At 58.4% G+C, this 57671-nt stretch carries 51 protein-coding genes, 1 pseudogene and 1 other annotated feature (2 of these 53 running past the window's edge); of the genes and pseudogenes, 32 read left to right on the forward strand and 20 right to left on the reverse strand.

The features are described 5' to 3' along the window. The 4 genes from G5221_RS00530 to xdhC form a co-directional block, all read left to right on the forward strand. Window positions 1-225: the 3' portion of an NCS2 family permease gene (locus G5221_RS00530; RefSeq protein WP_162516894.1), read on the forward strand. It extends 1077 nt beyond the left edge of the window; only the last 225 of its 1302 coding nucleotides appear in the window; its start codon lies off the left edge, out of view; its stop codon occupies window positions 223-225. Between the two features lie 364 nt (window positions 226-589). Continuing rightward, a complete protein-coding gene (gene xdhA, locus G5221_RS00535; protein WP_421262593.1) occupies window positions 590-2908 on the forward strand; it encodes a xanthine dehydrogenase molybdenum-binding subunit XdhA in 2319 nt (772 codons plus the stop codon). Beyond that, window positions 2901-3779, forward strand: a complete 879-nt coding sequence (gene xdhB, locus G5221_RS00540; protein ID WP_421262594.1) for a xanthine dehydrogenase FAD-binding subunit XdhB — start codon at window positions 2901-2903, stop codon at window positions 3777-3779. The genes xdhA and xdhB overlap by 8 nt, the downstream gene beginning before the upstream one ends. Then, window positions 3776-4261: a xanthine dehydrogenase iron sulfur-binding subunit XdhC gene (gene xdhC / locus G5221_RS00545; protein WP_021230037.1), complete on the forward strand. Its 486-nt coding sequence runs from the start codon at window positions 3776-3778 to the stop codon at window positions 4259-4261. The genes xdhB and xdhC overlap by 4 nt, the downstream gene beginning before the upstream one ends. A gap of 115 nt (window positions 4262-4376) precedes the next feature. Here xdhC and G5221_RS00550 read toward each other — a convergent pair whose 3' ends face one another. Beyond that, window positions 4377-4916: a glycine zipper 2TM domain-containing protein gene (locus G5221_RS00550; protein ID WP_088868906.1), complete on the reverse strand. Its 540-nt coding sequence runs from the start codon at window positions 4914-4916 to the stop codon at window positions 4377-4379. Window positions 4917-5417: 501 nt separating this feature from the next. Here G5221_RS00550 and G5221_RS00555 point away from each other — a divergent pair. Further along, a complete protein-coding gene (locus tag G5221_RS00555) occupies window positions 5418-5606 on the forward strand; it encodes a hypothetical protein (RefSeq protein WP_005345660.1) in 189 nt (62 codons plus the stop codon). 62 nt (window positions 5607-5668) lie between these two features. On the opposite strand, the gene G5221_RS00560 is transcribed toward G5221_RS00555, so the two are convergent. Next, the gene (locus tag G5221_RS00560; protein WP_279490860.1) at window positions 5669-7195 is read right to left on the reverse strand and encodes a YfcC family protein; all 1527 of its coding nucleotides are present in this window, start codon (window positions 7193-7195) and stop codon (window positions 5669-5671) included. Window positions 7196-7860: 665 nt separating this feature from the next. Here G5221_RS00560 and G5221_RS00565 point away from each other — a divergent pair. Next, window positions 7861-9483, forward strand: a complete 1623-nt coding sequence (locus tag G5221_RS00565; protein ID WP_421262595.1) for an acyl-CoA synthetase — start codon at window positions 7861-7863, stop codon at window positions 9481-9483. A gap of 99 nt (window positions 9484-9582) precedes the next feature. Here G5221_RS00565 and G5221_RS00570 read toward each other — a convergent pair whose 3' ends face one another. Beyond that, on the reverse strand, window positions 9583-10872 hold the full coding sequence (locus G5221_RS00570; RefSeq protein WP_421262596.1) for a sensor domain-containing diguanylate cyclase: 1290 nt from the start codon (window positions 10870-10872) through the stop codon (window positions 9583-9585). Between the two features lie 359 nt (window positions 10873-11231). On the opposite strand from G5221_RS00570, the gene G5221_RS00575 reads away from it, so the two are divergent. Further along, complete coding sequence (locus G5221_RS00575) at window positions 11232-12692, forward strand: KAP family P-loop NTPase fold protein (protein WP_421262597.1); 1461 nt, start codon at window positions 11232-11234, stop codon at window positions 12690-12692. Between the two features lie 33 nt (window positions 12693-12725). On the opposite strand, the gene hisIE is transcribed toward G5221_RS00575, so the two are convergent. Genes hisIE through hisG form a run of 8 tightly spaced genes read right to left on the reverse strand, consistent with a single transcriptional unit; the run spans window position 12726 to window position 19976 of the window. Continuing rightward, the gene (gene hisIE / locus G5221_RS00580; protein WP_421262598.1) at window positions 12726-13376 is read right to left on the reverse strand and encodes a bifunctional phosphoribosyl-AMP cyclohydrolase/phosphoribosyl-ATP diphosphatase HisIE; all 651 of its coding nucleotides are present in this window, start codon (window positions 13374-13376) and stop codon (window positions 12726-12728) included. After that, the gene (gene hisF / locus G5221_RS00585) at window positions 13369-14142 is read right to left on the reverse strand and encodes an imidazole glycerol phosphate synthase subunit HisF (protein WP_421262599.1); all 774 of its coding nucleotides are present in this window, start codon (window positions 14140-14142) and stop codon (window positions 13369-13371) included. The genes hisIE and hisF overlap by 8 nt, the downstream gene beginning before the upstream one ends. Further along, complete coding sequence (gene hisA, locus G5221_RS00590; RefSeq protein WP_139734760.1) at window positions 14142-14903, reverse strand: 1-(5-phosphoribosyl)-5-[(5-phosphoribosylamino)methylideneamino]imidazole-4-carboxamide isomerase; 762 nt, start codon at window positions 14901-14903, stop codon at window positions 14142-14144. Before hisA ends, hisF begins: the two co-directional genes overlap by 1 nt. A gap of 5 nt (window positions 14904-14908) precedes the next feature. After that, window positions 14909-15550: an imidazole glycerol phosphate synthase subunit HisH gene (gene hisH / locus G5221_RS00595; RefSeq protein ID WP_421262600.1), complete on the reverse strand. Its 642-nt coding sequence runs from the start codon at window positions 15548-15550 to the stop codon at window positions 14909-14911. Beyond that, window positions 15550-16659, reverse strand: coding sequence for a bifunctional histidinol-phosphatase/imidazoleglycerol-phosphate dehydratase HisB (gene hisB, locus G5221_RS00600; protein WP_421262601.1), 1110 nt, complete (start codon window positions 16657-16659; stop codon window positions 15550-15552). The genes hisH and hisB overlap by 1 nt, the downstream gene beginning before the upstream one ends. Before the next feature lie 15 nt (window positions 16660-16674). Next, the gene (gene hisC / locus G5221_RS00605; RefSeq protein WP_421262602.1) at window positions 16675-17745 is read right to left on the reverse strand and encodes a histidinol-phosphate transaminase; all 1071 of its coding nucleotides are present in this window, start codon (window positions 17743-17745) and stop codon (window positions 16675-16677) included. Next, window positions 17742-19067 (reverse strand): histidinol dehydrogenase, encoded by a 1326-nt coding sequence (hisD, locus tag G5221_RS00610; protein ID WP_216953611.1) that lies wholly within the window; start codon window positions 19065-19067, stop codon window positions 17742-17744. The genes hisC and hisD overlap by 4 nt, the downstream gene beginning before the upstream one ends. Window positions 19068-19079: 12 nt before the next feature. Further along, entirely contained in the window at window positions 19080-19976 is an 897-nt protein-coding gene (gene hisG, locus G5221_RS00615) for an ATP phosphoribosyltransferase (RefSeq protein ID WP_151285979.1), read from the reverse strand. 28 nt (window positions 19977-20004) lie between these two features. Continuing rightward, window positions 20005-20129 (reverse strand) — a sequence feature (His leader region). 187 nt (window positions 20130-20316) lie between these two features. Here hisG and G5221_RS00620 point away from each other — a divergent pair. From G5221_RS00620 to rnd, 7 genes are all read left to right on the forward strand, one after another. Continuing rightward, window positions 20317-20562 (forward strand): hypothetical protein, encoded by a 246-nt coding sequence (locus G5221_RS00620; protein ID WP_139408228.1) that lies wholly within the window; start codon window positions 20317-20319, stop codon window positions 20560-20562. Window positions 20563-20629: 67 nt separating this feature from the next. Then, window positions 20630-22549, forward strand: a complete 1920-nt coding sequence (locus G5221_RS00625; RefSeq protein WP_421262603.1) for an ATP-dependent DNA helicase — start codon at window positions 20630-20632, stop codon at window positions 22547-22549. 90 nt (window positions 22550-22639) lie between these two features. Further along, a complete protein-coding gene (gene tsaB, locus G5221_RS00630; RefSeq protein WP_202003965.1) occupies window positions 22640-23341 on the forward strand; it encodes a tRNA (adenosine(37)-N6)-threonylcarbamoyltransferase complex dimerization subunit type 1 TsaB in 702 nt (233 codons plus the stop codon). Between the two features lie 118 nt (window positions 23342-23459). Further along, a complete protein-coding gene (locus G5221_RS00635) occupies window positions 23460-23975 on the forward strand; it encodes a Slp family lipoprotein (RefSeq protein WP_019446435.1) in 516 nt (171 codons plus the stop codon). A gap of 8 nt (window positions 23976-23983) precedes the next feature. After that, on the forward strand, window positions 23984-24862 hold the full coding sequence (locus G5221_RS00640) for an alpha/beta fold hydrolase (RefSeq protein ID WP_421262604.1): 879 nt from the start codon (window positions 23984-23986) through the stop codon (window positions 24860-24862). A 198-nt stretch (window positions 24863-25060) separates the two neighbouring features. Beyond that, complete coding sequence (gene fadD / locus G5221_RS00645) at window positions 25061-26737, forward strand: long-chain-fatty-acid--CoA ligase FadD (RefSeq protein WP_368193725.1); 1677 nt, start codon at window positions 25061-25063, stop codon at window positions 26735-26737. Window positions 26738-26834: 97 nt separating this feature from the next. Further along, window positions 26835-27947 (forward strand): ribonuclease D, encoded by a 1113-nt coding sequence (rnd, locus tag G5221_RS00650; protein ID WP_421262605.1) that lies wholly within the window; start codon window positions 26835-26837, stop codon window positions 27945-27947. Window positions 27948-28136: 189 nt separating this feature from the next. Here the strand turns inward: rnd and G5221_RS00655 are convergent, their stop codons facing one another. From G5221_RS00655 to G5221_RS00680, 6 genes are all read right to left on the reverse strand, one after another. Next, entirely contained in the window at window positions 28137-28781 is a 645-nt protein-coding gene (locus tag G5221_RS00655) for an MBL fold metallo-hydrolase (RefSeq protein ID WP_421262606.1), read from the reverse strand. A gap of 22 nt (window positions 28782-28803) precedes the next feature. Next, window positions 28804-29919 (reverse strand): tRNA 2-selenouridine(34) synthase MnmH, encoded by a 1116-nt coding sequence (gene mnmH, locus G5221_RS00660; RefSeq protein WP_323924097.1) that lies wholly within the window; start codon window positions 29917-29919, stop codon window positions 28804-28806. Continuing rightward, on the reverse strand, window positions 29916-30953 hold the full coding sequence (gene selD, locus G5221_RS00665) for a selenide, water dikinase SelD (protein WP_421262607.1): 1038 nt from the start codon (window positions 30951-30953) through the stop codon (window positions 29916-29918). Before selD ends, mnmH begins: the two co-directional genes overlap by 4 nt. Window positions 30954-31364: 411 nt before the next feature. Continuing rightward, window positions 31365-32549 (reverse strand): acyltransferase family protein, encoded by a 1185-nt coding sequence (locus G5221_RS00670; protein WP_421262608.1) that lies wholly within the window; start codon window positions 32547-32549, stop codon window positions 31365-31367. Between the two features lie 346 nt (window positions 32550-32895). Continuing rightward, window positions 32896-34089 carry a class I SAM-dependent methyltransferase gene (locus G5221_RS00675; RefSeq protein WP_421262609.1) on the reverse strand — a complete coding sequence of 398 codons (1194 nt, stop codon included), beginning with the start codon at window positions 34087-34089 and terminating at the stop codon, window positions 32896-32898. Window positions 34090-34202: 113 nt separating this feature from the next. Further along, a complete protein-coding gene (locus G5221_RS00680; RefSeq protein ID WP_421262610.1) occupies window positions 34203-35633 on the reverse strand; it encodes a methyl-accepting chemotaxis protein in 1431 nt (476 codons plus the stop codon). 82 nt (window positions 35634-35715) lie between these two features. Between G5221_RS00680 and G5221_RS00685 the strand changes: the two genes are divergently transcribed. Both G5221_RS00685 and G5221_RS00690 read left to right on the forward strand, forming a co-directional pair. Continuing rightward, window positions 35716-35988 (forward strand): acylphosphatase, encoded by a 273-nt coding sequence (locus G5221_RS00685; protein ID WP_005345583.1) that lies wholly within the window; start codon window positions 35716-35718, stop codon window positions 35986-35988. Window positions 35989-36003: 15 nt separating this feature from the next. Next, a complete protein-coding gene (locus G5221_RS00690) occupies window positions 36004-36870 on the forward strand; it encodes a CHAD domain-containing protein (RefSeq protein WP_421262611.1) in 867 nt (288 codons plus the stop codon). A gap of 136 nt (window positions 36871-37006) precedes the next feature. Here the strand turns inward: G5221_RS00690 and metG are convergent, their stop codons facing one another. Further along, the gene (metG, locus tag G5221_RS00695) at window positions 37007-39040 is read right to left on the reverse strand and encodes a methionine--tRNA ligase (RefSeq protein ID WP_421262612.1); all 2034 of its coding nucleotides are present in this window, start codon (window positions 39038-39040) and stop codon (window positions 37007-37009) included. A gap of 186 nt (window positions 39041-39226) precedes the next feature. On the opposite strand from metG, the gene apbC reads away from it, so the two are divergent. The 5 genes and pseudogenes from apbC to G5221_RS00720 all read left to right on the forward strand — a co-directional run. After that, entirely contained in the window at window positions 39227-40309 is a 1083-nt protein-coding gene (gene apbC / locus G5221_RS00700) for an iron-sulfur cluster carrier protein ApbC (protein ID WP_421262613.1), read from the forward strand. 110 nt (window positions 40310-40419) lie between these two features. After that, the gene (udk, locus tag G5221_RS00705) at window positions 40420-41064 is read left to right on the forward strand and encodes a uridine kinase (RefSeq protein ID WP_005345570.1); all 645 of its coding nucleotides are present in this window, start codon (window positions 40420-40422) and stop codon (window positions 41062-41064) included. Window positions 41065-41127: 63 nt separating this feature from the next. Continuing rightward, the gene (gene dcd / locus G5221_RS00710; protein ID WP_005336719.1) at window positions 41128-41709 is read left to right on the forward strand and encodes a dCTP deaminase; all 582 of its coding nucleotides are present in this window, start codon (window positions 41128-41130) and stop codon (window positions 41707-41709) included. A 377-nt stretch (window positions 41710-42086) separates the two neighbouring features. Further along, window positions 42087-43556 carry an inorganic phosphate transporter gene (locus G5221_RS00715; RefSeq protein ID WP_202003928.1) on the forward strand — a complete coding sequence of 490 codons (1470 nt, stop codon included), beginning with the start codon at window positions 42087-42089 and terminating at the stop codon, window positions 43554-43556. Between the two features lie 116 nt (window positions 43557-43672). After that, a pseudogene (locus G5221_RS00720) lies at window positions 43673-44295 on the forward strand (IS3 family transposase); the annotation flags it as partial. Between the two features lie 446 nt (window positions 44296-44741). Here the strand turns inward: G5221_RS00720 and rne are convergent. After that, window positions 44742-47828 carry a ribonuclease E gene (gene rne, locus G5221_RS00725; RefSeq protein WP_421262614.1) on the reverse strand — a complete coding sequence of 1029 codons (3087 nt, stop codon included), beginning with the start codon at window positions 47826-47828 and terminating at the stop codon, window positions 44742-44744. 412 nt (window positions 47829-48240) lie between these two features. Between rne and rluC the strand changes: the two genes are divergently transcribed. Both rluC and G5221_RS00735 read left to right on the forward strand, forming a co-directional pair. After that, entirely contained in the window at window positions 48241-49185 is a 945-nt protein-coding gene (rluC, locus tag G5221_RS00730; protein WP_042030945.1) for a 23S rRNA pseudouridine(955/2504/2580) synthase RluC, read from the forward strand. Continuing rightward, window positions 49185-49847, forward strand: coding sequence for an HAD-IA family hydrolase (locus G5221_RS00735; RefSeq protein ID WP_421262615.1), 663 nt, complete (start codon window positions 49185-49187; stop codon window positions 49845-49847). Before rluC ends, G5221_RS00735 begins: the two co-directional genes overlap by 1 nt. Window positions 49848-49947: 100 nt before the next feature. Here the strand turns inward: G5221_RS00735 and G5221_RS00740 are convergent, their stop codons facing one another. Next, the gene (locus G5221_RS00740) at window positions 49948-50529 is read right to left on the reverse strand and encodes a Maf family protein (protein ID WP_245147714.1); all 582 of its coding nucleotides are present in this window, start codon (window positions 50527-50529) and stop codon (window positions 49948-49950) included. Between the two features lie 118 nt (window positions 50530-50647). On the opposite strand from G5221_RS00740, the gene yceD reads away from it, so the two are divergent. From yceD to pabC, 9 genes are all read left to right on the forward strand, one after another. Further along, window positions 50648-51169 carry a 23S rRNA accumulation protein YceD gene (gene yceD, locus G5221_RS00745; protein WP_013723766.1) on the forward strand — a complete coding sequence of 174 codons (522 nt, stop codon included), beginning with the start codon at window positions 50648-50650 and terminating at the stop codon, window positions 51167-51169. A gap of 19 nt (window positions 51170-51188) precedes the next feature. After that, window positions 51189-51356: a 50S ribosomal protein L32 gene (gene rpmF, locus G5221_RS00750; RefSeq protein ID WP_005300935.1), complete on the forward strand. Its 168-nt coding sequence runs from the start codon at window positions 51189-51191 to the stop codon at window positions 51354-51356. Between the two features lie 9 nt (window positions 51357-51365). Then, entirely contained in the window at window positions 51366-52385 is a 1020-nt protein-coding gene (gene plsX, locus G5221_RS00755) for a phosphate acyltransferase PlsX (RefSeq protein ID WP_421262616.1), read from the forward strand. Between the two features lie 7 nt (window positions 52386-52392). Continuing rightward, window positions 52393-53352: a beta-ketoacyl-ACP synthase III gene (locus tag G5221_RS00760; RefSeq protein WP_040065495.1), complete on the forward strand. Its 960-nt coding sequence runs from the start codon at window positions 52393-52395 to the stop codon at window positions 53350-53352. 71 nt (window positions 53353-53423) lie between these two features. Further along, on the forward strand, window positions 53424-54359 hold the full coding sequence (gene fabD, locus G5221_RS00765) for an ACP S-malonyltransferase (RefSeq protein ID WP_159164721.1): 936 nt from the start codon (window positions 53424-53426) through the stop codon (window positions 54357-54359). Between the two features lie 13 nt (window positions 54360-54372). Beyond that, window positions 54373-55107, forward strand: a complete 735-nt coding sequence (fabG, locus tag G5221_RS00770) for a 3-oxoacyl-ACP reductase FabG (protein ID WP_421221734.1) — start codon at window positions 54373-54375, stop codon at window positions 55105-55107. A gap of 158 nt (window positions 55108-55265) precedes the next feature. Further along, the gene (gene acpP / locus G5221_RS00775; protein WP_005300909.1) at window positions 55266-55502 is read left to right on the forward strand and encodes an acyl carrier protein; all 237 of its coding nucleotides are present in this window, start codon (window positions 55266-55268) and stop codon (window positions 55500-55502) included. A gap of 82 nt (window positions 55503-55584) precedes the next feature. Continuing rightward, entirely contained in the window at window positions 55585-56826 is a 1242-nt protein-coding gene (fabF, locus tag G5221_RS00780; RefSeq protein WP_005360452.1) for a beta-ketoacyl-ACP synthase II, read from the forward strand. A 68-nt stretch (window positions 56827-56894) separates the two neighbouring features. Next, on the forward strand, window positions 56895-57671 hold the 5' portion of the coding sequence (gene pabC, locus G5221_RS00785) for an aminodeoxychorismate lyase (RefSeq protein ID WP_421221736.1). It continues 30 nt past the right edge of the window; the window shows 777 of its 807 coding nt (coding positions 1-777); the start codon lies at window positions 56895-56897; the stop codon falls past the right edge of the window.

The raw sequence follows: 57671 nt of genomic DNA on the forward strand, positions 1-57671 counted from the left end.
AACGTCACCAAGCTCGATTTCAGTGACTTCGTCGGGGCCATGTCCGGTCTGTTGTGCGCGGTCTTTATCGTGCTCACCTGCAACATCGTCACCGGCATCATGCTGGGCTTTAGTGCGCTGGTGATTGGCCGCATCTGCTCCAAGGAGTGGCACAAGCTCAATACGGGCACTGTCATCATCGCCCTGGCGCTGGTGATTTTCTATGCTGGGGGGTGGGCTATTTAGGGATAACCCGCCCGTTTGGGGTCGCTCTGGCGGCCCCATTTTTATATCTGCGGCGCTCTGACCGTCAACGCTGGTTACCATGCCTTAGCCGCTAGTGCCATCGCGATACCATTTTGATAAATCCCCCTACCAGATTGATAGGCTCCCACCCTTGCTCTCCTCGCTCTGCCGATTTTTTCACCGCTGATGTGCCCCATTTGCTCAGGGGCTGCCCTTGGCTTGTCGCTTCGGGCCAACAAAAGCGGGCTAGATGGGATCCCCTTCACACTTCTCCCCATTCTCCTGACGATGGCGGGAAACAGGCGCATATCTTGCTGTTTTTTATGCCGGTTCCAGATTTTTCCATTCGAAAAAGGACTTGCATATGTCCATAGGATTACCGCTCAAGCGGGTGGATGCCGAGGCCAAGGTGACCGGCAGCGCCCGCTATACCGATGACAACATCATGCTCGGGATGCGCCACGCCAAGTATGTGCGCAGCAATATTGCCCACGGCAAGGTGCTCGCCATCGACGCGACCGAGGCGCTGGCCCTGCACGGGGTTGAAGCCGTGTTTACCCATGAAGATGTCCCTACCACCTGTTTTCGCACCGCCGGTCACGCTTGGTCCCTTGATGAGGCGAAACGGGATGTGAAAGACCGCCGTTTGCTCACCGACCATGTGCGTCACTTTGGTGATGGGGTCGCCATCGTGGTGGCGCGCGATCCGCTGGTGGCCGAAAAAGCGGCCGCGCTGGTCAAGGTGACTTACGAGCCGCTGCCGGTGATGACGGATGCCCACAGTGCGCTGGCCGAGGGGGCCTATCCCATTCATCCGAATGGCAACCTGCTGCGGCAAAGCCAGATCCGGGCGGGTGAGCCGGAACAGGCTATTGCCGCTGCGGATCTGCAGTTCAAGGGGCACTATCAGACGCCGGTGGTGCAGCACTGCCATCTGGAGACGGTGACCTGCTACGCCTACATGGATCAGCCGGACCACATCATAGTGGTCAGCAGTACCCAGATCCCCCAGATTGTGCGCAGCCGGGTGGCCAAATCCCTCGGTCTGCCCTGGTCGAGCGTGCGGGTGATCAAGCCCTACATGGGCGGCGGCTTTGGTAACAAGCAGGATGTGCTGGAAGAGCCGATGGCGGCATTTTTGAGCTACAAGCTTGGCGGCGTGCCGGTCAAGGTGACCTTGAGCCGAGAGGAGTGCTTCTTTGCCTCCCGCACCCGCCACGGCTTTGCCATCGACGGCACCCTCGGTATTAACCGGGATGGCACCCTCAGGGGGTATCAGCTGGACGTGCTCTCCAACACCGGCGGCTATGCCTCCCACGGCCACTCCATCGCCAGCGCCGGGGCCAACAAGATCAGCTACCTCTATCCGCGCAGCGCCTTTGGCTACGACGCCAAAACCTTCTACAGCAACCTGCCAACTGCCGGTGCCATGCGCGGTTACGGCGCCCCGCAGGTGGTGTTTGCCCTCGAATGCATGCTGGACGATGCCTGCGCCGAGTTGGGGCTCGACCCGCTCGAAGTGCGCATCGCCAACGTGGCGCGCGAGGGGGATGTCAATCAGGTTAACCAGAAGACCATCTACAGTGCGGGCTTGCCCGAGTGTCTGCGCCGGGGTGGCGAGCAGTTCCAGTGGGATCGGCTCAAGGCCGAGTGCTTGGCGCAGGATCCGGCAAGCCGGGTGCGGCGCGGCATCGGGGTGGCCTGTTTCAGCTACGGCTCCAACACCTATCCGGTGGGGGTCGAAATTGCTGGTGCCCGCATGCTGCTCAATCAGGATGGCACCGTCAATCTGCAGATCGGCGCCACCGAGATAGGGCAGGGATCGGATACCGTCTTTGCCCAGATGGCAGCCCAGACGTTGGGCATTCCGTTTGAGCAGATCCGGGTCATTTCGACCCAGGATACCGACATTACCGCCTATGATCCGGGCTCGTTCGCCTCGCGCCAGAGTTATGTGGCGGCGCCTGCCATCCATCAGGCGGCGCTGCAACTGCGGGCCCGCATTTTGTCGCTGGCGGCCCAGCTCTGTCATCAGGATGTAGGATCCCTCACCCTGATCGACGGCTACGTGGTGCTGGCTGGCGCACCGGACAAGGTACTGATCAGCGTCGCCGAAGTGTCGGTCAACGCCTACTACCACCTCACTATCGGCGGTCAGATCACCTCCGAGGTCTCCCACAAGACCACCACCAACCCGCCGAGTTTCGGCTGTACCTTTGTCGATCTCAGCGTCGATATCGATCTCTGCAAGGTGACTATCAATCGCATCATTAACCTGCACGATGCGGGCAAGATCCTTAACCCGCAACTGGCGGAGGGACAGGTGCATGGCGGCATGGGGATGGGGATCGGCTGGTCGCTGTTCGAGGAGATGATCATCGATGCCAAGAGCGGCGTGGTGCGCAATCCCAACCTGCTCGACTACAAGTTCCCCACCATGCTGGATTTGCCGGAGCTTGAATGTGACTTCGTGCAGACCTATGAGCCCCAGTCGGTCTATGGCCACAAATCACTGGGGGAACCGCCCATCATCTCGCCGGGCCCCGCAATCCGTAACGCCATTCGAATGGCGACCGGGGTCGCCATCAACGAGTTGCCCATCACCCCCAAAACCCTGTTCCGGGAGTTTGTCGCGGCGGGTTTGATTGGCGAGGGATCAGGGGAGAAGCAACACCATGTTTGATATTGCCCGTTACTACAAGGCGCACAGCGTGGCCGAGGCGGTCGCCCTGCGCCAGGCCGACCCCGAGGCGCGTCTCCTGGCCGGTGGCACCGATGTGATGATCCAGCTCCATCACCTCAACACCGCCTATCGTCATATCGTCGATATTCACGACTTGCCCGAACTCAAAGGGGTGTGCGAGTTGCCTGATGGGTCGATCCGCATCGGCTCCGGCACCACCTTTACCGAGATCATCGAGAACGAACTGGTGCAGCGCCGCCTGCCGATGCTGGCCGAAGCGGCTGCCACCATCGCGGGGCCGCAGATCCGTAACGTCGCCACCTATGGCGGCAACATCTGCAACGGTGCCACCAGTGCAGACTCGGCGGCGCCCACTGTCGCGCTGGAGGCTGAGCTGGAAATCGCCGGGCCCAATGGTACGCGCCGCATCCCCATCGCCGGTTTTCACACCGGCCCCGGCAAGGTGGCGCTGCAACCGGCGGAAATTCTGGTGGCGTTTCACTTTGCCCCGGATACTCACCCCCAGGTGGGCTCCCACTACTTCAAATACGCCATGCGCGATGCCATGGACATCGCCACCATCGGCTGCGCCGCCTACTGCCAGATTGAGGATGGTCACTTCAAGCGCCTGCGGCTTGCTTACGGCGTGGCGGCACCGACGCCGGTGCGCACCCCTCACGCGGAAGCGGCGGCCGAAGGGCAACCGCTGACTCGCGCCACACTGGCAGCCATTGCCGAGGCTGTGGTAGCCGATGTGGCGCCACGATCCTCCTGGCGGGCGGAAAAGGAGTTTCGCCTGCACCTTATCAAAACCCTGGCGCAGCGGGTGGTCGCCTGCGCAGTCGAACGTGCCGGAGGGAAGATCCTATGATGCAACCGCAAAGCTGTCCCGCCGTGGAGATCCAGTGCGAGATCAACGGCAAGCCTTACTCCTATGCAGTGCCGCCCACCATGTCGCTGCTCCACTTCCTGCGCGGGCAGGGGCTTATCAGCGTGAAAGAGGGGTGCAGTGTCGGTGAGTGCGGCGCCTGTACCGTGCGGGTGAATGGCACGGCCATCGACAGCTGCCTCTATCTGGCGGTCTGGGCCGATGGCAAATCCATTCGTACCGTGGAGGGGGAGCGCAAAGGCAATGAGCTCTCTGATGTACAGCAGGCCTTTATCGATGAGGGGGCGGTGCAGTGCGGTTTTTGCACCCCGGGCCTTGTGATGGCGAGCGCCGCATTGCTCGACAAGACCGAGCGTCGTCCGCTGACCGATGCGGAGATCCGCCGCGGGCTATCGGGGAATCTGTGCCGCTGCACCGGGTATCAGAACGTGGTGCGGGCGGTCAAGAAGTGTTGCAAGGGGTAACTGACTGGGCGCAATGAGCCTGAGTGCTGTTGTTTGAAAAAGGAAACAAGCCTTCCCAAAAACACAGGCCCGCCTCGAAAGAGGCGGGCCTGCTGCTGAGTGGGGTCAGGAGACATCACACTTTTGGCTGGTCGATCACCAATTTGCCCTCCTTGACCGGAATGGTGGCGCCCGGGGCTTGCTTCATGCGGATCACCCCCTCCTGACCTGCGAGGCGATAGGTCACGTCATAACCTATGGTGTTGACGCTCGTATCCTGCACGGTCTTGCAGCGCTGCTCGGTGGTGGTGTAGGTATCGCCCGCCTGCATATTGCCCTGCACCTGATTACCGGCATAGCCACCCGCGACCGCCCCGGCTGCGGTGGCCACCTTCTTGCCGCTGCCACCGCCAAACTGGTGGCCGACCACGCCCCCCAGCGCCGCGCCAACCACGGTGCCGAGGATCTTGTGCTCATCCTGTACCGGCTTGCGATGGGTCACGGTGACGTTGCGACACTCCTGTCGGGGAGTCTTGATGGTCTCGGTGATCGGCTTGCTGGCGATCACCTCGGCAAAGGTGGGCTGGGGTGTAAAGAGGGAGCCGCTGGCCGCCGCCGAGAGTGCCAGGGCCGAGGCGATGCCAATACCGATACCTGCCATCATGGATCTGTTCATCTTGTTCTTCTCCTGCATACCCATACGGGCTCTTCCAATCTGGTGCCATCTTGTCACAACCGGCTGGCCGGACAAGGCGAGGGGGATGGGTCTGCGACAGGCGCTGGCAAGGTCAAAAAATAGCCACCATGAAAAAGTGTCTGACTTTGGCGACAACGGACTAAAAGTGACCAGTTTCCGGCGCATGGCGGGCTTTGCCAGTGTGATAAGGAGCAATTCGAGTCGCAATTTGCAAGGCGGGCGGTGAGCAGAATGCCAGAGTGGCAAAGTGCTGACGGGGGCAGGTCAAGGGAGGCCTTGAGCAAGGGCTCTGTTCGTTGAGATGGCCACGCAAGTGGTTGATAAATGGCTCCAGCCCCATCGGATGTTGGCCGATAAGAGATCACGGCAAGCATTTTGCTTTGATTGGGTGAAGCAGAGGGTGAACGGGCCGGCAGACAACTGCGTAAGACCTGATATGAAGATGTTCACCCGAGATCACCGGATCAACGAGGGGGAGATATGTCAATGTTACCCAGCTGGATCACCCCGGCCATCCAGGCCAACATCATCACGGTGCAGCAGGCCGAACGTCTGCTCTCATCCCTCTACCGGCCCCTGGCCGAGCAGGGAGAGGAGCTTCCCGCCGATATCGCCGACATCAGTCTTAAACTCTACTGCTTCCGCCAGCAGGGGCGGGTGCGTCACTAAGGCTGACAAAAGAACACCCCGTGCCAGGCTCGGGGTGTTGTCACTCATATATCACAGGCCTATCAGGCCAACATCACTTGCGCCACCAGCATCAGGGCGCCAAATCCCAGCACAAAGCCCACCATGGGCAGCACGAACTTGACCCACTTGTTGAACTGGATGCCGAGCATCTGCAGGGTGACCAGCACCAGTCCGGTGGGGGCCAGAAACAACATGGCGTATTGGCCCCAGTTGTAGGCCGATACCACGATATAACGGGGGATCATCACGGTATCTGCCAGCGGCGCCATGATGGGCATGGAGAGCACCGCGAGCCCGGAGGAGGAGGGCACCACCAGCCCCAGCAGGGTGAACACCAGCATCTGCGCCACCGCGAACACGGCGCCATGCATGCCGGAGACCAGATCGGAGGCGTAGGCCAGAATAGTGTCCGAGATCATCCCCTGATCCAGCACCAGATTGACCCCCCGTGCCAGCCCGATGATGAGCGAAACGGCCACCAGCTCCGACGCCCCCTGAGTAAAGGCCTCGACAGCCTCTTTCTCTTTGAGACCCGAGATAAAAATGATGATGATGGCGATGGTCAGGAAGGAGGCCGCCATCTGCGGGAACCACCAACCGGCCATGGAGACGCCCCACACCATCAGCGGGAAGGCGAGGATAAACAGGGTCAGAATGATCTTGCGGCGAAGGGTGAAGGGCACCCCTTCGTCCATAGAGCCCTTTTTGAGAAAACGGGCGCGAAAACTCTCTCTGTCCTCATAGGTGTAGGAGAAGGCTGGATTGGCCTTGATCTTCTTGCAGTACCAGTAGAGATAACCGATCACCACCAGGGTGCCCACCAGACAGCCGACGGCGCGAAAGATCAGCCCTTCGGTAAAGGGAATGCCGGCGGCATTGGAGGCGATCACCACCGAGAAGGGATTGATGGTGGAGAAGGTGGTGCCCATGGAGGCGGCGAGGAAGATGGCCCCTACGCAGACGATGGAGTCATAGCCGAGTGCCAGAAAGATGGGCACCAGTATGGGGTAGAAGGCGACCGCCTCTTCCTCCAGTCCGCAGGTGGTGCCTCCCAGCGCCATTACGAAGCAGACCAGCGCCACAAACAGGAATTCGTTGCCCCGGGTCTTGCGCGACAACGCCACCAGCCCTGCACTGAAGGCTCCTGTCTTGTTGATGACGCCGATCAGCCCCCCGAGCACCAGAATAAAGACGATGATATCCGCCCCCTCTATGGTGCCCTTGACCATGCTGACTGCCACGTCACCGAGCCCCTTGGGCGCTTGCTCCAGCCGTGCATAGGTGCCGGGAATGGCGATGGGCTTGCGGATGGTGCCGTTGGTAAATTGCTCCACCGCAATATTGATATTGAGTTTTGCCAGGGCATCCTGGGTTGCGGGAAGTCGGCTTATTTCCCCCTGTGGGCTATTGACCATCAGGCTTTCACTGGCCGGATTATAAGAGAGCTTGGCATAGGCGCCGGCCGGAATTATCCAGGTCAGCGCAATGGCCAGCAACATAATAAGAAACAGAATGGTAAATGCAGTAGGGAATTGTCTGCGTGGTGTGGTATTCGGCACGGCACACATAAAATGCTCCTTGATAAAGCAGGTTTGGGCTCGGCGGAATATCGGGTCGATAGGGTTTCTGCGTCATACATCCAAGGTACGCAAATTCACTGTATATTGCGTAGTGATTGGCGAGAAATCTGGCCTGATATTGAACATCCGGTAGATTATTTCACGTTGTAACCGTAACCCGTGTGCGGCTGGATGAACATGGTGCCATGCTCGCTTTATGGGATGGCTCACAAAATTTATTTTCCATGGATTTAACAGCTGATATGAAATAAAAGTTATTATGCAATAACTATTTCACTTTTCGCTTAACGTGGGTTGCCTTAAATAAATGCCATGAAAATAGTTCGTGCCGAGATGAATGAAATGACATATAAAGCAGCTTTGGCGGAATAATATTCCACTATCGTCATCTTTCGTTATTCGCCAAAAAAAAGCCTGTGAAAAAATGGCACGATTTCCCGTAACGCAATATTTTTTGCAACGAAAACAGAGGGCCCTGTTGGCAGAAGGCTGCCCCTGTCTAAGACGTTTTGCTAATACCTGCCGCTGCAGGCTAACTGTTAGGCTGTCATCCCCATAAGAGACCAGTGACGGGCAGGATGCCCATGTCGCTTGCTGATCTCTGAATCATCCCGAAACTGCCCGTTTTGTGCCACCTGTAAGGAAGGAATCCGATGACAGTGCAGAACATCTATGAGCGCGACCTTGCCAAAACCGCCGCCAATTTCGAGGCCCTGACCCCCATCAGCTTTTTGGGGCGGGCGGAGCGGGTCTATCCCGACTATCCGGCGCTGATCCACGGCTCGCTGCGCCAGAGCTGGGGCGAGACCGCCCGCCGTTGCCGCCAGTTGGCTTCGGCCCTGCGGCTTAGCGGTATCGGGGAGGGGGATACCGTCTCCATCGTTGCGCCCAATATCCCGGCGATGTTTGAAGCTCACTTCGGGGTGCCCATGAGCGGCGCCGTGCTCAACACCATCAATACCCGGCTCGATGCAGAGTCGATGGCCTTTATCTTCCAGCATGCCCAGAGCAAGGTGGTGCTGGTAGACAGGGAGTTTGGCGCCGTGGTGCGCAAGGCACTGGATCTGCTGGAGCGCCAACCGCTGGTCATCGCCATCGACGATCCCCTCTACCGGGAGGGGGCGCTTGTCAGTGAACTGACTTATGAGGCCTTTATTGCCACTGGTAACGGCGATGAGCCCGGCTGGCTGCCACAAGATGAGTGGCAGGCGATCTCCCTTAACTACACCTCCGGCACCACCGGCAACCCCAAGGGCGTGGTCTATCACCATCGCGGTGCCCACCTCAACGCCATCAACAATGTGCTCTCCTGGGAGCTGCCCAAACATCCCGTCTATCTCTGGACCTTGCCGATGTTTCACTGCAACGGCTGGTGCTTCCCCTGGACCCTGGCGGCCACCGCCGGGGTGAGCGTCTGCCTGCGTCATGTGCAGGCCGCCGCCATTTATGAGGCGCTGCACGAGCACAAGGTGAGCCACTTCTGCGCGGCGCCCATCGTGCTCAATATGCTCAACAATGCCGATCAGGCGCTCAAGCAGGGGCTGGATCACCCCATCAAGGTGATGACCGCCGGCGCTGCGCCCCCCGCCACCGTGATCGCCGGGATGGAGGCGATGGGGATCGCTGTGACCCACGTCTATGGCCTGACCGAAACCTATGGCCCCTGCGTGTTGTGCGAATCGCAAAGAAGCTGGCAGGGGCAGGATGCCACTGCGCTCTCCCGCCTCAAGGCACGGCAGGGCGTCGCGTCGCCCCTGCAGGGGGAGATGCGGGTCATCAATCCGGTCAGTGGCGAGCCGGTTGCCAAAGATGGCAAAACCATGGGGGAGATAGTGCTGCGGGGCAATGTAGTGATGAAGGGCTATCTCAAGAACCCGGCGGCCAGCGCCGAGGCGATGGCGGAGGGGTGGTTTCGCAGTGGCGATCTGGCGGTGTGGCACCCGGACGGTTATGTGGAGATCAAGGACAGATCCAAGGACATCATCATCTCCGGCGGTGAGAATATCTCCAGCCTGGAGGTGGAAGATGTGCTCTATCGTCATCCGGATGTAGACGAAGCGGCGGTGATCGCCATGCCGGACGAGAAGTGGGGGGAGGTGCCCTGCGCCTTCGTGAAACTGAAAGAGGGGCGAGAGACTACCCAGGCGGAGCTGATCGCCTTTTGCCGCGAGCAGATGGCCCACTTCAAGGCCCCCAAACGCATCATCTTCACCCCGCTGCCGAAGACCTCCACCGGCAAGGTGCAAAAATTTGTGCTGCGCAAACAACTGGGTTAGGTGCTAATCGAGCGTGAGTGAAAGCAGCGTGCAATAGGATGACTAAGCTGTCGGGATAAATGCAGCAAGGGAAGTGGGAGTGCCTGACTGGCCAGCCAGCTATCGTGCCTTGCACGCGACGCAGTTGCGGCCGCTCTGTTTGGCCTGATAGAGCATCTGATCGGCGCGCGCGTAGAGGCTCTCCATCTGCTCCCCCTTGCTATTTTCCACCAGCCCGGCGCTGATGGTGATAACCAGCTCATCCCCATCGGCAAGGGGTAGCGGGCTTTGCATCACCTGCTTGCGCAGCCGTTCGGCCAGTGATGCGGCGGCCGAGAGGGTGGTGTTGGGCAGCAAGATGGCAAACTCGTCACCGCCGATGCGGGCCAGCACATCTTCGCTGCGCAGCACCGATTGCATCACCCTGCCCAGATGGATCAGCGCCTGATCGCCCAGCGGGTGACCGTAGCGATCGTTGATGCATTTGAACTGATCCACATCCAGCACTATCAGCACCGAGGTGAGCTGGTGGCGCATGTTCATACTCAGGTTCTTTTCGCACACCTCGAAGAAGAAACGGCGGTTATAAAGTCCGGAGAGGCTGTCACGAACCGATTGATATTGCAGTTGTTCCTTGAGCTGGTGCAGCTCGGTGATATCGGAGGAGATACCGATCAGGGTGGGGGTACCATCAGCCAGCTTGAAGGGGACTTTGACAGACCAGTAGTAATGTTGCTTGCCTTCGGTATCGGTCAGTGACTCTTCACCGGCTTGCAGCTCACCCGTTTCGAACACCCGGTTGTCCAGCTGCCACAGCTGGTTGACTCCGTGTGGGGAGAACAGCTCATTATCGCTGCGGTTGATGATCTGTTCGGCGGGTAAACCGAGCAGGGCACACACCTTCTGATTGACGTAGAGAAAGCGGTGCTGGCTGTCCTTCATATAGATATGGGCATCCACGTTGGCCAGGATGATCTCCAGCAACTGATGCTGCTCGGCCATACGGGCCTCAATCAGCTTGTGTTCCGTGATATCGGTGGAGATGCCGCACAGACCGATCAGCGTGCCATCCCGGTCGTACATCGGCTTTTTCACGCTCCAGTAGACCCGTTTCTCTCCCGTGGGTTTGAGGTAGTTGATCTCCTCCCGGGCGATGGCGACCTGCTGCTCCAGCACCTGACGATCATTTCGTCTCAGATCTTCCGAGAAGTCGAGGTCAAAAAAGGCGCGATCATCCTTGCCTTGCAGTTCGGCCAGGGAACAACCAAAGAGATCCAGCACAGCCTGATTGGCATAGATATAACGGCCATCCAGATCCTTGGTAAAGAGGTAAGCCCCCATCTCGTTAAAGATGGATCTGAGGTGATCCAGCTCGTGCTGCAATCGGGTGGAGAAGGGTTCATCCTTCATGAAGTTGGCCATCCTTGGGTCGCTGTGATGGGTTGGCTGAACGCGAGGCCAACGTGCATCAACTGCTTTAAATTAAGCACTCTTCACGGCATATTTCTCATTTATTTCCGCAGGTTCTGCGTTATGTCACATGGTTGTAACCTCTTAGCAAATCAAAGGAAATCAGTTGAGTCCATGGTTGTTGAGATAGCTTGCCACCATGTATCGACCCCGTATCATCGGCTCTCGACAGAGAAGTTGAACAACAGCTAAATAAACCTCCCCGAGTGGCAAAAAGGGTAACGAACAGGTCTTTAGTCAAACTATTTCCTCGGTGTCCCTGATATCATCTCCAGCAACGCAATATGGAGAGATACGAGATGGTAGTGGCACCGTTTAATTGGAATGACGCAGTTCAGTGGGACGGGCCGGGGGCCATTGCGGGTTGCGAAGAGATCTTGAGTGCCGATCGGCTGGAACGTGCCCGCTATGCCGAGTTTCTGACCAACTACCTCGCCGCCGAAGGCAAGCAACGCAACTATGTGCTCAACCTTAATGCCGAGTGGGGGGCGGGAAAAACCTGGTTTATCAAGCGCTGGTATATGGAGCTGAAAGCGCACTATCCCACCGTCTATATCGATGCCTGGCAGCAGGACTTTTCCGATGATCCTTTATTGACTGTGATTTCATCGATTATCGACCAGTTAAAAATGATTGCGGGAAAAGAAAACCCGATTCCAGAAGGAATGCGTCAGCGGCTGCTTGGATTATTTAAGGTCGGCGGCAAACTGGCGCTGAAAGCGGCAATCAAAAAAGCCGGGTTGGAGGATGAGGATTTTTCTCTGGAAGGGGAGGAAGCCAATCAGCTGGTAGATGCCTTATGCAGTAATCAGAAAGAGCGTTATGAATCTATCCAATATCTTAAAAATGAGATCCGGCAATGGGTTGAGGGAGCTGTTGGTTTAAGTGAAGGAGAACTGGACTATCCCGCATTTATTTTGATAGATGAGCTTGATCGTTGTCGTCCTTCCTATGCTGTGGAAATGCTGGAGACTATCAAGCATATTTTTGATATTCCCAGGGTGGTATTTGTGCTGGCAACAGATACCGAGCAGTTGCAGCATTCAGTTAAAGCCATATATGGAGAAGGGTTTAACGCTCAACATTACCTAAGTAGATTTTTTCATAGAAGGTTCATTTTAAACTCAGATTCATTGAAGAATTTTATAGAAAATGAACTTGTATTACTCAGTGTTAATGTGGATGGCATATGGCCATGTTTTAAGAAAAACGCTTCACTAACTGATTTCGTTACGATGATGTTTGAGCATTTCTCGCTAAACCTGAGATTGACTACTCTTGTGTTGGATAGATTAAAAATAGTCTTATTAAGTTATTCAGATGAAAGAGAGTTAAATCTTCCGCTGTTACTTTTCTTGATCTCTTTGAATGAGGTCGATACTAACTTTTACAGTGATGTTGTAAATTTCAGACTTGATGTTGATGAATTTAAACTGAAGATCAACATGTATGGAATCAAATTACATACTTATATAATAACTGACGCTGAGTGTGTTGATGTTGAGCCCGATTATATCTCTAAAGGGGCTACAGATAAAAGATATATCTATGTTGATCACTTTTTGATTAATTCATATCATTGGATGCGCTCTATTAATCATGGGGAGATTGATATTAGGAAAATCATGGTTGATATTTTGACGGAGGAAGGTGAATATGGTTTTCAAGAAAATGATTGGGTAAGAATGATCTTGTCGGAATTAGAGGATGATATGTCTATATATAGAATTTTAGTTGAGCGTTCTTTTTATCTTAAATGAGTAAAGCCGGGATAACCCGGCTTTATTATCAGTTTATTTATTATGCCGCTTATAAAGCCGCTGAACGACATCCTGTAATCCCAGCCCTTCATTTTGTAGCAGTACGGTCAGGTGGTAGAGCAGATCGGCGGATTCGTTGATGAGCTCCTCTCGATCCTTGGCCATGGCGGCCAGCGCCACTTCGACACCTTCCTCACCTACCTTCTGGGCGATGCGCTTGGTCCCTTTGCCATAGAGGCTGGCGGTGTAGCTGGTGGCCGGATCGGCCCCTTTGCGGGCGGCCAGCACCTGTTCCAGCTCTGCCAGAAAACCGAGGGGCGGCAGCGGGTGACCATGGAAACAGGAGGTTGTCCCTTTGTGACAGGTGGGGCCGACGGGGTTGGCGGCAATCAGCAGGGAGTCCTGATCGCAATCGGTGCTGATGGCCACGAGTTGGAGCACATTGCCCGAGCTTTCACCCTTGGTCCAGAGCCGCTGTTTGCTGCGGCTAAAGAAGGTGACCTGACCTGTGGTCTGGGTCTTTTCCAGTGCCTCGCGGGTCATAAAGCCCTGCATCAGCACCTCGCCGCTGGCGGCATGCTGGACGATGGCAGGGATCATGCCGTCGCATTTTTCCCAGTCGAGCTGCTCGGCAAGAGGGCGCGCGCTGGCGGTTGTTTGTGTGTTATCTGAGAAGTTATTCACGGATGGCGACTCCTTCGGTTTTCAGCCAGCGTTTCAATTCGGGAATGGGGATAAGGCCCTTGTGGAACACAGAGGCGGCCAGCGCCCCATCCACATCGGCGAGGGTAAAGGCATCGCGAAAGTGTGCCATGGCACCGGCGCCGCCGGAGGCGATCAGCGGCACCTTGCAGACGCTGCGCACCAGCTTGAGCTGGTCGAGATCATAACCCTGACGCATGCCGTCCTGATTCATCACGTTCAGCACGATTTCGCCCGCGCCGCGCTTTTGCACCTCCTGTACCCAGTCGATGGTGTGCCAGGCGGTGGTGCGGGTGCGACTCTCGTCACCGGTAAACTGTTTGACCTGATAGTGGCCCGTCGCGGCATCGAAGTAGGAGTCAATGCCCACCACCACGCACTGCACGCCAAAGCGCTCGGCCAGTCGGCTGATAAGGGTCGGGTCGGCCAGCGCCGGAGAGTTGATGGAGACCTTGTCGGCACCAAATTCGAGGATCTGGCGGGCGTCTTCGACGCTTTTGATGCCACCGGCGACGCAGAAGGGGATATCGATCACCTCCGCCACCCGGCTCACCCAGCTCTTGTCTACCACCCGCGCATCGCTGGAGGCGGTGATGTCATAGAACACCAGCTCGTCAGCGCCCTCTTCTGCGTAGCGGCGCGCCAGCTCGACAATGCCGCCCATCACCTCGTGGTTGCGAAATTGCACCCCTTTGACCACCACGCCATCTTTCACGTCGAGGCAGGGGATAATGCGTCTTGCCAGCATCAGTTGCCTCCTGTGGTAACGGCCGCGGGGGCTTGCCAGCAGGCGATGGCGTCACCCACCGAGAACTTGCCCTCCAGCAGGGCACGGCCAAGGATGATCCCCTTGACGCCGGAGCCCTTGAGCGCCTCGATATCCGCGATGCCGCCAATACCGCCGGAGGCCTGAAAGGCGACGCTCGGGTAGCGGGCGCAGAGATCCCGATAGAGCTCGACGTTGGTGCCTGCCAGGGTGCCGTCACGGCTGATGTCGGTGCAGAGCACATGCTTGAGCCCGGCGGGGAGGAAGCGCTCGATCAGTGCCTCGATGGTCACGCCGCTATTCTCCTGCCAGCCGGCCACCGCGATATGGCGATTGCCCTGCTCATCGATATTGACGTCCAGCGCCAGCACGATCTGCTCGGGGCCATATTTCTCCATCCAGCTCGCTACCAGATCCGGGGATTTAACGGCGGTGGAGCCAATCACCACCCGGCTGGCACCGGCGGCCAGCAGATCAGCCACATCCTGTTCGGTGCGCACGCCTCCGCCGACCTGCACCGGCGCTTCGGTGGCCGACAGCAGTTGGGTCAGCAGGGGGAGCTGGCGCGCCTTGGCATCCTTGGCACCGTCCAGATCCACCAAATGGAGCTGCACCGCCCCCTGGGAGACATATTCATCGAAGCGGGCTTGCGGGCTGCTGCTGTATTCGGTCTTCTGGTCGTAGTCCCCCTGATAGAGGCGAACCACCTGACCGTTGATAAGGTCAATTGCGGGAATGATCATGCTAGTCACAGCTCCAGAAAATTTTGCAGCAAACGGGCACCGGCTGCGCCTGAGCGCTCCGGGTGGAATTGGGCGCCGAAGAAGTTGCTGTGATCTGCAACCCCACCGACGATGGCGGTAAACGGCTGGCCGTAGTCGCAGGTCGCCAGCGTCGCTTCGGTTACCTCCAGCGCATAGGAGTGGACGAAGTAGAAGTAGCTGCCGCTCGGGATCCCCTTGAGCAGAGGATGGGTCTCGTCATGCTCAATCTGGTTCCAGCCCATATGGGGCAGGCGCAGATTGCCGACTTCCATCAACCGGATCTTGCCCGGCACTATGCCGAGACAGTCGATGAGATCGCCTTCACTGCCATCGGCACTCATGCTCTCTTCGGAGGCCTCCGCCAGCATCTGCATGCCGAGGCAAAAGCCCAGCAGCGGCTGCTTGGCGGCGCGAATAAGGGGCACCAGCCCGCGCTCGTTGAGGTTCTTCATTGCGGCCACCGCGGTGCCGACGCCGGGCAGGATCAGCTTGTCCGCCTGCTCGATATCGGCTGCCTGGCTTGAGACCAGCGGCTGCACATCGAGGCGTTCGAACGCCATTCTGACTGATGCCAGATTGGCGCAGCCAGTATCGATAATGACCAGCTTCTGCTTGCTCACATCCATCACAGCACTCCCTTGCTGGAGGGAAGCTCGCTTCCTTCCACCCGAATAGCCTGACGCAGGGCGCGGCCAAAGCCTTTGAACAGTGCCTCTACCTGATGGTGGGTGTTGCCGCTACCCACCTTCATCTGCAATGTGATGGCCATGGCGTCTGACAGCGAGCGGAAGAAGTGGGGCACCATCTCGGTGGCCATCTCGCCCACGTTGTCGCGGCCAAAGCCGCTCGGGCAGTCAAACACGAAGTAGGGGCGACCGCTGAGATCCAGCGCGGTGCTCACCTCCAGCTCGGTCAGCGGGCGCGCATCGATCACTGCCTGCACCTCGTCCATCGCCAGCACAAAGCCGAAGCGGCCGATCCCGCGTTTGTTGCCAAGGGCCTGACGCAGCGCCTGACCCAGCGCTAGCCCCACATCCTCTACCGTGTGGTGATCGTCAATATGCAGATCGCCGCTGACGTTCAGCTTGAGCTGGAAACCGGCGTGGGTCGCTATCTGATCCAGCATGTGATCAAAGAAGCCGATACCGGTGGCGATCTGGTTGCCGCCGCTCTTGTCCAAGTCAACTGCTACCTGAATGCGGGTCTCCTTGGTGTTGCGCTCCACCGAGGCTACGCGCCCCTTGGACAACAGCTGATCACGGATGGCGAGCCAGTTGTGATCCTGCGGGTGGTAGCGAATGCCGCCAATGCCCATATTCTCGGCCAGCTGCAGATCGGTCTGGCGATCGCCAATCACGAAAGAGTTGGCAAAGTCGATGCGACCAGAGGCGAGGTACTCCTTCACCAGCCCGAGGTGGGGCTTGCGGCAGCTGCAGCCGTCGGTGGGAAAGTGGGGGCAGATCAGCACCTGTTCCCACTTCACCCCTTGCGATTCAAACAGGTGCATCATCAGGTCGTGGGGTGGCTGGAAGTTCTCCAGCGGCAGGCTGGCGGTGCCCAGTCCATCCTGATTGGTCACCATCATCAGCACGTAACCGGCGGCCTGCAACTCGCGCAGTACCGGAATGACCATGGGCTCGAAGCGCAGCTTGGCGAGGCTATCCACCTGCTTGTCCGTCACCGGCTCTTCAATCAGGGTGCCGTCGCGGTCGATAAACAAAAACGGGGTCTTCATCGCTACATCCTTGTCTTACAAAGTGGAAGAGGGCAGGTCACGCAATACCGCCAGCACGGCATCCATCTCGCCCTGATAGCCGATGGTGACGCGAATGCTGTTATCAAGGCCCGGCTTGGTCGAGAAATCCCGCAAGATGATGCCGGCGGCCTTCATGGCGGCAAAGACGGCGGCGCCATCCACAAAGCGCACCAGCACGAAGTTGCCCTTGTCCTCGAATACTTCCCTTACGCAGGCAAGCTTTGCCAGCTCTGCCTTGAAGGCGGCTTTTTGCTTGTTGAGCTCTACCACTCGCTCGCGCATCAGCTCCAGCCCCATGGGGGAGAGGGCTTGCACCGCGATCTGGGCGATGGGCTCGGGGATGGGATAGGGGGCGATCACCTTGGCCAGCATGGCGATCACCTCGGGGCTTGCCAGCGTAAAGCCGCAGCGGATCCCCGCCAGGGCAAAAGCCTTGGAGAGGGTGCGGGTCACCACCAGATTGGGGAAGCGGGCCAGCAGGTCCACCACGGACGCCTCGGGGCAGAACTCGATATAGGCCTCGTCCACCACCACGATGGCGCGATCCCGCGCCTTCTCCAGCAGGGCGATAAGGCCGTCGCGACCCACCAGATCCCCGGTGGGGTTGTTGGGGGAGCAGAGAAACACCAGTTTCACATCGCTGAGGCGATCGGCGATGGCGGGCCAGTCCGGTTGGCGGCTGGCGGTCAGTGGCTGCTCGACGATACCAACACCGCAGGTCTCGGCGCTGATGGCGTACATGCCGTAGGTGGGCGGGCAGATGAGGATCTGATCTTCACCCGCTTCGCAGAAGGTGCGAATAAGCAGCTCGATGGCCTCATCGGCGCCGCGGCTCACCAGCACCTGATCCGGATTGACCCCGGCGTAGGCGGCATAGCCATTCACCACCTCGGCCGGTTGGCACTCGGGGTAGCGGTTGAGGCGGCTTCCCTCGATGGTGAAGGGATAGGCCTGTGGCGCCTCGTTGGCGTTGAGCCAGACGTGGCCCTTGCCGCCGATGCGGCGGGCGGATTGATAAGGGGTGAGGGCCCGCACCACGCGGCGTGCCAGATTGGCAATGCTCATGACAAATCCTTCTGCTGTGCTGTTGGTTGGGGCGCGGCGGCCAGGGCGTTCAATCTGAGGGTGACGGCATTCTTGTGGCCATCGAGCCCTTCGGCCTGAGCAATGCGCTCGACGATGGGGCCAAGGCCGCGGATACCTTCGGCGCTCAGCTCCTGCACCGTGTAGCGGCGCTGATAATCGGCGAGACCAAGGCTGGAACAGGTGCGGGCATAGCCATAGGTAGGCAGAGTGTGGTTGGTGCCGCTGGCGTAATCGCCGACTGACTCGGGCGTCCATGCTCCCAGAAAGATGGAACCGGCGTTCTCGAGTTTATCCAGCAGATCACGCGGGGCGCGGGTCTGCACGATCAGGTGCTCCGGTGCGTAGGCGTTGGAGATGGCACACGCCTCGGCCAGATCGTCGCAGAGGATCACCAGACTGCTGCCGAGCGCCTGCGCGGCGATATCGCGGCGGCTCAACTTGGCCAGCTGGCTCTTGATTTCTCCTGCGATGGCATCGGCCAGCAGCGGCGAGGTGGTCACCAGCACCACCTGGCTGTCGGGGCCGTGCTCGGCCTGGGAGAGCAGATCCGCCGCCACGAAGGCGGGGTTGGCGCTCTCGTCGGCAATCACCAGCACCTCGGAGGGGCCGGCGGGCATGTCGATGGCGGCGCCGCGCCAGTCGCGGGATACCTGCCCCTTGGCTTCGGTCACATAGGCGTTGCCCGGGCCAAAGATCTTGTCCACCTTGGGAATGCTCTCGGTGCCGTAAGCCATGGCGGCGATGGCCTGGGCGCCGCCGATGGCGAACACCTTCTCGACGCCGCAGGCGCGGGCGGTAAACAGGATCTCGTCGCTGGCCGGAGACGGGGTGCAGAGCACCACTTCACGGCAACCTGCGATAGCAGCCGGAATGGCCAGCATCATCACGGTGGAGGGGAGCGGCGCGCTGCCACCCGGCACATAGAGGCCGACCCGGCTGATGGGCTGGGTACGCAGCTCGCACACCACCCCGGGCTGGGTTTCCACCCGTACCACAGGCTGCACTTGGGCGGCGTGGAAGGTGCGAATATTGGCAATCGCCGCTTCGATGGCGCTTTTGATGTCGTCATCCAGCCGCGCGCAGGCAGCTTCAATCTCATCTTCGCTGACGCGCAACCGCTCACGGGGGGCGCGCTCGAAGCGCAGGCTGAGCTCGCGCAGGGCCTCATCGCCACGGCTGCGTACCGCTGCGATGATCTCTTTGACCACGGCGCCGATATCGGCCTCGTCATTGAGGGCCGGTCGGGTCAGCACGTCGGCCTGCTGGGCAGGAGAGAGGGTCTTCCAGATCAGGGTCTGCATGATGTCCCTTCCTTATTCCATCATTTTTTCGATGGGCAGCACCAGAATGGAGCTGGCACCGAGGGCCTTGAGCTGCTCCATTGTCTCCCAGAACAGGGTCTCGCTGGAGACGACGTGCAGCGCCACCTGATTGGTGTCACCGGCCAGCTGCATGATGGTGGGGCGCTCGGCACCCGGCAGCAGATCGGTGATTGCATCGAGCTTGTCTTTGGGGGCGTGCAGCATGATGTACTTGCTCTCGCGGGCCTGCTGCATCCCCTGAATGCGGGGCAGCAGTTTGTCGATGAGCTTCTGCTTGGCATCGGACAAGGGGTTGGGGGCCTGTACCAGTACCGCCTTGGAGCGGTAGATCACCTCCACCTCTTTGAGGCCATTGGCTTCCAGGGTCGCGCCGGTGGAGACCAGATCGCAGATGGCATCGGCGAGACCCGCGCGGGGTGCCACTTCCACCGAGCCGCCCAGCATCACGCTCTTGAAGCCGAGACCCTTGTCGTCAAAGAAGCGCTTGAGCAGCCCGGGATAGGAGGTCGCGATGCGTTTGCCGGCAAGACTCGCTGGCCCTGTGTAGTTCACATCTTCTGGCACCGCCAGCGAGAGGCGGCAGCCACCAAAGTCCAGCTGCTTGAGGGTTTTGACCTCGAAGGGTAGTCCCTGTGAAGCGCGAATAAGCTGCACCTCTTCCAGCACGTTCTCGCCGATGATGCCAAGGTCAACCACCCCTTCCATCACCAGACCCGGGATGTCGTCATCGCGCACCCGCAAGATATCGATGGGCATGTTCTCGACATGGGCGATAAGGCGCTGCTCGCGCAGGTTGATTTTCAGGCCGCAGCTCTTGAACAGGGCTTGGGAGTCCTGGCTCAGACGACCGGACTTTTGCATGGCGATACGCAGACGTTGTGTTTCCATTGCTCGATTTCCTTCTAGTCAAAAACGAAAAAACCCTCGGAAGTGGGTGCTTCCGAGGGTTTATGAATCTTGCGGTCCTTTTGGAAGTCACCAGTTAAGTGTCTTCCAGCAGTCAACCTCCTGAAAGACTAGTCGGGATGATGATGGTGGTGATGAGTCTTCAGGGTGGTGAACATCATGTAATCAATCCTTTACAAAATAAGATGTCGTAATTGACGCCTGATTTAAACTACCTGCCTTGACAGAAAATGCAACCCGAAATTGTGATTTGATCGATTAAAGTTGAGAAAACGGTTTTCTGGTCGATAACTAGACAATAACCCCCGCAGGAGTTTGTATCATGCCCAGCCAGGACCTGTTGTTCCCCATTTTGCCCCGGGCACCTGCCGCGCCCGGTAGCGAAGAGATCAAGCGGGAAGTGAACCAGATCAGCAAGAAACATCAACTGCGCAAGACCGGCACTGACAACAGTGACTCCCAGCAGCGCCAGCAGGCTTATAACACGCCCGCCAAGCGTGATCAGCCAAAGGCGGAGGAGGACGATCACAAGCCGGATCCCGATCACCAGATCGATCTGTTCGTCTAGGCGCAGAATCAGTCCCGCTTTTGCCACACTTTTGGCATAATGGCCGCTTTTGCTGCGGGACGCCCTTTTGACCATCCAGACCCTGTTCAAGCCAGATGGCCCTCTGGCCAGCCATATCGACGGTTTCAAAGCCCGCGCTCCCCAACTGGAGATGGCCGAAGCGGTCGCGCGCGCCATCAAAAGTGGTGGCCGTCTGCTAGTGGAGGCGGGGACAGGTACCGGCAAGACCTACGCCTATCTGGTGCCTGCGCTGGAGTCCGGCAAACGGATCGTGATCAGCACCGGCTCCAAGAACCTGCAGGAGCAGCTCTTTTACCGGGACCTCCCGACCATCACAGGCGCGCTCTCCTATACCCCGCCGGTGGCCCTGCTCAAGGGGCGCAGTAACTATCTCTGCATCGAGCGGATGAACCGGCTCTTGAGCGAATCCCACCTGCAAAAACCGGAAGTGCTCAATGATCTGGTGAAGGTGAAATCCTGGTCGACCGCCACCGACAATGGCGACGTGGGGGATATTCCGGGGCTGCAGGAGAACGCCGAGATCCTGGCTCATGTCACCAGCACCAATGAAAACTGCCTCGGTCGCGATTGCCCCTATTACGACGACTGCCATCTGGTGGTCGCCCGTCGCCGCGCCATGGACGCCCAGGTAGTGGTGATCAACCATCACCTCTTCTTCGCCGATATGGCGGTGAAAGACACCGGATTTGGCGAGTTGGTGCCACAGGCGCAAGTCTATGTGTTTGACGAGGCACACCAGCTGCCGGAGATCGCCACCAACTACTTCGGCAAGTCGGTAGGCAGCCGCACCATTCAGGATTTGGCACAGGATATCCAGCTGGCCTATCGGGCCGAAGCCCACGACATGGCCCAGCTTGGCAAGGCGGCGGATCGGCTCGCTATCGCCAGTCAGGACTTGCGTCTCGCCTTCGGGGTGGATGGCGGTCGCGGTAATACCCGCGACATGCTGCGCCAGCCGCTTTGGGGGCAGGCTTTGGCTCGTCTCAACGATGCCATCGGGCTTTGCTACGAAGTGCTGAAACTGGCTCTCGGCCGTGGCGAGCAGCTGGATCACGCCTTCGAGCGAATCAGTGAACTGCGCACCCGCCTGGGTGAAGTGCTGGCGGTCAACCAGACCGGTTTCTCCTACTGGTACGACTGCTCACGGCTTCATTTCACCCTCAATCTGACGCCGCTGTCGGTGGCCGAGCGATTCAGTGCCGAGGTGCAAAGACCGGAAGTGGCCTGGGTCTTCACCTCCGCCACCCTGACGGTGGATATGCGTTTTGATCACTTCAAGGCCGAGCTGGGGCTGGCGGGCAGTGCTGAGCTTATTCTCGACAGCCCGTTCGACTATGGCGAGCAGGCGCGGCTCTGTGTGCCCCGTTATCTGCCGGAGCCCAACGCCTTTGGCCGCGGCGAGCTGCTGGCCAATTTGATGATCCCGCTGATCAACAAGACACCGGGCGGCTGCTTCTTCCTCTGCACCAGCCATCAGGTGATGCGTCAGGTGGCCGAGGTGCTGCGCCGGGAAATTGGTCGCACCGTCTTGCTGCAGGGGGAGGATAACAAGCAGCGGTTGCTCAAGGAGTTTGTCGAGAATGGCCGCGCCGTGCTGGTGGCGACCAGCAGTTTCTGGGAGGGGATCGACGTGAGAGGGGCGGCGTTGTCGTGTGTTATCATCGACAAACTGCCGTTTGCCAGCCCTGATGATCCGCTGCTCAAGGCGCGGGTGGATGATTGCAAACTCAAGGGGGGGGATCCCTTCGCCGAGCTGCAGTTGCCCAAGGCGGTGATTGCCCTCAAACAGGGGGTGGGACGGCTTATTCGTGATCGCAGTGATCACGGGGTGCTGGTGATCTGTGATCCACGAATGGTCAACAAACCTTACGGCGCCACCTTTATCAAGAGTCTGCCCGCCATCCCCCGTACCCGGGAGTTGGGAACGCTGGGGCGTTTTTTCGATCGCACTGAACGCGGTGAATAAGTGTGCCGCCAGCTAACAGATTTGAACAACGGGTGAGCGTATCTCGCTTGCCGGTTATGTAATTGACTGATTTTATAGAGATTGGAAAGCATGAACGAGTTGAAGATCCTGGCCGTTGATACCGCCACCGAAGCCTGCTCCGCCGCCTTGCTGGTGGGTGACAAGCTGTTCTCCCGCTGGGAGGAGGCGCCACGGGATCACACCCGAAAAATCCTGCCCATGGTTCAGGCTGTGTTAGAGGATGCCGGGATAAGTTTGAGTGACCTCGATGCCATTGCGTTCGGTCGCGGCCCGGGCTCCTTTACTGGCGTGCGGATCGGCATCAGTGTGGCGCAAGGTCTGGCGTTTGGTGCGGGTGTGCCGCTGATTGGCATCTCGACCTTGGCCGCTATGGCGCAAGGCGCCTATCGACTGGATGGCGCCGAGCAGGTGCTGACCGCCATCGATGCGCGGATGAACGAGGTATATTTCGGCCGCTATGAGCTCATTGATGGCCGCATGCAGCTGGTGGGGGACGAGGTGGTGAGTGAGCCCGCGGCGCTGGTTGATGCCCGTGGCAAGCTGACGGGCCCTGTGACCTGCGTCGGCACCGGTTTTGAAACCTATGGCGAGACCCTGAGTGGTCTGGCCGATGAGCTGGCGGTGAGCCAGGTGCGCTTCCCGGCGGCAGAGGACATGCTGCCGCTGGCCCGCGCCGCCTGGCTGGCGGGGGAGGCGGTGCCTGTGGAGCAGGCGACGCCGGTTTATTTGCGTGACAAGGTGACCTGGAAAAAACTGCCGGGTCGCGAATAAGGGCAGGAGCGCTGACGTCATGTCGCTCTTGCCGCTCATCAGCTGCAACACAAGCGGATGGCCCGACGGGCCACGCCGGCAACGGGAGAGTGACATGATGCGTAATACCAGAAGCGACATGATGAAACGCACAATGGTGGTCGGGGCGCTGGCCCTGCTGCTCGGGGCCTGCAGCTCGGTCCCCAAGGAGCTGGCTTATGAGCCCGAAAATCAGCTGGTGGCCTATCAGCCAGCCCTTGGCGGAATGGAGGGCAAACCGGCCCGCTGGAGCGGCGTTATCTCGGCGGTGCACAACAAGGCGGATCAGAGCGTTATTGAAGTAGTCTATCTGCCGCTTAAATCCAACGGCGTGCCGGAGCAGACCGAGCAGAGCCCGGGCCGTTTTCTGGCCATCATGAAGGGTTTTGTCGATCCGACCCTCTACGCCAAGGGGCGCAGCCTGACGGTGCTTGGCACCATAGGCCAACCGGTGGATAGCCAGATTGGCGAGCACAAGTACCGCTTCTCTGTGCTCAATGTGACGGGCAGCAAGCTGTGGCCGCCAGTCAAGGAGGTGGAGGTGCGCTATATGGACCCCTACTTCTACGACCCCTTCTATGATCCCTTCTGGCCAAGACGGCCGCTGCGTCGCTAAGGCTTGCCATGATCAAGAGCATCAAAAGCACTCTGCACGAACGTCCGCTGACCCTGGCAGATGGTCGGCAGGTGGCCCTGCTTGAGAATCAACTCGCGGATCAGGCTCAGCAGGGCAAACCCCTGCTGATTGCCCTGCACGGCTGGCTCGACAACAGTGCCAGCTTCTTGCCGCTGGCGCCGCATCTGGGTGATTTTCACCTCATCTGTGTCGATCTGCCGGGGCACGGTCATTCCGATCACAAAGCCACCCCTTATGTCTTTGTCGACTGGCTGGACGATCTCTACCAGATCGTGCAGGCGGCAGGGTGGTCGCGTTTCACTCTGCTCGGTCACTCCCTCGGGGCGCTGATCGCCTCCGCCTATGCCGGGGTGTTCCCCGAACAGGTGGAGCGGTTGATCATGCTGGAGGGGCTGGGGCCGCTGAGTCAGCCCGATGAGGAGGTACCTGCCCAGCTGCGACGTGCAATTTTAAACCGCAGCCGCACCCGGGAGCGCAGTGCCAACGGCTTTGCTTCCATCGATGAGGCTGTCGCCGCCCGTTGCAAAGTGGCGGATATCACGCCGCAGGCGGCGCATCTTATCTGTGAACGGCAGCTTGAGATGAGGGCAGGGCGCTGGCACTGGCGCAGCGACCCCCGCTTGCGGGATCTGTCGCCCCTGAGAATGAGCGAAGGACAAGCTCGGGCACTGATGGCGGCTATCCGTTGTCCTGTGCTGTTGATTCAGGGGGAGCAGGGCTTTGCTGCGCTTGAAGCCCAATGGCAGGCCCGTCAGGATGCCTTCCAGCAGATCGAACGGGTCATATTGGGTGGAAACCACCATTTTCATATGGAAAATTCGGTTGATACGGCCGTTTGTATCGTAAAGTTTTGTCAAGTTCGGTAGAATCGCCAGCTTTCAATAATTCCAGGTTTGTTTTCTCCCTCACATTTTTCTGTTGTTAATTTGCTGTTAATTGATGTTGCGCTGTGTAAATATGTGCGGCATTAGAGCATCAGCTTAAAACAACCGATTAAAATGGATGTGAACCGGGACGGAGGCAACACAGTGAGCGCACAGGTGCTAGTTATGCAGGAGAAGTTTGTGGAAAAAGTCTGGCTGAAACGTTATCCGGAAGGGGTCCCCGCCGAGATCAATCCAGACCAATACAGCTCCCTGGTCGAGATGTTCGAATCCTCGGTGACCCAGTTTGCCGATCAGCCCGCCTTCGTCAACATGGGCCAAACCATCACCTACCGCCGACTGGAAGAGCAGTCCCGCGCCTTTGCTGCCTATCTTCAAAACGAGCTGAAGCTGGAGAAAGGGGATCGGGTTGCGGTGATGATGCCTAACCTGCTGCAATACCCCATCGCCGTGTTCGGCATCCTGCGCGCCGGCATGATCGTGGTCAACGTCAACCCGCTCTATACCCCGCGCGAGCTGGAGCATCAGCTCAAAGATTCCGGTGCCAAGGCCATCGTCATCGTCTCCAACTTCGCCCATACCCTGGAAAAGGTGGTCTACGACACCCCGATCAAGCACGTTATCCTGACCCGGATGGGGGATAACCTGGGGCTGGCCAAGGGCACCTTGGTCAACTTCGTGGTCAAGTACGTCAAGAAGCTGGTGCCGAAATACAATCTGCCCCACGCTACCACCATGCGTCAGGCCCTCTCCAAGGGGCGTTTCCTGCAGTACATCAAGCCGGAGATCACCAACGACGATCTCGCCTTCCTGCAGTACACCGGTGGCACCACCGGCCTCTCCAAAGGGGCCATGCTGACTCATCGCAACATGATTGCCAACGTCGAGCAATGCCTCGGCGTCTACGGCCCCATGCTGGAGCGCGGCAAGGAGTTCGTGGTCACCGCGCTGCCGCTCTATCACGTCTTTGCCCTGACCGTGAACTGCCTGCTCTTTATGCGCATCGGTGGTTACAACCTGCTGATCAGCAACCCGCGCGACATTCCGGGTTTTGTCAAAGAGATCAAGAAGTATCCCTTCACCTGCATTACCGGGGTCAACACCCTGTTCAATGCGCTTGTCAACAACGAAGAGTTTCAGGGGATCGCCTTTGACAAGCTCAAGCTCACCATCGGCGGCGGCATGGCGGTGCAGCGCGCGGTTGCGGAGAAGTGGAAGACACTGACCGACACTCCGCTGCTGGAAGGCTATGGCCTGACCGAGTGTTCGCCACTGGTGAGCGTCTGCCCCTACGATCTGACCGATTACAACGGCTCCATCGGTCTGCCGGTCTGCTCTACCGAGATCCGGCTGGTGGATGACAACGGTCAGGTGATCCACGCCCTCGGCACCCCGGGCGAGATGCAGGTGCGCGGCCCGCAGGTGATGGTGGGCTACTGGCAACGTCCCGAGGCCACTGCCGAAGTGATGCAGGATGGCTGGCTCTGTACCGGTGATATCGCCGTGTGCGACGAGCAGGGCTTCTTCAAGATCGTCGATCGCAAGAAGGACATGATCCTGGTCTCCGGTTTCAACGTCTATCCCAACGAGATCGAAGATGTGGTGGCGCTCCATCCGAAAGTGCTGGAAGTAGCCGCAGTCGGCGTGCCGCACAAGGTCTCCGGCGAGCTGGTGAAGATCTTTGTGGTCAAGAAAGATCCAAAGCTGCAGGAGGACGAGATTATTGCCCACTGCCGCAAACATCTGACTGCCTATAAGGTGCCGAAACTGGTAGAATTTCGTGACGAACTTCCCAAGACCAATGTGGGCAAGATCCTGCGCCGCGTACTGCGTGACGAGGAGATTGCCAAGCAGTAAGGCGCTGCACCGGCTTTCTGGTGTGTCGCAGTGATGCAAAACCGTGGGTCATCCCACGGTTTTTTCTTTTTGGCCCTGATCAACCGCGCAGGCACAGATGCAATATCAACTTATCACTCAGCAAGCCGAACTTGAGCAGTATCTCGCTTCTCTGGCCGACGTTCCCCTGGCTATCGATACTGAATTCGTTCGCACCCGCACCTATTATCCCCAGCTTGGCCTGTTTCAGATCTATGACGGCCAGCAACTGGCGCTGCTCGACCCGCTTACTCTCGATCTGGCACCGCTCTGGCAGCGGCTTGGCCGGGCAGGGCAGATCGCCATTTTGCACGCCTCCGGTGAAGATCTGGAGCTGATCCAGCATCAGGCCGGCCATCTGCCCAACCAGATGCACGATACCCAGCTGGCTGCCGCGTTCCTCGGTCACGGCGTATCGGTCGGTTTCGGCGCGCTGGTCAAGGAGTTCCTCGGCGTGGAGCTGGAGAAGGATCAGGCCCGTACCGACTGGCTGGCTCGCCCGCTGACCCCGCGCCAGCTTGAATATGCAGCGGCTGACGTCTTCTACCTGATACCGCTCTACGAAAAAGTGATGGCCAAACTGCGGGAAAGCGGCAAGTTTGCCTGGTTCGAGCAGGAGTGCCAGAACCACTCCGCCCGCAAGACCCAGGGTAGCGATCCCCGTCAGGCATATCTTGACATCGTCAACGCCTGGCAACTGGGTCGCCGCGAGCTCGCCATCCTGCGTGAGCTGGCCGCCTGGCGCCAGCAAGAGGCGGTGCGCCGGGATCTGGCCCTCAACTTCGTGGTCAAAGAGCTGCACCTGTTCAAGGTGGCAGAGCGTCGTCCTGCCTCCCTGCGGGATCTCAACGAGCTCGGCCTCTCGCCTATCGAGATCAAGATCCACGGCAAGCGGATGCTCGATATTGTCGCCAAGGCGCAGCAGAGCGAGCCTGACAGCTGGCCCGAGCCCATTCGTCGGCTGGTGGACTTCCCCCAGTACAAGGCCGAGCTCAAGCGCATCAAAGCCATGGTGGAAGAGAAGGCCAAGGCGAGCAATATTCCGCCCGAGCTGATTGCCAGCAAGAAGATCATTCACCAGTACTTCACCTGGAGCTGGCGGATGAACGACGAAGAGCGGGCTCGCAGCGACAAGCCGATGCTGCTGCAAGGGTGGCGTCATGAGCTGGTCGGTCACCTGCTGGCACAATAAGCCACCAGACGGTTGCACCCATAAATCAATCCTCACCCCCGGGTGGGGATTTTTATTGGGCGAAAGAGACAAATGGACATGCTGAAATGGGGAACGCAGGTGGAACGTGGCTGGTCGGATGGCAGGAATCGAGAATGAAAAAGAGAGCAGAGAAGGAAAGGCAGCGACTAACACCGCTGCCTTTTTTGATCACCAGATAGGCTGGGTCAGGTAGGGGTTGCTCACCTTCTCGCGGCCGAAGGTGGAGCTGGGGCCGTGGCCCGGGATAAAGACGATTTCGTCCCCCAGCGGCAGCAGGGTCTCGGTGATCGACTTAATCAGGGTCGCGTGATCGCCACGGGGGAAGTCGGTGCGGCCGATGCTGCCGGCAAACAGCACGTCACCAACCCAGGCGAGTTTTTCGGCTTGGGAGAGCAGCACGATATGGCCCGGGGTGTGGCCTGGGCAGAAGTAGACATCCAGCTCGCACTGGCCAAGCTGCACCTTGTCACCCTGCTCCAGCCAGCGATCCGGCGTGAAGGCGGGGGTATGGGCGAAGCCGAACATCTGGCTCTGCTGGGGCAGCATGTCGAGCCAGAAGGCGTCCTCCTTATGGGGGCCGGTAATGGCGACGCCGGTCTTTTCCCGCAGCTCGGCGGCGGCACCGACGTGATCCAGATGACCGTGGGTCAGCAGTATGTGGGTCAGGGTCAGGCCGCGCTTGGCGATGGCGGCCAGCAGTTTGGCCGCTTCGCCGCCCGGATCGATCAGGGCCGCCTGATGGGTCTCGTCACACCAGATGAGGGAGCAGTTCTGGGCGAACTGGGTGACCGGAATCACCTCGAATTTCAACATAGAGTTCCTCTCTTGGGATGGGTCAGCCGCGCAGCGCGCTGGCATGCTGCTCGGCGAAATAGTCGAGACAGGCCTGTTTGTCACCGCGGAATACGATGCGCTCCTGCTTGTTGCCAAGCTGATAGAGATACATGGGGTCGTAGTAGCGGGTCAGCAGCAACGTGATCCAGGCTAGATGCAGCCCGGTATCACCGCTCTTTTCCTGCTCGGTGAGGGCGGTCTGCATCAGGGCATCCAGCTCGCGGTGGGCCTGATCGCCAAGACGGCGCTTGAGGCGGGCCAACGCATCGGTGAGATAGGCGGCAAACAGCGGCCATCCCTCTTCTTGGCCATACATGGCTTGATAGCGCAGCCAGAGATCGTGCACGTAATCTTCGCGGATCTGCTCGGCCCGATCGCACTGCGGCACATCCACCACCACCAGCGGTGCCTGACTCATGGCCTCATGGAGGGAGAGGGGCAGGCAGCAGCGGCCGATCAGGCGACTCTCATCTTCGACCACGAAGGCATGCTCGCCCTGATGGCGGCGCTTGAGCAGCTCGATGGCCATGTTGTTTTCAAAATTGATGTTGCTGGGCTGGCCGCCGGGCAGCTGACCAAACGACGAGCCCCTGTGATGGGCGTGTCCTTCCAGATCGAGCGCTTGGGCCACGTGGTCCAGCATATGGGTCTTGCCGGAACCAGTCATGCCGGTCAGCACAGTCCAGCGGCACTCGGCAGAGGCCTTGTCCTGGGTGTCGATCAGGAAGCGGCGCAGCTCCTTGTAGCCACCGGCGACGCGGGGGCGAGTCACCCCGGCATCAGCCAGCCACTGTTGTACAGTTTGCGAGCGCAGGCCGCCGCGAAAGCAGTAGAGCAGGGCATCGGGCTGCTTGCGCAACTGCGCCAGCCAGCCTTCGATACGTTCGGCACGCACGGCTCCCCCCACCAGCTTGTGTCCAAGCTCAATGGCGGCGGCCTGACCCTGCTTCTTGAAGCAGGTCCCCACCTGGGCGCGCTCATCGTCTGTCATCAAGGGCAGGCTGGTCGAGCAGGGGAAGGCCCCCTCCTTGAACTCGATGGGGGCGCGCACATCAATCAAGGGCACATCGCCTAAAAAAATCTGGGCGTAGTCCGTGGCCAGTGGCAATTCACTCATTGGACAATCTCGATAAAGCGGGTGCCCTCAAGGGGCTTGATCTGGCCGATGGGCGAGAGTTCTAGCCCAGCTCCGCGCGCGATGGCGAGCAACTCGGCTTCGCTCTCTTTACCCACGGCAACCAGCAGGCCGCCGCTGGTTTGCGGATCGCACATGATGTTGCGGGTGCGATCGTCCATGGCATCCAGCTTGTGGCCGTAGGAGTCGTGGTTGCGCAGGGTACCGCCCGGTACGCAGCCCTCGGCGAGGTAGTAATCCACCTCATCCAGCAGCGGCAGCGCCTTGAAGTCGAGGCGGGCACTGACGCCAGATCCTTCACACATCTCCAGCAGATGGCCAGCCAGACCAAAACCGGTGACGTCGGTCATGGCGTGCACACCCGGCAGCTCGGCAAAACGCTGGCCAATCTTGTTGAGGGTGCACATGGCGTTGGGGGCCAGCTGCTCGTGTTCAGGCTTCAGCTTGCCCTTCTTCTGGGCTGTGGTGAGGATGCCGATACCAAGGGGCTTGGTCAGATAGAGGGTGTCACCCACCTTGGCGGTGTCGTTCTGCTTGATGGCATCCAGAGGCACGATACCGGTCACCGCAAGACCGAAGATGGGCTCGGGGGCATCGATGCTGTGGCCACCGGCCAGCGAAATGCCCGCTTCATGGCACACCTGACGGCCACCGTCGATCACCTGCTGGGCCACTTCCGGCGCCAGGGTATTGATGGGCCAGCCGAGGATGGCGATGGCAACGATGGGCTTGCCGCCCATGGCGTAGATATCGCTGATGGCGTTGGTGGCGGCGATGCGGCCAAAGGTGAAGGGGTCATCGACGATGGGCATGAAGAAGTCGGTGGTGGAGACAATGCCCTGACCGTTGCCGATATCGACCACGGCCGCGTCATCCTTGCTGCTGTTGCCAACGATCAGGGTCGGGTCGTTGAAGCCCGGGATCTGGCTCTTGAGAATGGTGTCGAGCACCTTGGGAGAGATTTTGCAGCCACAGCCAGCGCCGTGGCTGTATTGGGTCAGACGAATGGAAGACATACTTACCCCTTGTTTGTGCACCGTGTGCAGAGGCTCTGCGGGAGCCATCTTGGTCAATGCGCGGCCATCTACCGTCATGTAAAGAGCCGCAAAAATAGGTGGCCTTGGCTGCTTCTGGAAGCAGTGATGTCAGGCAGTCACGCAGGGCTGCCGGGTAGGACGGGGAAGAAGAGGCGACAGATGCGCCAACACAGCCCCGCCAAGGGCCACAGGACAGGGCATTATGCCATAAATGCCCCCTCCGGTTCGAACAGGAATTCACACAAAGCGAAGGGGATTGGCGGGTGGAAGTTAAGGGAGTAGAGCGCACGCTTGAGCCACTCAATTATCGGCAGGGGTGAAGAGAACTCGCGGACTTGCCCCGCTGAGGTCGGTTTAACCTCAGCGGGGCTATCAGTTGGCGAAAACGGGTTAGCCGGCTTGCTCCAGCACCGGCTGGCGAGCCTTGCCCCAGCGGCGCAGGCGCCGTTGCAGTGGCCGCTCCAGCAGGTTGTAGCTCAGCGCCGAGAGCCCGATCAGCACCGCCAGCATCAGCAAGGTTGTCACAGCCCCCAGCAGCGGGTTGGTCTGGCCATACCACCACTCGGTGAGCCCCGGCGACAGATAGTGGATGAGCTCGCAGCCGGTGAGCAGCACCAGCGCATGGAGCAGGTAGATGGAGTAGGAGAGGTCCCCCAGCCAGTTGGTGAAGCGGTTATCCAAAAGGCGCAGCAGCGGGCTCTGGCGCTCCCCCTGGGCGGCGGCAATCCAGATCAACAGCACGTAGGTGCTGATCAGCAGCAGGGTCAGCTGCGGCGTCATGGTGAACTGCATCAGCGCGAAGGGCAGCACAAAGGCGATCAAGAGCGGCAGATCATGCTGCATCATGGGCGAGCCTTTCGCGGCCTTCACCCTCGGCAGCAGCCAGAGGCCGAGCACAAACTCACTCACCCCGCGTCCCACCGCAAGCGCGCCGCTGGTGACATCCAGGGTGCCGCGACTGTGCACGATAAAGGCCAGCACCGTCAGCGCCAGCAGGGGGGCGAGATGGCTCCAGCGACTGCGGGTCACCGCCAGCGGGATCAGCAGCGGGAATAGCAGGTAGCTAATCCACTCTACGCTCAGGGACCAGGCGGCGAAGTTCCAGGTCAACCCGTGATCGGTCACCACCTGCAATAGCAGGAAGGCGCTTGGCAGCGCCTCGGCTGGCGTGAAGGGCGAACCGAAGGGCTGCATCCCTTCCCACTCCCACATCTTGAACAGGGGGCCAGCATAGAAGCCCACCCCGTGCTGTGCCTTGTAAAGCTCCCAGCCAACCAGCAGCAACAGGGTTACCAGGTAGAGGGGGTAGACGCGGGTCAGCCGCAGCCAGAGAAAGCGGCCATAGCCCACGGTGCGGGGCGTGCGGGTGAAAGCCTCCCCATAGACATGTGCCAGCACCACGCCGCTCAAAATAAAGAACAGATCGACCCAGAGGTAGCCATTCTCGATGAGTTGAGTGTGGCCTGCGATCGGCTCCATCCACTGGGGAAAGAGCAATAATCGGGCATGGAACAGCACCACCATCAGGGCAGCGATGCCCCGCAGCGGCGTTAACAGCGGCAATGATTGATTCATATCGGGATCCCTTGTGATGTTCAGCTTGGCCTGACATCTATTTTGTTGTTGTGCCGCCCATCAATCCTGACGGGACGGTTGCCCCGGCTCGGCTGCCGCAGGCGGGATCACACTACGGAAAAGAGAGTCATACGGGTGTGATTTAAATCATAAATGTGCAGTTATTGTGCAAAAAATTTAAACAGATAAAAACGTGGGACGCAGGCAGGGAAAGAGGAGGAGAGAGAACACCCATAAAGCAGAGAGGGTGGTCCACGGGGCGAGGGTCAGGTCTACAGGGGTTAAGAAGCAAAACAATCAGGCCCGCAAGGGGCCTGATTGATCACAAGGGGAGGGTAGTTGCCGATCAGCGGGCGCGTACCACCAGACCCTTGAGGTAGAAGCCTTCCGGATAGGCGGTACCGATGGGGTGATCGGAGGCCTGGGAGAGCAGCTCCAGGATCTGGGCATCGCGACCGGCGTCGAGCGCCGCATCAGCAACGATCTTCTGGAACAGGCTCTGCTCCATCAGGCCGGAGCAGGAGTAGGTCAAGAGCACGCCACCCGGCGCCAGCAGCTGGAACGCCAGCAAATTGATGTCCTTGTAGCCACGGCAGGCACCCAGCAGCTGGGCCTTGCTTTCGGCAAACTTGGGCGGGTCCAGCACGATGACATCGAACTTCTCGCCCTTCTCGCGATATTCACGCAGCAGCTTGAACACGTCGTGACGGACAAATTGGGTATTGCTGGTATCCAGCCCGTTCAGCTCGGCATTCTGGCGGGCAATATCCAGCGCATTCTGGGAGAGATCGACGTTGACCACTTCTTTGGCGCCGCCCTTGAGGGCATAAACGCCAAAACCGCCGGTGTAGCAGAAGCAGTTGAGCACCCGCTTGCCTTCGGTGTACTTGGCTGCAGCCTGACGGTTGTCACGCTGATCCAGATAGAAACCGGTTTTGTGGCCGTTGCGAATATCCACCAGGATCTTGACGCCGCCATTCTCCTCGATGACCACCGGCTCGTTCGGGGTCTCGCCATAGATAACGCCGGTGCGCTCTTTCAGCCCTTCCTTCTTGCGCACTGCTACATCGGAGCGCTCATAGATGCTGCACTCGGGGTAGAGGGTACGCAGCGCTTGCGTTATCAGCTCACGCTGGAACTCGGCACCAGCGGAGAGAATTTGGCACACCAGAAAATCGGCATAACGGTCGATGGTCAGACCCGGCAGGCCGTCGGATTCGGCGGCGCAGAGGCGATAACCGGTGAGGCCCTGACGCTTGATGAGCCCGTCACGGGACTCTTGCGCATATTTGAGGCGACGGATAAAGAAGTCGAGATCGACGGTCTCATCCTTGTCGAAGGTCCAGACCCGGGCACGGATCTGGGAGCTGCCTGACCAGGCGCCACGGGCGAGCCACTTGCCATCGTTGGCATAGATCTCGACGGTATCGCCGTCAATGGGGTTGCCCTGAACCCGCTCAATCCCCTTGGAGAAGATCCAGGGGTGGCGACGCAGCAGGGATTTTTCGCGGCCTTTGACGAGATAGATGGAAGCGCTCATGGATGTTTGCCGATGGTAGAAAGAAAAGGGGCCACATTCTATGTGGCCCGCAGGTAAAACTCAAACAACCCTGTGTAATGGATGGGGTTGCCCTGATCTGACACCTCATATGGTCAGAGCTTAATCCCCTTGAGTGCCTGGGCCAGTTCGCTGGCGGTGGCTTTCAGCCCCTGCGTGCCAGCTACCGAGGCGCTGGCGGATTCTTCCACCTGCGCCGCTTCATGGCGCACCTGATCCAGATTGTGGGTGATCTCGGCGGCGACCGAGCTCTGCTCTTCGCTGGAGGTGGCGATCTGGGTGCTCATCTCCAGCACCGCATCGCTGTGGTTGCTCAGCTTCTCGATATCGAGCCCCACCTCGCTGATGAGCTGCTGGCTGCTGGCGGCGCGCCCCACGGTTTTCTCCATGATCTCGTTCAGCGCCCCGGTACCGGTCTGAAGCTCTTCGATCATCTGCTGGATCTCCACCGTCGCCTGCTGGGTACGGCTGGCGAGGGTACGCACTTCATCCGCCACCACCGCAAAGCCGCGACCCTGCTCACCGGCCCGTGCCGCTTCGATGGCGGCGTTGAGGGCCAGCAAGTTGGTCTGCTGGGAGATGGCGTTGATGACGTTGACCACTTCGTTGATGCGGTTGGCGTTGTGGGTCAAGCGCTCAACCGCGCCGGAGGCATTGCCAATCTCGTCGGCCAGGGTACGGATCGCTTCGATGGTGCGGGCTACCCGGTTGGCGCCATTGGCCGCCTCTTCGCTCGACTGGCGGGTCTGTTGCAGGGTGTCGTTGGCATTGCGCGCTACTTCGCGGATCGCCGCCGACATCTGTTCCATGGCGGTGGCCAGTGAATCCATGTGCTGGCGCTGGGAACGCGCCATGCTCTCGCCTTCGCGGGCATGGTCACGAAACTCGTCGGCGGCCATGGTCAGCGCTTCGGCAGACTCCTCCACCAGTTTGACGATTTGGTGCTGGCGGTCGGTAAAGCGGTCGATGCTGCCCGCCAGGGTGGAGAACTCGTCGCGCACCGGAAAGAAGTTGAGTCGGAAGGTGAGATCCCCGTCCGCCACGGTTTGCAGCGCCTTGTTGGTGGAGTAGAGCGCACCGGAGACAAAGGTCATCATGTAGTGGATTACCAGTGCCATCAGGGCGGCCAGCGCGCCGATCAGGAGCAGGGTCGAGCCCTGACCCTCCCACATGGAGAGGTTGCCGGTGTCAAGATCACCGGTGACGTAGCCTGCCTGACCCGCTGGCGCGGTAAAGAGGTAGTGCTCTCCTTGTTGCTGCAACCCGCTGCTGCCTTGCCGGGTCAGACGCAGATCAGCAGGCAACACCAGAGTGGGCTGCTGGCTGACCAGCTGCGCCGTGCTCTCAACCCGTTGCTGCAACTGCGCTACCCGCAGGGAGATCTCCTGCTGATGGCTGGCCGCCAGCATATACCAGCTGAGAAAGGCGATGATGAAGAGAGGTAACCAGAACGCGATATGGAATTTTTCACTGATGGTGAGGTGAATGAGATAGCGGTCAACCCACCGGAATTTAACTTCTTTCATAATGGAGCTGCATCCTGCAGAGATAGAGTGTCGGGCACATTATCGTCTCGGGAATTTTTTTCTTAAGCGGAAGGTGTGAGAAATGGGAGAGCAATCGTTTGTCATTCGGGTGTGGGGGCAGGTGCAGGGGGTGGGATTTCGCTATTTCACCCGTGAGCGGGCGCTGCAACTGGGTTTGCGGGGCCATGCCTACAACCTGGAGGATGGCTCGGTGGAGATCCTCATCAGCGGCCCCGCGCAGGGGGTGCAGATGATGCTGGGTTGGCTGGAGCATGGCCCGCGCACCGCCAGGGTGACCCGGATGGAGTATGAAGAGGCGCTGCCGCCCACCGGCCAGGGCTTTCACACCAACTGAAGGGGCGGGGACGAGATGGACGCTGACAAGGAAAGTCTGTTGCTGACTCAGGCAACAAGCTGGGTCGCCCGTTATCAGGAGGCGGCGCGAGCGGTGCGCGAAGAGGCCAGCGAACCGGCCGTGCATGGCTACCGTATCGCGGCGCGCCGCTTGCTGGCACTGCTCGCCCTGTGGCGACCACTCGCCTATCATCCCGAGCTGGAGCGGCGTCTGCTGCGCTCGGTCGGGCGGCTTTCGGCGCTGCGGGATGCTCAGGTCTACGCCGAGCGTTTTGGCAAGCCGCCTGCCAGCACGGGCAATACCCACAAATCGGCCTGTCGCGTGCCCCTGTTGTCGAGGCGACTGGCCCGCTGGCTTGCAGCGGTGGCGCAGGTGCCGGATGCGCGGGCATTGGCATCGCTCTATCAGCAGCATCTGGCCCTGCGCCTTGATGAGGCGCAGGGCGCTCTCGATGAACCTATTCCCTGCGTTGGAAAATCTGCCAGCTCCCGTCAGCAACAGTTGCGCCGCTGGCATTGGCTGCGCCTCGAGATCAAGCAGGCCCGTTATGGCGTGGAACTGTTGCTGGATCTGGGGAGTGGAGATCCCGGCTGGTTGAGCACCCTGACTCACTGGCAGGAGCGACTCGGCCAGTTGCAGGATTGGCGACAATGGCGGCGGAGGTTGCGAGCAGAGCAGGGGAACACCCAGAAGCAGACGAAACTGCGGCAGCAGTTGAAGGGGAAGATCACCACCCGTTTGCGTCAACTGGACTGCCAGCAGGCGGAGCTGGTGGCGCTCAAACTGGCGATGCAGGCAGGCCACAACATGAATGACATGCCAAGTCGGCTGGTCAGGTATTCAGAACAAAATGTATCGCCCGCGAATCCCTGTTGTGGATAGCTCCGAGACCGCAATCTGCGAAAGTCATCCGCGACCAGCATCTACAAAAACTATCCAGGTCAAACAGGTGAGACAAAAAAGAGAGGCCGTTTGGCCTCTCTTCTCTATCTGGTTGTGGTCGCAGTCAGCGATACGCTTACTTGACGCGCATACCCGGCTGGGCGCCTTCCTGCGGCTCCAGGATCCAGAGATCCTTGCCGCCCGGGCCTGCAGCCAGCACCATGCCTTCGGACATGCCGAAACGCATCTTGCGCGGCGCCAGGTTGGCCACCATCACGGTCAGCTTGCCTTCCAGATCTTCCGGGTTGTAGGCGGACTTGATACCGGCAAACACCTGACGGGTTTCGCCGCCGATATCCAGTTGCAGCTTGAGCAGCTTCTCGGCTTCCGGTACCGCTTCGGCCTTCTTGATCAGCGCTACGCGCAGGTCAATCTTGGCAAAGTCGTCATAGGTGATGGTTTCGCTGATGGGGTCATCAGCCAGCGGACCGGTCACTTTCGGTGCCTGCTCCTTGGCCAGGTCTTCCTTGGATGCCTCGATCATGGCTTCAATCTTCGCAGGTTCGATGCGGGAGAAGAGGGCCTTGAACGGCTCAACGGTGTGATCGACCAGCGGCATTTCGATGCCATCCCAGCTGAGGGTTTCAGCCAGGAAGGCTTCGGCACGCTCGGCCAGCAGCGGCATGACGGGCTTGAGGTAGGCCATCAGCACACGGAACAGGTTGATGCCGACGGAGCAAACAGCTTGCAGCTCGGCATCAGCGCCTTCCTGCTTGGCGATAACCCAGGGCGCCTTGTCGTCCACGTAGCGGTTGGCCTTGTCGGCCATCGCCATGATTTCGCGGATGGCGCGGCTGAACTCGCGGCTCTCATAGGCTTCCGCAATAGCGGTACGGGCGTTGGCGAATTCGGCGTAGAGTTCGGGCTCGGCGCAAGTGGCAGCCAGCTTGCCGCCAAAACGCTTGGCAATAAAACCGGCGTTGCGGGAGGCGAGGTTAACCAGCTTGTTAACCACGTCGGCGTTGACGCGCTGCACGAAATCTTCGAGGTTCAGGTCCAGATCATCGATGCGGCTGTTGAGCTTGGCGGCGTAGTAGTAACGCAGGCACTCCGGATCCAGGTGGTTCAGGTAGGTAGATGCCTTGATAAAGGTGCCCTTGGACTTGGACATCTTGGCGCCGTTGACGGTCACATAGCCGTGTACGTTGACCTTGGTCGGCTTGCGAAAGTTGGCACCTTCCAGCATGGACGGCCAGAACAGGCAGTGGAAGTAGGCGATGTCCTTGCCGATGAAGTGGTAGAGCTCGGCGTCGGAGTCGACTTTCCAGTAGCTGTCAAAGTCGATGTCGCCACGCTTGTTGCACAGGTTCTTGAAAGAGGCCATGTAACCGATGGGGGCATCCAGCCAGACGTAGAAGTACTTGCCCGGGGCGCCGGGGATTTCAAAACCGAAGTAGGGGGCGTCACGGGTGATGTCCCACTGCTGCAGGCCGCTTTCGAACCACTCTTGCATCTTGTTGGCCATCTCTTCCTGAATGGCGCCGGAGCCGCGCACCCATTCTGAGAGCCATTTTTCAAACTGCGGCAGGTCGAAGAAGAAGTGCTCGGAGTCCTTCATCACCGGAGTCGCACCGGAGACGGCAGATTTCGGATCGATAAGCTCAGTCGGGCTGTAGGTGGCGCCGCAGCTGTCACAGTTGTCGCCATACTGCTCCGGAGACTTGCACTTGGGGCAGGTACCCTTGACGAAACGGTCCGGCAGGAACATCGATTTTTCCGGATCAAACAGCTGGGAGATGGTGCGGCTCTTGATAAAACCACCATTTTTCAGGCGGCCGTAGATCAACTCCGCCAGCTCGCGGTTTTCGTCGCTGTGGGTGGAGTGATAGTTGTCAAAGCTGATGTTGAACCCGGCGAAATCGGCCTGGTGCTCTTTGGAGACCGCCGCAATCATCTCTTCCGGGGTGATCCCCATCTGCTGTGCCTTGAGCATGATCGGGGTGCCGTGGGCATCATCGGCACAGATAAAGTGCACCTGATGACCGCGCATTCGCTGATAACGAACCCAGATATCGGCCTGGATATGTTCCAGCATGTGGCCAAGATGGATGGAGCCATTGGCATAGGGGAGGGCGCAGGTTACCAGCATTTTACGAGGATCAGTTGCCATATTACGTTCTTGATGTGCTTGTTGGGATGATAGAGTGCCGTGCATGTTACCCGAATTGGGGGTAGCCTGCCTAGGGTTGTGGCTATGCCAACCTTGGCAGCACCTGCTGTTACGATGGCAGGCAAGCCACTGATTTGTGTGCGGTAACCGTTCACCTCAAGATAATGACAAGATAATGAGGAGTTAATGGTGATTGATTCAGTAAAACAGATCCTCGCCGAATTTAAGCCAGCTGGCTGGCACAAGGATCTGGTGGATGCCGGATTTGTTCGCGAGATCATCAATCAGGGTCAGGGGCTTACTATCCGGCTGGTATTGCCGTTTGCCGGTCTCTCGCTGCTCGATCAGCTCAAAGAGAACTACGATGCCAGGCTGCGTAGCGCCACCGGTGCCGCCCGTATTAACTGGGCACTGGAGATTGACGTCGCCAGCATGCCGAGGGCGCAGGGCCTCAATGCCGTGCAGGGCATTCGCAACATCATCGTGGTTGCTTCCGGCAAGGGGGGGGTGGGCAAATCCACCACCGCGGTCAATCTGGCGCTGGCCCTGCAAAAAGAGGGGGCGCGGGTCGCTATTCTCGATGCCGATATCTATGGCCCCTCCATTCCCACCATGATGGGCACCCTCAAGGAGCGTCCCGTCAGTCATGATGGCAAGCTGATGGAGCCGGTGATGGCCTGCGGCCTCAAGAGCAACAGCATCGGCTATCTGGTCTCCGAGCAGGATGCCACCATCTGGCGTGGCCCCATGGCTAGCAAGGCGCTGGCGCAGATCCTCCATGAGACCCGCTGGGGCGAGGTGGATTATCTGGTGGTAGACATGCCGCCGGGCACTGGCGATATCCAGCTCACTATGGCTCAGCAGGTGCCGACTTCAGCGGCGGTGATCGTCACCACCCCGCAGGATGTGGCGCTGGCCGATGCCCGCAAGGGGATCGCCATGTTCCACAAGGTCAATGTGCCGGTGCTCGGTATTATCGAGAACATGAGCTACCACGTCTGCAGTGCCTGTGGTCATCATGAGCCGCTGTTTGGTACCGGTGGCGGCCAGAAGATGGCAGAGCAGTATCAAGTGGCACTGCTTGGTCAATTACCGCTGCACATCGATATCCGCCAACACATGGATGATGGCTGCCCGACGGTGTTCGGCGCACCGGAAGGGAGCCTGGCTCAGGCCTATTTGAAGCTGGCGCGCAGGGTTGGGGCTGAACTCTTTTTCAGCGCAAAACCGATTGCGACCCCCCTCTATGCCATGGCGCTGGATGAATAATCGGCGGTCGGTCACTTGAAAGGGAATTGAGGGTGGGCATGACCCACCCTTTTTTATATAATGGATCGGTTTAAACCATCCCCACTGCTCTTCTCTTTTAGGTATTTGTCATGTCTGATACTCAACATTCGTGTGTGATCATCGGTATTGCGGGCGCATCTGCGTCTGGCAAAAGTCTTATAGCCCAGACCATTTATGAAGAGCTGGTGGCCGAACTGGGCGCAGGTCAGATTGGTGTGATCACCGAAGATTGCTACTACCGTGATCAGACCCACCTGACCATGGAAGAGCGGGTCAAGACCAACTATGACCACCCCAATGCCCTGGATCATGACTTGCTGGTACAGCACCTGAGCCAACTGGTCAAAGGTGACGCGGTTGCCATTCCCCAGTACTCCTACACCGAACACACCCGGATGAGCGAAGTGACCCCGTTTGCGCCGCGCCGGGTTATCATCTTGGAAGGGATCCTGCTGCTGACCGACAGCCGTCTGCGGGATCTGATGGATGCCTCCATCTTTATGGATACCCCGCTCGATATCTGCCTGCTGCGCCGTCTGGTGCGTGATGTTCAGGAGCGTGGCCGTACCATGGACTCCGTGCTCAAGCAGTATCAGAAGACGGTGCGTCCGATGTTCCTGCAGTTTATCGAGCCGTCCAAACAGTATGCCGATGTGATCGTGCCCCGTGGTGGCAAGAACCGCATCGCCATCGACATGCTCAAGGCGCGTATTCGCCACATGTTGATTGGTTAAGATGAAACAAGCCGGGTGATGCCCGGCTTTTTTAAAAGCACAATTTGTCAGGAGAGTCGCCCAATGCGTCTGTGTGATACCGATATTGAACGCCATCTGGATGAAGGCAAGATCGTCATTGAGCCACGGCCCGGGGTAGAGCGGATCAGTGGTGTCAGTGTCGATGTGCTGCTGGGTAACGAGTTTCGGGTGTTTCGCGATCATACCGCGCCCTATATCGACCTGAGCGGCCCGAGCAGCGAGATGGCCGATGCCATCGATCGGGTGATGAGTGACGAGATCCACATCCCCGATGGCGAAGCCTTCTACCTTCACCCGGGTCAGCTGGCGCTGGCGGTGACCTACGAATCCGTCACCCTGCCTGCCGATATCGTTGGCTGGCTGGATGGCCGCTCTTCACTGGCGCGCCTGGGTTTGATGGTGCACGTGACCGCGCACCGCATCGATCCGGGTTGGTCCGGTCGCATCGTGCTGGAGTTCTACAACGGCGGCAAGCTGCCGCTGGCGCTGCGCCCGAAGATGAAGATCGGCGCCTTGAACTTCGAGATGCTTTCCGGCGTCGCGGCCCGTCCCTACAACAAGCGGGAAAATGCCAAGTACAAGAGCCAGCAGGGCGCCGTCGCCAGCCGCATCAATCAGGACTGATAACTGGCAACACAGCAACGATTCAAGGGAGCACAAGGTGCTCCCTTTTTGCATCTGGAATCAAACGGATATGGGATTGATGGTGCTGGTCGGATGAGATTGGTGGGGTAGGGGCGTTTTATCACCAATTTTGCCTGTTTTTATGTCATAAAAACGTCATAAAAATGAAATCATTGGCTTAATTGTCAGCTAATTTTGCCATTTCCTGCAATCATTGATGGCTTTAATTAATCGATGGCAAGCCGCATGAGGACTGGCTCTAGGATATTTTTTTCCAAAAAGCTCTTTTTTTTTATGGCTGAAATATTTCAATGGTGGCTATGGTGTTGGCCGCCATCTGGCATAATCCGCCGCAACTCATAAACAGGCTTTTTTTTATGTTTGAAATGTTTAGTGGTTTGGGTTTGTGGTGGTCAATCGGTTTGGTATTGGCCGTTTTTTTTGTGCTTGCCTATGAATTTATCAACGGCTTTCACGATACCGCCAACGCGGTAGCAACGGTTATCTATACCAAGGCGATGCCGGCTCACCTGGCGGTTGTCGCATCGGGGATCTTCAACTTTTTTGGCGTCATGTTCGGCGGTCTGGGGGTGGCTTATGCCATTGTCCATCTGTTGCCCATCGACCTGCTGCTTGGGATGGACTCCACCCAAGGGTTGATCATGGTCTTCTCCTTGCTGTTTTCCGCCATCGTGTGGAACCTGGGCACCTGGTTCTTCGGGATCCCGGCCTCCAGTTCACATACCTTGATCGGTTCCATTCTGGGGGTAGGCGGCGCCTATGCCTGGATCACCCATAAACCGGTGACAGAAGGGATCAACGTGGGCAAAGCGATCGACATCATGCTTTCCCTCATCATCTCTCCCACCATAGGTTTCATCATCGCGGCGCTGCTGCTGCTGGCAATGAAACGCATCTGGACCAGCAACAAGATCCACAAAACACCGGAAGAGCGTCAGCTGGTGGATGGCAAGAAGCACCCGCCGTTTTGGGCGCGTCTGACCCTGGTGGCATCGGCCATGGGCGTCAGCTTCGTGCACGGCTCCAACGATGGCCAGAAGGGTATCGGTCTGGTGATGCTGGTGCTGATCTGCATGGCACCCGCCTATTTCGCGCTGGACATGAACAGCCGCTCTTATGACCTGGATCGGACCCAGGATGCCAACCAGCGCATCATGGAGATCTACCAGCGCAACCAGTCCGCCCTCTCTGGTGTCATCAACTTCTCTGCACCGGCAACGGCTCAGGAAGAGCTGATGACTCACTGCTCCGCCGATGGCGTGCTGCAGGCGATGGCCACCCTGGATGCCCGTCTGGGGGCTGTGCGTACTTATGATCAGATGAGCCTGACCGACCGTCGCGAAGTGCGTCGTCTGCTGCTCTGTATCGATGACACTGCCCGCAAGGTTGCCAAGCTGCCGCTGCCCGCCAAGGAGCTGACCGACCTGGCCAAATGGCGCAAGGATCTGACCGCGACCGCTGAATACGCACCGACCTGGGTGATCGTCTCCATCGCACTGGCGCTCGGTTGTGGCACCATGGTGGGCTGGCGTCGTATCGTCCATACCGTGGGAGAGAAGATCGGCACCACCGGCATGACCTACAGCCAGGGCATTGCGGCCCAGATCACGGCTGCAACCTCCATCGGGGTCGCCAGTCTGACCGGTATGCCGGTGTCCACCACCCACATCCTCTCTTCTGCGGTGGCGGGTACCATGGTAGCCAACAAATCCGGCCTGCAGAGCCAGACCATCAAGACCATTCTGATGGCCTGGGTGCTGACCCTGCCGCTGACCATGTTGCTCTCCGGTGGCCTGTTCATCGTCAGCCACCATCTGTTTGGCTAAATGCCAATACCATATTCGATAAAGGGCCTGCGGGCCCTTTTTTGTGTTTCCTGTCCTCTCCTGAATATGGTTTACACCTTTCCCCCCAATAAATGAACAGTCCTATGGGATAAGGTGTGAAACGGACACCGCGCGATGACTCGCTGACGTTTAAACTGGCGTTGGTCGAACAGATTGAAAAAGGCGAGCTCAGCTGCCTGCAAGCACAAGCCCGATATGGCATTCAGGGCAATTCGACCATTCTGGTGTGGTTTGCGTAAACATGGTTGGCAAGATTGGAGCCTGAGGTATCTGTACCCGCCGGCAATAGCATCACCATGCCTGACCCCGACAAACAGACGCACCAACAATGTATCAAAGAGCTCGAGCAGCTGGCGCTGATAAGCCTGAAGGCCCAAGTCGTCGATGTGCTGAAGAACGACTAGGCGTTTCCATCGTAAAAAAGCGACCCGATAAGTCCTCTCGCAGCGGCAGGTCGAGAGACTGACCATTGTCAGGGCTTGCCTGTTTCTGGGAATAAGCCGGCAGGCTTTCTACAAGCGCAATCGGGTTGCGGACGGACATCTAAGCTCAGGGGCTGCAGGTGGTGCGATTTGTGCGTCAGGTTCGGCTGCGACAACTGCAGGTCGGCACTAGCAAGCTGCATTATCTGCTTCAGGGTCAGGATGATGCCTAGTTCAAGGTCGGGCGGGACAGGCTGTTTCGGATATTGGCCGAGTACCGCTACTGGTGCAGCCCAGTCTAGGGTTTCCTCGTCGCGCAGTAATGCCGATTAATCCCTGTTTGTATTGTGTATGCACTGAGCGATGCTTTGCTGTTATATGCCAACAGACTAGAAATCGAATATCATTTTTAACGAGTCGGAAGATAGAATGAAAATCTTGAGCCGGTTTAGCAAACCTTTACGACACAGACACAGTTTGCTGTCGCCAAGCTCCCGGTTCAAACAGAGGAGGGAGTCATGAGCCAGTCTGTGGCTTGGTCAATGCCATGCGGCGTATCGGTAGCGGATTTGTTTGTCCATATCCGAGGTATTACTGACCGGAGTCGGGTGTTCAAGAGGATATTTGCATTAGGTTCCTCATCCAAACTCCTTATCGATGAAGCTCGAGCAATCTATGTCATGAAGATAAAAAAAGAGCCACACAATGGTGTGGCTCTCGATTTAGTCGTTACCGGTGGATATCAGGGGCGACCGGCCGGGCAGGTGGCCACGTTGACGGCGGCAGTGCTGCCACCATGACGACCTGATGTGCTCACTTCGTTGCGTACCAGCGGCGGGTAGTTAACCGGCTCACGAGCAGGCAGGGCAGGGGCTTCGGCAGGGGTTGCCATCGGCGCGGATGCTTTGCGGGCACGAGCCAGCAGGCCAGCACCGTGAGCTACCTGTTTGGTCACGACCAGAGTCTCTTCCACCGCAGCGACAGGAGCCGGGGCTTCGACAACAGCAACTGGCATTTCGACTGCAGCCGGTGCAGCTTCCACGACAGGAGTGCTGACAGCCGGGGCTTCTTCAACAACTGAAGCCGTTTCAACGACTTCAGTGGCAGCCATGTCGACAGCCGGAGCGGCTACAACGGCAACTTCCGGCTCTACTGCAAGCATAACGTCTGCGACAGCTGCAACAACCGGGCTAGCGGCCACATCGGCTTGAGTTGCTTCAACCTGGGCAGCAGCCTGCTCGGCCGCTTCTTCAGCAACGGCTTCGACAACCACATGCTCGGTCAGTGCCGCAGAGGCTTGCAGAGCAGCAGCGACAGCTTCAGCGCTCGGGATGGTAACAACAGGCACTACCGGCTCTTCAACCTGCGCTTTGGCAATATCTGCCTGGGCGGCGGTAGTCAGAGTAGGCTCGGCTTGTTGCTCTTCATCACGCTGGCTACGTGCTTCTTCATTAATACGCTTGCGACGTTGGCCTTCGATGCGCTGGCTGCGCGGAGTACGGCGTGAACGGCGCTGGCCTTCACTCTGCTCTTCCTGCTCGTTACCCACGGTAGCATCGATCACTTCAGCTTGCGTTGGTACTTCGTCAACCGGCAGGGCAGGGGTGTCAGCAGCGGCGACATCGACGCGGATCTGCTTGCGCAGTTGGCGACGTTCGCGGCGCTCGGCCACTTTCTGCTCTTTTTCCTGACGTGGCTGGGCGGCAGTTGCATCGACGGTATCTACCGCTTCAACAACGACTTCGGCGCGCGGCTCACGGGGCGCACGAGGTTCACGGGCCGGACGTGGTGCACGTTCCTGGCGCGGTTCGCGAGGCTCTCGCTCCTGACGGGGTTCACGTTCCATGCGCTGTTCGCTGCGCACTTCGCCACGAGCTTCACGCTCCTGACGAGGCTCGCGCTCTTTGCGGGGACGGCGATTGCGGTTTTCACCGGCTTCGCGGTTGCCACCTTCACGCTTCTCGCCAGCTTCCGCATTGTTGCGGTTGCCACGATTGTCATCACGACGAGGACGCTGACCACGGCCACGGCCTTCTTCGCGCTGGTGACGTTGACCTTCATCCTTGCGTGCTTCACGAGCTGCTGGTTTCTCGGCGGGCGCTTTCACGTCGGCAGGGGCTGCATCGCTGCTGAACAGGCCGGTAATGCCTTTGATCAGCTTGCTGAAGAAGCCGACTTCGGCAGGGGCCGCAGCAACGGGAGCCGCCGGCTGTTGCGGTGCAACAGGGGCCGGTTGTGCCGGTTGGGCAAAGCCTTGCAGCAGCGGTTGCTCACGCTCGATCACCTGAGCTTGCTTCGGTTGGTAGACCGGCTTGGCAATCTCGGTTTTCAGCTCGTAGCTGGCCGCTTCCGGGATCTCGTTCTGACGAATGCGAGTCACTTCGTAGTGCGGGGTTTCCAGATGCTGGTTCGGAATGATGTAAACACGCACATCATTGCGCTGCTCCAGACTGGCGATAGCTGCGCGCTTCTCGTTAAGCAGATAGGCGGCAACATCCACCGGCACTTGGCCGTGAACCTGCTCGGTGTTGTCCTTCATCGCCTCTTCTTCGATGAGACGCAGGATGGACAGGGCGAGGGATTCGTTGTCACGGATCACGCCTTGGCCCTGGCAACGGGGGCAGATATGGCTGCTGGACTCGTTGAGAGAGGGGCGCAGACGCTGGCGAGACATCTCCAGCAGACCGAAACGGGAGATCCGACCCAGTTGGATGCGGGCACGATCCTGATGAACCGCTTCACGCAGACGGTTTTCCACTTCGCGCTGATGGCGAACAGGGGTCATGTCGATGAAGTCGATTACGATCAGTCCCCCTAAGTCGCGCAGACGCAATTGACGGGCAATTTCATCGGCCGCTTCCAGGTTGGTTTGCAGCGCAGTCTCTTCGATATCGCCGCCCTTGGTGGCGCGGGAGGAGTTGATATCGATGGAGGTCAGTGCTTCGGTCGGATCGATAACGATGCTGCCACCGGAGGGGAGGCGCACTTCACGCTGGAAGGCTGATTCGATCTGGCTCTCAATCTGGAAGTGATTGAACAGGGCAACTTCACCCTTGTACAGCTTCACGCGGTTGAGGAAATCGGGACGTACCAGCTCGATATGGGCCTTGGCACGTTCAAAAATCACCGGATTGTCGATCAGGATCTCGCCCACATCGCGACGCAGATAGTCACGGATGGCACGCACGATGACGTTGCTTTCCTGGTGGATCAGCACCGGTGCCGCGCGCTCTTGGGAGGCCTTGTGGATGGAGTCCCAGTGATTGAGCAGGACGTTCAGATCCCACTCCAGCTCTTCCGGAGACTTGCCCACACCGGCGGTGCGCACGATCAAGCCCATGCCTTCCGGCACGGTCAATCCACTCAGGGCTTCTTTCAGTTCAGTCCGCTCATCACCCTCGATGCGGCGGGAGATACCACCGGCACGGGGGTTGTTGGGCATCAGTACTAGGTAGCTACCTGCCAGGCTGATAAAGGTGGTGAGGGCTGCACCCTTGGTGCCACGCTCTTCCTTGTCGATCTGGACGATAACTTCCTGACCTTCGCGGACCACTTCTTTGATGTTGGGACGACCCTGATAGGAGTAACCGGAGGGGAAGTAATTGCGGGCGATCTCCTTCAACGGCAGGAAACCGTGGCGCTCGGCGCCGTAGTCGACAAAAGCAGCTTCAAGGCTGGGTTCTACGCGGGTGATCTTACCCTTGTAAATGTTCGCTTTCTTCTGCTCGTGTCCCGGACTTTCAATATCCAAATCGTAGAGCTGTTGTCCGTCAACCAGCGCTACGCGCAACTCCTCTTCTTGAGTTGCGTTGATAAGCATTCTTTTCATTGAGTTCTCATTATTGTGTCATTTTGATTTCCTCCATCTGGGTCCTGCCAGCGCCGGCCTCGGGTCTTCAGCATACTGGAGCAACCTCCCGGTTGGGGTATGCATGAGGCGCAAACTAAGGGCGCTCTGGTCATCACTTCTCGAGAAGGAATGAATAAGGATGCCGAAATGGAGACAAATAAACGGTGATGTTTGTGTTCTCCATGCGTTGTACCTCGCACCCGGGAACCGTCATGTTCTTGTATACACGGTGTTTCGGGATTGGGTGGCATACTTTTTGGCCACTTAGTACAAGGCTTGAACACAATGACAAAACCTTGTTTATTATCCCATTTAAACCTCTTTTATAGCAAGGCGCCATTTTTCAACAAACCAGCAGCCAAGGGGCGCTGGCAGTGGTAAAATCCGCGCCATGACACAGATACATCAACAAGTGCAGCTGCTCACCATCGAAGCTGAGCATGACGGGCAGCGCATCGACAATTTTCTCAAGACTCAGCTAAAGGGCGTCCCCAAGAGCCTGATCTATCGCATCCTTCGCAAAGGTGAAGTGCGAGTAAACAAAAAGCGCATCAAACCGGAGTACAAACTCTGCGCAGGTGACGAGGTGCGGGTTCCTCCCGTTCGCGTCGCTGAAAAAAATGAGCTGCCATCCGCCAACCTCGGGGTTATCCAGCGTCTGGAAAGCCAGATCCTGTTCGAAGACGATGCCATGATCGTGCTGAACAAGCCCTCCGGCATGGCCGTACATGGCGGCAGCGGGCTGAGCTTTGGTGTGATTGAAGGGCTGCGCGCCCTGCGGCCGGAAGCCCGTTTCCTCGAGCTGGTTCATCGACTGGATCGTGACACCTCTGGTGTATTGCTGGTTGCCAAAAAACGCAGCGCCCTGCGCAGCCTGCATGAACAGTTGCGGGTCAAGACCATGCGCAAGCAGTATCTGGCGCTAGTTCGCGGCAAATGGCAGGCCCACGTCAAGGTGGTCAATGCACCTCTGCGCAAAAACGATCTGCAGTCTGGCGAGCGGGTAGTGCGGGTCAGCGCCGATGGCAAGCCATCGGAAACACGGTTCCGCATCGTGCGTCAATTTGCCGAAGCGACTCTGGTCGAGTGCAGCCCCATCACCGGTCGTACCCACCAGATCCGCGTGCATACCCTGCATGCCGGTCATCCGATCGCCTGTGACGATAAGTACGGTGAAGCGGCGTTTGACGAGAAAATGCGCAGCCAAGGGCTGAAACGGCTCTTTTTGCATGCCTGGAAGCTCAGCTTCACCCATCCGGCCGATGGTCGCGAGATGCAGGTAGAAGCGCCGCTGGCACCTGAACTCGACAACTTCCTCAACGGCTTGCCACGCTGATGCAGGATATCCGGCTCGCCATTTTCGATTGGGACGGTACCCTGATGGATTCGGTGGGCCGGATTGTGACCTGTGTACAAGGTGCCGCCAGAGATTGTGAGCTGGCGGTTCCTGCTCCAGCCCAGATCCGGCAGATCATCGGATTGAGCCTCGATGTCGCCATGTCCCGCTTGTTCCCCTTATGCAGTGGCAGTGGCGCCACCAGCGGTGAGCGCCAGATTGCCATACTCATCGATCGCTATCGTCATCACTATCTGCACGATGCCACCCCCAGCCCGTTGTTTTCCGGGGTAGGGGAGTTGCTGCATGACTGGCAGTCACGAGGGCTGCAACTGGCCGTCGCTACCGGCAAATCACGCCGCGGGCTGGATCGGGTATTGGATGAAACCGGGCTACGCCCGTTGTTTGTAACCAGTCGCGGGGCCGATGAGGCTCGCTCCAAGCCTGATCCGCTGATGCTTGAGCAGATCCTGGACGAGCTGGGGCTGTCACCCCGGCAGGCGGTAATGATCGGCGACTCTGTTCACGATATGGCGATGGCCGAGGCGATCGCCATGCCGCGTATTGGTGTCACCTGGGGGGTGGATAGCCGCGATGCCCTCAGTCGTTACGGGCCAGTGGCTGTGGTGGATTCTATGGCGGCTCTTCGCGGGCTGTTATAGACGCCTCTCTTTAAGAGACATCGATCTGATTGATAACAGAAGCCCGGTCTATTGACCGGGCTTTTTATATCCTCGATCTAGCTTATCTATTCGTCCGCGATCAGGGCAGGGCAATACCGTGGCGCTCCAGCAGCTCGATCAGGCCGATCAGCGGCAGACCGATCAAGGCGTTAGGATCGCGCCCCTCCAGCCCCTTGAACAGCACGATCCCCATCCCTTCGCATTTGAAACTTCCCGCACAATCGAGGGGCAGTTCAGCCTCTACATAGCGGCGAATGGCGGATTCGTCGAGATCGCGAAAGTGGACCGTAAATGGTTCAATCAATTGATGAATCTCATTGGTTGCAGCGTTAAGTACGCACAGCCCGGTGTAAAAGGTGACGCTGCGACCTTGAGCCGCCATCAGCTGGGCGATGGCATTGTCGATGGTGCCCGGTTTGCCGAGGATGTGATTATTGCAGACACACACCTGATCAGATCCGATGATCAAGCCGTGATCACGATGTTGGGCGACAGCATCAGCCTTGGCACGAGCCAGTCTGACCACCAGCGTCTCGGCGGATTCGCCAGCCAGTGGTCGCTCATCCACATCGGGGGCGGCACATTCAAAGGGGAGACCGAGCTTCTCCAGCAGGGTTTTGCGATAGCGAGAAGTTGAGGCGAGGATCAGATTCTGTGGCATAATCAGGTACCGATGAAAGCGAGTACCGGCATTCTAGGGACTTGTGACGTTAAAATCATCGGCGGTAAGGACTTTTTCCTTTGACTATCAGTTGTTGGACCTATATTATTCGCGCCCTATGCAAAAGGTGAAGTTGCCCGTTAAGGTTGATCCAGTCCGTAGTGCCTTGAAGCTGCTCGATTACATCGGGATAGTGGAAAAGTCGCAGATGCCCAGGCTGGAGGAATCAACCGCTGGCTTGCAGAGTGATATCGATGTATCACTGCACTTTGGCAAAGATGTCCAGAAGTTGACCGTTATGAAAGGCACTGCCCATGCCAAGGTTGACCTGGTTTGCCAACGTTGCGGAGAGACATTCGAACACCTCTGCGAAGCTGAATTTATCTACACTCCGCTGTTCGAAAGAACAAACGAGGAAGAACTGCCGGAAGCTTATGAGCCCATTGAGTTGGACGAAAACGGCGAGATAGATCTTCATCAAATCCTGGAGGATGAGCTCATCCTCTCGTTGCCTCAAGTCGCAATGCATTCTCTGGATGCATGCCCGAGAGGAAACATGGAGATGACCTGGGGTGAAATCGAACCTGCTGATGAGCGGCCGAATCCCTTTGCAGTTCTTGAAGAGCTTAAACGTAAGTGAATTTAGGAGTTAGCCTACAATGGCCGTACAACAGAACCGTAAAACCCGTGCCAAGCGTGGCATGCGTCGTTCCCACGATGCGCTGACCACCGCTGCCCTGACTGTTGATCAGACCAGTGGCGAAATTCATCGTCGTCACCACGTGACTGCCGATGGTTTCTACCGCGGTAAAAAGGTAATCGCTTAAGGATTGCCTTTGTCTACGCAAACTGTCGCGCTAGACATCATGGGGGGAGATATTGGCCCCTCTGAAACAGTGCCTGCCGCCGTGCAGGCACTGTCTCTTTTACCCCAGCTAAAACTGATCCTGGTCGGCGACCAGCACCAGACCTCTTCTCTGCTGCAGCAACATGGCTTGCTGAATCATCCCCGCGTTCGTTTCGTACATGCATCCCAGGTGGTTGGCATGGGCGATAAACCGATCGTGGCGCTGCGTACTCTGAAAGACTCCTCCATGCGGCTGGTACTCAATCTGGTGAAAGCCGGTGAGGCCGATGCCTGCGTCAGTGCCGGCAATACCGGTGCGTTGATGGCGATGGCCAAGTGCGTGCTCAAATCCCTACCCGGGGTAGATAGACCCGCCCTCATCAAGGCGTTGCCAACATTGAGTGGCAAACGTACCGTGATGCTGGATCTCGGCGCCAACGTCAGTTGCGATGCGGATACTTTGCTGCAGTTTGCGGTGATGGGCTCTGTCGTGGCCGAAAAGGTAGAAGGCATAGCATTACCTCGTGTTGCCTTGCTCAACATCGGCGAGGAGGAGATCAAGGGTAACGATCTGGTGCGCCACAGCGCCGAATTGTTGCGTCAGTGCCACGCACTCAATTATGTCGGGTTCGTCGAAGGGGATCGCATCTTCAGCGGCGACAGCGACGTGATCGTCTGCGACGGTTTTGTCGGCAATGTCGCCCTCAAAACGGCCGAGGGGGTGGTGCGGATGATGGCCCAGCTGGCCGGATATCCCCGCAAGAAACGCACTTTTCTTGGCCGGATCGCCGGATTTATGTTCAAACGGCGTTTTTCTTACCTGAACCCCGACCAGTATAACGGAGCAAGTCTGTTAGGATTGCGCGGCATTGTGGTAAAAAGTCATGGGCGGGCCGAACGGCGCGCTCTGTGTAATGCGATCCTGCTGGCCGCACAAGAGGCCAAACATCAACTTCCACTGCAAATAGCAGATCGCCTTGAAGCTGTCTTCTCTGACAGGGATCTATAAGAACTCTATGCATAGCAAAATTCTGGGTACTGGCAGCTACCTGCCGAGTTCAGTGCGTACCAACGCCGATCTCGAGCAGATGGTTGAGACCAGTGATGAGTGGATCGTGGAACGCACCGGTATCCGTGAGCGCCGTATTGCCGGGGCTGACGAGACCGTTGCCACCCTCTCTTACCAGGCCGCTCTGCGCGCCCTGGATGCAGCCGGTTTGACCGCTGCCGATCTCGATATGATAGTGCTGGCCACCACCAGTGCTGAAAATGCCTTCCCGGCTGCCGCCTGCGAGCTGCAGGGGCTGCTCGGTGTTCCGGGCATTCCTGCCTTTGACGTGGCTGCAGCCTGCGCAGGTTTCACCTACGCACTCTCCATTGCCGATCAGTTCGTCAAATCTGGCGCTGCCCGCCATGTGCTGGTCGTCGGGGCCGATGTGCTCTCCCGCATGTGCGATCCGCAAGATCGCGGCACCATCATCCTGTTTGGTGATGGGGCAGGGGCTGTGATTGTCGGTGCCAGCGAGACGCCGGGTATCCTCTCTACCCATCTTCATGCCGATGGCCGTTATGGCGAACTGCTCAAGCTGCCTCATCCCCGTCGCGGCATGCCGGGTGCCGAGCTCGAAGCCTATATGTATATGAAGGGCAACGATGTGTTCAAAGTGGCGGTCACCCGTCTGAGCGAGATCGTAACCGAAACGTTGGCCGCTGCTGGCATCGAGCCGAGCGAGCTGGACTGGCTGGTGCCGCATCAAGCCAACTTCCGCATCATCAGCGCCACAGCCAAGAAGTTGGGTATGAGCCTCGATAAAGTGGTGCTGACCCTCGACAAGCACGGCAACACTTCTGCTGCGTCCGTCCCTGTCGCCTTCGATGAAGGGGTGCGGGATGGCCGGATCAAACCGGGTCAGCTGGTACTGCTGGAAGCCTTTGGTGGCGGTTTCGCCTGGGGCTCTGCGCTGGTTCGCCTCTGATCTTCGGCGGGATGGTGTCTCCATCATCCCGTCACCGATTTCATTTTTGTCTTATCTAAAAGGAATCAATGATGACCCAATTTGCCATTGCCTTCCCGGGACAAGGTTCCCAGTCCGTTGGCATGCTGGCCGAGCTGGCCGAACAACATGCCGTGATCAAGGAGACCTTCGCCGAAGCGAGTCAGGTGCTGGGTTATGACCTGTTTGCCCTGGTGATGGATGGTCCGGTTGAAGATCTGAACAAAACCTGGCGCACCCAGCCAGCGCTGCTGACTGCCTCTGTCGCCCTGTGGCGCCTGTGGCAACAGCAGGGTGGGGCAACGCCTGCCATGATGGCGGGTCACAGCCTGGGTGAGTACTCTGCGCTGGTTTGCAGCGGCGCACTCGATTTTGCCGATGCGGTCAAACTGGTCGAGCTGCGCGGTCTGGCCATGCAGGAAGCGGTACCCGAAGGCACCGGGGCCATGGCGGCCATCATCGGTCTGGATAACGAATCCATCGCCGCCAACTGCGAAAAAGCGGCACAAGGGCAGGTGGTCTCTCCGGTCAACTTCAACTCCCCGGGCCAGGTGGTTATCGCCGGCCACAAAGAGGCCGTTGAGCGCGCCAACGTGCTGATGAAAGAGTCGGGCGCCAAGCGTGCGCTGCCGCTGCCGGTCTCCGTGCCGTCTCACTGCGCGCTGATGAAACCTGCCGCAGAAAAACTGGCAGCTGCGCTGGACGGGATCGAGATCAAGGTTCCAACCATCGCGGTCATCAATAATGTCGACGTATCCTGTGAACAGGATCCGGTCGCCATCAAGCAAGCACTGGTTCGTCAGCTGTTCAGCCCGGTTCGTTGGACCGAGACTGTCGAGCGGATGGCCAATGAGGGGGTTACCCTCGAGATCGAGATGGGACCGGGCAAAGTGTTGACCGGGCTCGCCAAGCGTATCGACAAGCGCGTGGAAGGTATTCACGCCAACGATGCCGCCTCTTTCGAGCAGGCGCTGGCCCAGATCAAGTAAACAGGAGCAAGTGATGAGCTTTACCGATAAGGTTGTGTTGGTGACCGGTGCCAGTCGTGGCATCGGCCGTGCGATTGCCGAAACATTCGTGGCCCGTGGCGCGAAAGTGGTCGGTACGGCGACCAGCGAGAGCGGTGCCGAGGCGATCAGCGCCTATCTGGGCGAGAATGGTTGCGGCATGGCACTGAACGTGACCAGCCAGGAATCCATCGAAGCCGTCTTCGCTGCCATCAAGGCGCGCTTTGGCGAGATCGACATCCTGATCAACAACGCGGGGATCACCCGTGACAACCTGTTGATGCGGATGAAAGATGACGAGTGGAACGAGATCATCGATACCAATCTGACCTCGCTTTATCGTCTGAGCAAACCGGTGTTGCGTGCCATGATGAAGAAACGTCACGGTCGCATCATCAGCATTGGCTCCGTGGTGGGAACCATGGGCAATGCCGGTCAGGTCAACTATGCTGCCGCCAAGGCCGGTCTGGTTGGTTTTACCAAATCGTTGGCGCGGGAAGTGGCATCCCGTGGTATCACAGTGAACGCGGTTGCTCCCGGTTTCATCGAAACCGACATGACCCGTGCCCTGAATGACGATCAACGTGCCGGCATCATGAGTCAGGTGCCTGCCGCCCGTTTGGGTGATCCAAAAGAAATTGCCGCAGCTGTGGTATTCTTGGCTTCTGATGAAGCAGCCTATATCACCGGCGAAACCCTGCATGTTAATGGCGGGATGTACATGGTGTAATCAATTTGTCGTAAGATCTGTTCAAATTTGCGATAGTACGCCGAAGTTTGGCACATTTCGTGGTTTGACCAGCGGCAAGCTACTTGCAAACTCACGTCAATTGAATAAACTACCCCAACCAGACGCAAATAGCGTATTTTTAAAGGAAAATTCAGGTCATGAGCAACATCGAAGAACGCGTAAAGAAAATCATCATCGAACAACTGGGTGTTAAAGAGGAAGACGTTAAGAACGCTGCCTCCTTCGTCGACGACCTGGGCGCTGACTCTTTGGATACCGTTGAACTGGTAATGGCGCTGGAAGAAGAATTCGATACCGAAATTCCTGATGAAGAAGCCGAGAAGATCACCACTGTTCAAGCGGCTATCGACTACATCACCGCTAATCAGGAATAAGTTCCTGTTCTGAAAGAAGCGGCCCAAGGGCCGCTTCTTTTGTATTTGTTCCTTTTCAAAACACCTCTCGGAGACTACCTCAGTGTCAAAACGCAGAGTCGTGGTGACCGGCTTGGGGATGCTTTCCCCGGTGGGTAACACTGCCGAATCCAGCTGGCAAGCACTGCTCAACGGGCAGAGCGGCATTTCCCTTATCGAACACTTTGATGCCAGCGAGTTTGCAACCCGCTTCGCAGGTCTGGTCAAGGATTTCGATCCCGAGCAGTACGGTATCAACCGTAAAGACGCTCGCAAGATGGATCTCTTCATTCAATACGGCATCGCGGCCGGTATGCAGGCGCTGGATGATTCCGGCCTGACCATCAATGAAGAGAATGCCGAACGTGTCGGCGTGGCGATTGGCTCCGGTATCGGCGGTCTGGGTCTGATTGAACAGAACCACGAAAGCTTGGTCAACGGCGGCCCACGCAAGATCAGTCCCTTCTTCGTTCCGTCCACCATCATCAATATGGTGTCCGGTCATCTTTCCATCATGAAAGGTCTGCAAGGGCCGAACATCGCCGTGACTACCGCCTGTACCACAGGTACCCATGCCATCGGCATGGCTGGCCGGATGATCGCTTACGGTGATGCCGACGTGATGGTCGCCGGCGGTGCCGAGAAAGCCTCCACCGCGATGGGGATGGGTGGCTTCGCTGCCGCCAAGGCACTCTCCAACCGCAACGACGAGCCGCAAAAAGCGAGCCGTCCGTGGGATAAAGATCGCGATGGTTTCGTGCTGGGTGACGGTGCCGGTGTCCTGGTACTGGAAGAGTACGAACACGCCAAGGCCCGTGGTGCCAAGATCTACGCCGAGCTGGTCGGTTTTGGCATGAGCGGTGACGCGTACCACATGACTGCGCCTCCTGCAGATGGCAACGGTGGCGCTCGTGCCATGAAAAATGCCATCAAGGATGCCGGCATTGCCCCCGAGCAGATTGGTTACATCAACGCGCACGGCACCTCCACCCCGCTGGGTGATGTGGCCGAGCTGCGTGGCATGAAGTCGGTGTTTGGTGAACACGCCAAATCCCTGATGGTCAGCTCCACCAAGTCGATGACCGGTCACCTGTTGGGCGCTGCCGGTGCCATCGAGGCGATCATCACTGTGTTGGCCCTGCGTGATCAGGTGGCTCCGCCCACCATCAACCTGGACAACCCGGATGATGAGTGCGATCTGGATCTGGTACCCCATGTGGCCAAACCAGGTAGCTTCGAGTACGCCCTTTCCAACTCGTTTGGTTTTGGCGGCACCAATGGCTCACTGATCTTCAAACGCGTATAATTTGCCGCAGGGCAAAGACACAGGCCCGATACTGCCGGTATCGGGCCTTTTTTATCGGAGGGATCCCTTTGCTTATCAATGGCATGAAGCTTGATACGATCTCGGCCCATGATCGGGGGTTGGCCTATGGTGACGGTCATTTCACCACCATGGCGGTCAGGGAGGGTCGCGTGTTGCAGTGGCCTGCCCATCTGGCACGGTTGCAGCTGGCCAACAACCGGCTGGGATTGGTTGAACCGGACTGGGATCTCTTGACCCGGGAGGTTGAAGAGATGGTGGCCGACCAGCCACAATGCGTGGCCAAGGTGATCCTGACCCGCGGCGAGGGGGGGCGGGGCTATGACGGCAGCGGATGTCAGCACACAACCCGGATTGTCAGTCTGGCGCCATTTCCCACTCACTATGGCCAGTGGCAACAGGAGGGGATCGAGATGGTGGTGTGCCGCCAGCGGATCGGCGATGCCCCCATGCTGGCTGGGCTTAAAACCTTGAATCGTCTGGAGCAGGTATTGCTAAAAAGCGAACTTGTCAGCCGGAATGCAGTCGAAGGGATAGTACTTAACAGTCGCGGTTATCTGATTGAAGGGGTCAGTGCCAATCTGTTTTGGCGTCGGGGCAAGACGGTGTTTACGCCCGATCTCGCCCGCGGTGGTGTCGATGGCATCATGCGCCGCCAGGTGATGGCGATGTTGAAACAGATGAGTATTGAGTTGCGTGTGGTAGAGGCTCCGCTGGAGTCACTATGGCAGGCTGAAGAGGTGTGGCTCACCAATACCCTGATGGGGGTCGTGCCGGTCAATTGCATCGAGGATATTCACTATCCCCCAGCGGTATTGAGTCGCCGT

The sequence above is a fragment of the Aeromonas sp. 602200 genome (assembly GCF_049173895.1).
Taxonomy (GTDB): Bacteria; Pseudomonadota; Gammaproteobacteria; order Enterobacterales; family Aeromonadaceae; genus Aeromonas; species Aeromonas veronii_A.

Coding starts and splice junctions, on each gene's coding strand:
- xdhA (WP_421262593.1), top strand. CDS start 590: ATGTCCATAGGATTACCGCTCAAGCGGGTGGATGCCGAGGCCAAGGTG.
- xdhB (WP_421262594.1), top strand. CDS start 2,901: ATGTTTGATATTGCCCGTTACTACAAGGCGCACAGCGTGGCCGAGGCG.
- xdhC (WP_021230037.1), top strand. CDS start 3,776: ATGATGCAACCGCAAAGCTGTCCCGCCGTGGAGATCCAGTGCGAGATC.
- G5221_RS00550 (WP_088868906.1), bottom strand. CDS start 4,916: ATGAACAGATCCATGATGGCAGGTATCGGTATTGGCATCGCCTCGGCC.
- G5221_RS00555 (WP_005345660.1), top strand. CDS start 5,418: ATGTCAATGTTACCCAGCTGGATCACCCCGGCCATCCAGGCCAACATC.
- G5221_RS00560 (WP_279490860.1), bottom strand. CDS start 7,195: ATGTGTGCCGTGCCGAATACCACACCACGCAGACAATTCCCTACTGCA.
- G5221_RS00565 (WP_421262595.1), top strand. CDS start 7,861: ATGACAGTGCAGAACATCTATGAGCGCGACCTTGCCAAAACCGCCGCC.
- G5221_RS00570 (WP_421262596.1), bottom strand. CDS start 10,872: ATGAAGGATGAACCCTTCTCCACCCGATTGCAGCACGAGCTGGATCAC.
- G5221_RS00575 (WP_421262597.1), top strand. CDS start 11,232: ATGGTAGTGGCACCGTTTAATTGGAATGACGCAGTTCAGTGGGACGGG.
- hisF (WP_421262599.1), bottom strand. CDS start 14,142: ATGCTGGCAAGACGCATTATCCCCTGCCTCGACGTGAAAGATGGCGTG.
- hisA (WP_139734760.1), bottom strand. CDS start 14,903: ATGATCATTCCCGCAATTGACCTTATCAACGGTCAGGTGGTTCGCCTC.
- hisH (WP_421262600.1), bottom strand. CDS start 15,550: ATGGATGTGAGCAAGCAGAAGCTGGTCATTATCGATACTGGCTGCGCC.
- hisB (WP_421262601.1), bottom strand. CDS start 16,659: ATGAAGACCCCGTTTTTGTTTATCGACCGCGACGGCACCCTGATTGAA.
- hisC (WP_421262602.1), bottom strand. CDS start 17,745: ATGAGCATTGCCAATCTGGCACGCCGCGTGGTGCGGGCCCTCACCCCT.
- hisD (WP_216953611.1), bottom strand. CDS start 19,067: ATGCAGACCCTGATCTGGAAGACCCTCTCTCCTGCCCAGCAGGCCGAC.
- hisG (WP_151285979.1), bottom strand. CDS start 19,976: ATGGAAACACAACGTCTGCGTATCGCCATGCAAAAGTCCGGTCGTCTG.
- G5221_RS00620 (WP_139408228.1), top strand. CDS start 20,317: ATGCCCAGCCAGGACCTGTTGTTCCCCATTTTGCCCCGGGCACCTGCC.
- tsaB (WP_202003965.1), top strand. CDS start 22,640: ATGAACGAGTTGAAGATCCTGGCCGTTGATACCGCCACCGAAGCCTGC.
- G5221_RS00635 (WP_019446435.1), top strand. CDS start 23,460: ATGATGAAACGCACAATGGTGGTCGGGGCGCTGGCCCTGCTGCTCGGG.
- G5221_RS00640 (WP_421262604.1), top strand. CDS start 23,984: ATGATCAAGAGCATCAAAAGCACTCTGCACGAACGTCCGCTGACCCTG.
- rnd (WP_421262605.1), top strand. CDS start 26,835: ATGCAATATCAACTTATCACTCAGCAAGCCGAACTTGAGCAGTATCTC.
- G5221_RS00655 (WP_421262606.1), bottom strand. CDS start 28,781: ATGTTGAAATTCGAGGTGATTCCGGTCACCCAGTTCGCCCAGAACTGC.
- mnmH (WP_323924097.1), bottom strand. CDS start 29,919: ATGAGTGAATTGCCACTGGCCACGGACTACGCCCAGATTTTTTTAGGC.
- selD (WP_421262607.1), bottom strand. CDS start 30,953: ATGTCTTCCATTCGTCTGACCCAATACAGCCACGGCGCTGGCTGTGGC.
- G5221_RS00670 (WP_421262608.1), bottom strand. CDS start 32,549: ATGAATCAATCATTGCCGCTGTTAACGCCGCTGCGGGGCATCGCTGCC.
- G5221_RS00675 (WP_421262609.1), bottom strand. CDS start 34,089: ATGAGCGCTTCCATCTATCTCGTCAAAGGCCGCGAAAAATCCCTGCTG.
- G5221_RS00680 (WP_421262610.1), bottom strand. CDS start 35,633: ATGAAAGAAGTTAAATTCCGGTGGGTTGACCGCTATCTCATTCACCTC.
- G5221_RS00685 (WP_005345583.1), top strand. CDS start 35,716: ATGGGAGAGCAATCGTTTGTCATTCGGGTGTGGGGGCAGGTGCAGGGG.
- G5221_RS00690 (WP_421262611.1), top strand. CDS start 36,004: ATGGACGCTGACAAGGAAAGTCTGTTGCTGACTCAGGCAACAAGCTGG.
- metG (WP_421262612.1), bottom strand. CDS start 39,040: ATGGCAACTGATCCTCGTAAAATGCTGGTAACCTGCGCCCTCCCCTAT.
- apbC (WP_421262613.1), top strand. CDS start 39,227: ATGGTGATTGATTCAGTAAAACAGATCCTCGCCGAATTTAAGCCAGCT.
- udk (WP_005345570.1), top strand. CDS start 40,420: ATGTCTGATACTCAACATTCGTGTGTGATCATCGGTATTGCGGGCGCA.
- dcd (WP_005336719.1), top strand. CDS start 41,128: ATGCGTCTGTGTGATACCGATATTGAACGCCATCTGGATGAAGGCAAG.
- G5221_RS00715 (WP_202003928.1), top strand. CDS start 42,087: ATGTTTGAAATGTTTAGTGGTTTGGGTTTGTGGTGGTCAATCGGTTTG.
- rne (WP_421262614.1), bottom strand. CDS start 47,828: ATGAAAAGAATGCTTATCAACGCAACTCAAGAAGAGGAGTTGCGCGTA.
- rluC (WP_042030945.1), top strand. CDS start 48,241: ATGACACAGATACATCAACAAGTGCAGCTGCTCACCATCGAAGCTGAG.
- G5221_RS00735 (WP_421262615.1), top strand. CDS start 49,185: ATGCAGGATATCCGGCTCGCCATTTTCGATTGGGACGGTACCCTGATG.
- G5221_RS00740 (WP_245147714.1), bottom strand. CDS start 50,529: ATGCCACAGAATCTGATCCTCGCCTCAACTTCTCGCTATCGCAAAACC.
- yceD (WP_013723766.1), top strand. CDS start 50,648: ATGCAAAAGGTGAAGTTGCCCGTTAAGGTTGATCCAGTCCGTAGTGCC.
- rpmF (WP_005300935.1), top strand. CDS start 51,189: ATGGCCGTACAACAGAACCGTAAAACCCGTGCCAAGCGTGGCATGCGT.
- G5221_RS00760 (WP_040065495.1), top strand. CDS start 52,393: ATGCATAGCAAAATTCTGGGTACTGGCAGCTACCTGCCGAGTTCAGTG.
- fabD (WP_159164721.1), top strand. CDS start 53,424: ATGACCCAATTTGCCATTGCCTTCCCGGGACAAGGTTCCCAGTCCGTT.
- fabG (WP_421221734.1), top strand. CDS start 54,373: ATGAGCTTTACCGATAAGGTTGTGTTGGTGACCGGTGCCAGTCGTGGC.
- acpP (WP_005300909.1), top strand. CDS start 55,266: ATGAGCAACATCGAAGAACGCGTAAAGAAAATCATCATCGAACAACTG.